The organism is Leifsonia virtsii, assembly GCF_030433675.1.
GTDB lineage: Bacteria > Actinomycetota > Actinomycetes > Actinomycetales > Microbacteriaceae > Leifsonia > Leifsonia virtsii.
Genome location: NZ_JAROCB010000003.1, coordinates 330,969 through 386,268, shown reverse-complemented (window position 1 = coordinate 386,268; position 55,300 = coordinate 330,969). Strand labels below are relative to the sequence as shown.

General features: G+C 68.0%; 58 protein-coding genes and 3 tRNA genes (2 of these 61 only partly in view). 33 read left to right on the top strand and 28 right to left on the bottom strand.

All coding sequences use genetic code 11. The features are described 5' to 3' along the window. Positions 1–270, top strand: the 3' end of a protein-coding gene (locus tag P5G59_RS12805; RefSeq protein WP_301219375.1) for a hypothetical protein. 1,482 nt of this gene lie to the left of the window's left edge; only the last 270 of its 1,752 coding nucleotides appear in the window; its start codon lies beyond the left edge, outside the window; its stop codon occupies positions 268–270. Between the two features lie 216 nt (positions 271–486). Here P5G59_RS12805 and P5G59_RS12800 read toward each other — a convergent pair. Then, a tRNA-Leu gene (locus P5G59_RS12800) sits at positions 487–570 on the bottom strand. A 142-nt stretch (positions 571–712) separates the two neighbouring features. Between P5G59_RS12800 and P5G59_RS12795 the strand changes: the two genes are divergently transcribed. The 7 genes from P5G59_RS12795 (at position 713) to pknB (ending at position 9,629) form a co-directional block, all read left to right on the top strand. Next, positions 713–1,450 carry an FHA domain-containing protein gene (locus P5G59_RS12795; protein WP_301219374.1) on the top strand — a complete coding sequence of 246 codons (738 nt, stop codon included), beginning with the start codon at positions 713–715 and terminating at the stop codon, positions 1,448–1,450. Then, positions 1,447–2,040, top strand: coding sequence for an FHA domain-containing protein FhaB/FipA (locus P5G59_RS12790; RefSeq protein WP_301219373.1), 594 nt, complete (start codon positions 1,447–1,449; stop codon positions 2,038–2,040). The genes P5G59_RS12795 and P5G59_RS12790 overlap by 4 nt, the downstream gene beginning before the upstream one ends. A 4-nt stretch (positions 2,041–2,044) precedes the next feature. Next, positions 2,045–3,295, top strand: coding sequence for a PP2C family protein-serine/threonine phosphatase (locus P5G59_RS12785; protein ID WP_301219372.1), 1,251 nt, complete (start codon positions 2,045–2,047; stop codon positions 3,293–3,295). Beyond that, a complete protein-coding gene (locus tag P5G59_RS12780; protein WP_301219371.1) occupies positions 3,279–4,685 on the top strand; it encodes an FtsW/RodA/SpoVE family cell cycle protein in 1,407 nt (468 codons plus the stop codon). Before P5G59_RS12785 ends, P5G59_RS12780 begins: the two co-directional genes overlap by 17 nt. Further along, positions 4,686–6,140 carry a peptidoglycan D,D-transpeptidase FtsI family protein gene (locus tag P5G59_RS12775; protein WP_301219370.1) on the top strand — a complete coding sequence of 485 codons (1,455 nt, stop codon included), beginning with the start codon at positions 4,686–4,688 and terminating at the stop codon, positions 6,138–6,140. Further along, a complete protein-coding gene (locus tag P5G59_RS12770) occupies positions 6,137–7,855 on the top strand; it encodes a protein kinase domain-containing protein (RefSeq protein WP_301219369.1) in 1,719 nt (572 codons plus the stop codon). The genes P5G59_RS12775 and P5G59_RS12770 overlap by 4 nt, the downstream gene beginning before the upstream one ends. A gap of 79 nt (positions 7,856–7,934) precedes the next feature. Continuing rightward, positions 7,935–9,629 carry a Stk1 family PASTA domain-containing Ser/Thr kinase gene (gene pknB / locus P5G59_RS12765; RefSeq protein WP_301219368.1) on the top strand — a complete coding sequence of 565 codons (1,695 nt, stop codon included), beginning with the start codon at positions 7,935–7,937 and terminating at the stop codon, positions 9,627–9,629. Between the two features lie 28 nt (positions 9,630–9,657). Here the strand turns inward: pknB and P5G59_RS12760 are convergent, their stop codons facing one another. Genes P5G59_RS12760 through P5G59_RS12750 form a run of 3 tightly spaced genes read right to left on the bottom strand, consistent with a single transcriptional unit; the run spans position 9,658 to position 11,215 of the window. Beyond that, positions 9,658–10,296 carry an anthranilate synthase component II gene (locus P5G59_RS12760; protein WP_301219367.1) on the bottom strand — a complete coding sequence of 213 codons (639 nt, stop codon included), beginning with the start codon at positions 10,294–10,296 and terminating at the stop codon, positions 9,658–9,660. Next, positions 10,293–10,451, bottom strand: a complete 159-nt coding sequence (locus P5G59_RS12755) for a hypothetical protein (protein ID WP_301219366.1) — start codon at positions 10,449–10,451, stop codon at positions 10,293–10,295. The genes P5G59_RS12760 and P5G59_RS12755 overlap by 4 nt, the downstream gene beginning before the upstream one ends. A 2-nt stretch (positions 10,452–10,453) precedes the next feature. Beyond that, complete coding sequence (locus P5G59_RS12750) at positions 10,454–11,215, bottom strand: class E sortase (protein ID WP_301219365.1); 762 nt, start codon at positions 11,213–11,215, stop codon at positions 10,454–10,456. A gap of 110 nt (positions 11,216–11,325) precedes the next feature. Here P5G59_RS12750 and P5G59_RS12745 point away from each other — a divergent pair, with 110 nt between their 5' ends. Continuing rightward, a complete protein-coding gene (locus P5G59_RS12745; protein ID WP_301219364.1) occupies positions 11,326–11,586 on the top strand; it encodes a cell division protein CrgA in 261 nt (86 codons plus the stop codon). A gap of 211 nt (positions 11,587–11,797) precedes the next feature. Here P5G59_RS12745 and P5G59_RS12740 read toward each other — a convergent pair whose 3' ends face one another. Both P5G59_RS12740 and P5G59_RS12735 read right to left on the bottom strand, forming a co-directional pair. After that, the gene (locus P5G59_RS12740; protein WP_301219363.1) at positions 11,798–12,655 is read right to left on the bottom strand and encodes a rhomboid family intramembrane serine protease; all 858 of its coding nucleotides are present in this window, start codon (positions 12,653–12,655) and stop codon (positions 11,798–11,800) included. 23 nt (positions 12,656–12,678) lie between these two features. Further along, complete coding sequence (locus P5G59_RS12735; RefSeq protein WP_301219362.1) at positions 12,679–13,218, bottom strand: peptidylprolyl isomerase; 540 nt, start codon at positions 13,216–13,218, stop codon at positions 12,679–12,681. Between the two features lie 123 nt (positions 13,219–13,341). Between P5G59_RS12735 and P5G59_RS12730 the strand changes: the two genes are divergently transcribed. Next, a complete protein-coding gene (locus P5G59_RS12730) occupies positions 13,342–13,917 on the top strand; it encodes a hypothetical protein (protein WP_301219361.1) in 576 nt (191 codons plus the stop codon). 64 nt (positions 13,918–13,981) lie between these two features. Continuing rightward, a complete protein-coding gene (locus P5G59_RS12725) occupies positions 13,982–14,185 on the top strand; it encodes a PspC domain-containing protein (RefSeq protein ID WP_301219360.1) in 204 nt (67 codons plus the stop codon). On the opposite strand, the gene P5G59_RS12720 is transcribed toward P5G59_RS12725, so the two are convergent. Next, on the bottom strand, positions 14,182–14,601 hold the full coding sequence (locus tag P5G59_RS12720) for an NUDIX hydrolase (protein ID WP_301219359.1): 420 nt from the start codon (positions 14,599–14,601) through the stop codon (positions 14,182–14,184). The two genes, P5G59_RS12725 and P5G59_RS12720, sit on opposite strands and share 4 nt — an antisense overlap. Positions 14,602–14,649: 48 nt before the next feature. Here P5G59_RS12720 and P5G59_RS12715 point away from each other — a divergent pair, with 48 nt between their 5' ends. Further along, positions 14,650–15,513: an Fpg/Nei family DNA glycosylase gene (locus tag P5G59_RS12715; RefSeq protein WP_301219358.1), complete on the top strand. Its 864-nt coding sequence runs from the start codon at positions 14,650–14,652 to the stop codon at positions 15,511–15,513. A 7-nt stretch (positions 15,514–15,520) separates the two neighbouring features. Here P5G59_RS12715 and P5G59_RS12710 read toward each other — a convergent pair whose 3' ends face one another. Next, a complete protein-coding gene (locus tag P5G59_RS12710) occupies positions 15,521–15,955 on the bottom strand; it encodes a rhodanese-like domain-containing protein (protein WP_301219357.1) in 435 nt (144 codons plus the stop codon). 93 nt (positions 15,956–16,048) lie between these two features. On the opposite strand from P5G59_RS12710, the gene P5G59_RS12705 reads away from it, so the two are divergent. Continuing rightward, complete coding sequence (locus P5G59_RS12705; RefSeq protein ID WP_301219356.1) at positions 16,049–16,516, top strand: Lrp/AsnC family transcriptional regulator; 468 nt, start codon at positions 16,049–16,051, stop codon at positions 16,514–16,516. 36 nt (positions 16,517–16,552) lie between these two features. Here the strand turns inward: P5G59_RS12705 and P5G59_RS12700 are convergent. From P5G59_RS12700 to dnaA, 10 genes are all read right to left on the bottom strand, one after another. After that, a tRNA-Ala gene (locus P5G59_RS12700) sits at positions 16,553–16,625 on the bottom strand. Between the two features lie 11 nt (positions 16,626–16,636). Beyond that, positions 16,637–16,713: transfer RNA gene (locus P5G59_RS12695), tRNA-Ile, on the bottom strand. Between the two features lie 50 nt (positions 16,714–16,763). Next, entirely contained in the window at positions 16,764–17,177 is a 414-nt protein-coding gene (locus tag P5G59_RS12690; protein ID WP_301219355.1) for a DUF3566 domain-containing protein, read from the bottom strand. Then, positions 17,167–19,719: a DNA gyrase subunit A gene (gene gyrA, locus P5G59_RS12685; RefSeq protein ID WP_301219354.1), complete on the bottom strand. Its 2,553-nt coding sequence runs from the start codon at positions 19,717–19,719 to the stop codon at positions 17,167–17,169. The genes P5G59_RS12690 and gyrA overlap by 11 nt, the downstream gene beginning before the upstream one ends. A gap of 46 nt (positions 19,720–19,765) precedes the next feature. Then, a complete protein-coding gene (gyrB, locus tag P5G59_RS12680) occupies positions 19,766–21,766 on the bottom strand; it encodes a DNA topoisomerase (ATP-hydrolyzing) subunit B (protein ID WP_301219353.1) in 2,001 nt (666 codons plus the stop codon). Between the two features lie 123 nt (positions 21,767–21,889). Then, positions 21,890–22,387, bottom strand: coding sequence for a DciA family protein (locus P5G59_RS12675; RefSeq protein ID WP_301219352.1), 498 nt, complete (start codon positions 22,385–22,387; stop codon positions 21,890–21,892). Further along, positions 22,380–23,546 (bottom strand): DNA replication/repair protein RecF, encoded by a 1,167-nt coding sequence (gene recF, locus P5G59_RS12670; protein ID WP_301219351.1) that lies wholly within the window; start codon positions 23,544–23,546, stop codon positions 22,380–22,382. Before recF ends, P5G59_RS12675 begins: the two co-directional genes overlap by 8 nt. Positions 23,547–23,552: 6 nt before the next feature. After that, positions 23,553–24,440: a phosphogluconate dehydrogenase (NAD(+)-dependent, decarboxylating) gene (gnd, locus tag P5G59_RS12665; RefSeq protein WP_301219350.1), complete on the bottom strand. Its 888-nt coding sequence runs from the start codon at positions 24,438–24,440 to the stop codon at positions 23,553–23,555. A 35-nt stretch (positions 24,441–24,475) separates the two neighbouring features. Further along, entirely contained in the window at positions 24,476–25,621 is a 1,146-nt protein-coding gene (gene dnaN, locus P5G59_RS12660) for a DNA polymerase III subunit beta (protein WP_301219349.1), read from the bottom strand. 411 nt (positions 25,622–26,032) lie between these two features. Continuing rightward, entirely contained in the window at positions 26,033–27,463 is a 1,431-nt protein-coding gene (dnaA, locus tag P5G59_RS12655) for a chromosomal replication initiator protein DnaA (RefSeq protein ID WP_301219348.1), read from the bottom strand. A gap of 447 nt (positions 27,464–27,910) precedes the next feature. On the opposite strand from dnaA, the gene rpmH reads away from it, so the two are divergent. The 8 genes from rpmH (at position 27,911) to P5G59_RS12615 (ending at position 35,581) form a co-directional block, all read left to right on the top strand. Further along, positions 27,911–28,048, top strand: a complete 138-nt coding sequence (rpmH, locus tag P5G59_RS12650) for a 50S ribosomal protein L34 (protein ID WP_064110460.1) — start codon at positions 27,911–27,913, stop codon at positions 28,046–28,048. Beyond that, positions 27,987–28,457, top strand: coding sequence for a ribonuclease P protein component (gene rnpA, locus P5G59_RS12645; RefSeq protein ID WP_435871257.1), 471 nt, complete (start codon positions 27,987–27,989; stop codon positions 28,455–28,457). The genes rpmH and rnpA overlap by 62 nt, the downstream gene beginning before the upstream one ends. Next, positions 28,454–28,783, top strand: coding sequence for a membrane protein insertion efficiency factor YidD (gene yidD, locus P5G59_RS12640; RefSeq protein ID WP_301219346.1), 330 nt, complete (start codon positions 28,454–28,456; stop codon positions 28,781–28,783). The genes rnpA and yidD overlap by 4 nt, the downstream gene beginning before the upstream one ends. A 9-nt stretch (positions 28,784–28,792) precedes the next feature. Next, a complete protein-coding gene (gene yidC, locus P5G59_RS12635; RefSeq protein ID WP_301219345.1) occupies positions 28,793–29,761 on the top strand; it encodes a membrane protein insertase YidC in 969 nt (322 codons plus the stop codon). A 13-nt stretch (positions 29,762–29,774) separates the two neighbouring features. After that, positions 29,775–30,332: a Jag family protein gene (locus P5G59_RS12630; protein ID WP_301219344.1), complete on the top strand. Its 558-nt coding sequence runs from the start codon at positions 29,775–29,777 to the stop codon at positions 30,330–30,332. Positions 30,333–30,347: 15 nt separating this feature from the next. Beyond that, positions 30,348–30,971, top strand: coding sequence for a 16S rRNA (guanine(527)-N(7))-methyltransferase RsmG (gene rsmG, locus P5G59_RS12625; protein ID WP_301219343.1), 624 nt, complete (start codon positions 30,348–30,350; stop codon positions 30,969–30,971). A 2,754-nt stretch (positions 30,972–33,725) separates the two neighbouring features. After that, the gene (locus P5G59_RS12620) at positions 33,726–34,622 is read left to right on the top strand and encodes a ParA family protein (protein ID WP_301219620.1); all 897 of its coding nucleotides are present in this window, start codon (positions 33,726–33,728) and stop codon (positions 34,620–34,622) included. Continuing rightward, positions 34,622–35,581, top strand: a complete 960-nt coding sequence (locus tag P5G59_RS12615; protein WP_301219342.1) for a ParB/RepB/Spo0J family partition protein — start codon at positions 34,622–34,624, stop codon at positions 35,579–35,581. The genes P5G59_RS12620 and P5G59_RS12615 overlap by 1 nt, the downstream gene beginning before the upstream one ends. 41 nt (positions 35,582–35,622) lie before the next feature. Here the strand turns inward: P5G59_RS12615 and P5G59_RS12610 are convergent, their stop codons facing one another. From P5G59_RS12610 to P5G59_RS12585, 6 genes are all read right to left on the bottom strand, one after another. Beyond that, on the bottom strand, positions 35,623–36,594 hold the full coding sequence (locus P5G59_RS12610) for a D-alanine--D-alanine ligase family protein (protein WP_301219341.1): 972 nt from the start codon (positions 36,592–36,594) through the stop codon (positions 35,623–35,625). 18 nt (positions 36,595–36,612) lie between these two features. Then, positions 36,613–37,938 carry an aminotransferase-like domain-containing protein gene (locus tag P5G59_RS12605; RefSeq protein ID WP_301219340.1) on the bottom strand — a complete coding sequence of 442 codons (1,326 nt, stop codon included), beginning with the start codon at positions 37,936–37,938 and terminating at the stop codon, positions 36,613–36,615. A 137-nt stretch (positions 37,939–38,075) separates the two neighbouring features. Further along, entirely contained in the window at positions 38,076–38,402 is a 327-nt protein-coding gene (trxA, locus tag P5G59_RS12600; RefSeq protein ID WP_089916071.1) for a thioredoxin, read from the bottom strand. A 14-nt stretch (positions 38,403–38,416) separates the two neighbouring features. Beyond that, positions 38,417–39,403, bottom strand: coding sequence for a thioredoxin-disulfide reductase (trxB, locus tag P5G59_RS12595; protein ID WP_301219339.1), 987 nt, complete (start codon positions 39,401–39,403; stop codon positions 38,417–38,419). Between the two features lie 84 nt (positions 39,404–39,487). After that, the gene (gene murJ / locus P5G59_RS12590; protein ID WP_301219338.1) at positions 39,488–41,095 is read right to left on the bottom strand and encodes a murein biosynthesis integral membrane protein MurJ; all 1,608 of its coding nucleotides are present in this window, start codon (positions 41,093–41,095) and stop codon (positions 39,488–39,490) included. Then, complete coding sequence (locus P5G59_RS12585) at positions 41,088–43,361, bottom strand: DUF6049 family protein (protein WP_301219337.1); 2,274 nt, start codon at positions 43,359–43,361, stop codon at positions 41,088–41,090. The genes murJ and P5G59_RS12585 overlap by 8 nt, the downstream gene beginning before the upstream one ends. Positions 43,362–43,456: 95 nt before the next feature. Between P5G59_RS12585 and P5G59_RS12580 the strand changes: the two genes are divergently transcribed. From P5G59_RS12580 to dnaB, 6 genes are all read left to right on the top strand, one after another. Continuing rightward, positions 43,457–44,881: a CCA tRNA nucleotidyltransferase gene (locus P5G59_RS12580; RefSeq protein WP_301219336.1), complete on the top strand. Its 1,425-nt coding sequence runs from the start codon at positions 43,457–43,459 to the stop codon at positions 44,879–44,881. 252 nt (positions 44,882–45,133) lie between these two features. Next, entirely contained in the window at positions 45,134–45,505 is a 372-nt protein-coding gene (gene rpsF / locus P5G59_RS12575) for a 30S ribosomal protein S6 (protein WP_018189014.1), read from the top strand. Between the two features lie 4 nt (positions 45,506–45,509). Further along, complete coding sequence (locus tag P5G59_RS12570) at positions 45,510–46,022, top strand: single-stranded DNA-binding protein (RefSeq protein WP_175337157.1); 513 nt, start codon at positions 45,510–45,512, stop codon at positions 46,020–46,022. A gap of 80 nt (positions 46,023–46,102) precedes the next feature. Beyond that, positions 46,103–46,366, top strand: a complete 264-nt coding sequence (rpsR, locus tag P5G59_RS12565; RefSeq protein ID WP_018189012.1) for a 30S ribosomal protein S18 — start codon at positions 46,103–46,105, stop codon at positions 46,364–46,366. Positions 46,367–46,377: 11 nt separating this feature from the next. Then, positions 46,378–46,830: a 50S ribosomal protein L9 gene (gene rplI / locus P5G59_RS12560; RefSeq protein WP_301219335.1), complete on the top strand. Its 453-nt coding sequence runs from the start codon at positions 46,378–46,380 to the stop codon at positions 46,828–46,830. A gap of 479 nt (positions 46,831–47,309) precedes the next feature. Continuing rightward, positions 47,310–48,683, top strand: coding sequence for a replicative DNA helicase (dnaB, locus tag P5G59_RS12555; RefSeq protein WP_301219334.1), 1,374 nt, complete (start codon positions 47,310–47,312; stop codon positions 48,681–48,683). Positions 48,684–48,734: 51 nt separating this feature from the next. On the opposite strand, the gene P5G59_RS12550 is transcribed toward dnaB, so the two are convergent. After that, positions 48,735–49,286 carry a TetR/AcrR family transcriptional regulator gene (locus P5G59_RS12550; protein ID WP_301219333.1) on the bottom strand — a complete coding sequence of 184 codons (552 nt, stop codon included), beginning with the start codon at positions 49,284–49,286 and terminating at the stop codon, positions 48,735–48,737. Positions 49,287–49,365: 79 nt separating this feature from the next. On the opposite strand from P5G59_RS12550, the gene P5G59_RS12545 reads away from it, so the two are divergent. Beyond that, positions 49,366–50,352 (top strand): NADP-dependent oxidoreductase, encoded by a 987-nt coding sequence (locus P5G59_RS12545; RefSeq protein WP_301219332.1) that lies wholly within the window; start codon positions 49,366–49,368, stop codon positions 50,350–50,352. Between the two features lie 10 nt (positions 50,353–50,362). On the opposite strand, the gene P5G59_RS12540 is transcribed toward P5G59_RS12545, so the two are convergent. Further along, positions 50,363–50,941 carry a hypothetical protein gene (locus P5G59_RS12540; protein ID WP_301219331.1) on the bottom strand — a complete coding sequence of 193 codons (579 nt, stop codon included), beginning with the start codon at positions 50,939–50,941 and terminating at the stop codon, positions 50,363–50,365. A 135-nt stretch (positions 50,942–51,076) separates the two neighbouring features. On the opposite strand from P5G59_RS12540, the gene P5G59_RS12535 reads away from it, so the two are divergent. The 3 genes from P5G59_RS12535 (at position 51,077) to P5G59_RS12525 (ending at position 52,709) form a co-directional block, all read left to right on the top strand. Further along, positions 51,077–51,685, top strand: a complete 609-nt coding sequence (locus P5G59_RS12535) for an RNA polymerase sigma factor (RefSeq protein ID WP_301219330.1) — start codon at positions 51,077–51,079, stop codon at positions 51,683–51,685. Continuing rightward, complete coding sequence (locus tag P5G59_RS12530; RefSeq protein ID WP_301219329.1) at positions 51,682–52,188, top strand: hypothetical protein; 507 nt, start codon at positions 51,682–51,684, stop codon at positions 52,186–52,188. Before P5G59_RS12535 ends, P5G59_RS12530 begins: the two co-directional genes overlap by 4 nt. 248 nt (positions 52,189–52,436) lie before the next feature. After that, on the top strand, positions 52,437–52,709 hold the full coding sequence (locus P5G59_RS12525) for a DUF3892 domain-containing protein (protein WP_301219328.1): 273 nt from the start codon (positions 52,437–52,439) through the stop codon (positions 52,707–52,709). A 13-nt stretch (positions 52,710–52,722) separates the two neighbouring features. On the opposite strand, the gene P5G59_RS12520 is transcribed toward P5G59_RS12525, so the two are convergent. Continuing rightward, positions 52,723–53,367: a GNAT family N-acetyltransferase gene (locus tag P5G59_RS12520; protein ID WP_301219327.1), complete on the bottom strand. Its 645-nt coding sequence runs from the start codon at positions 53,365–53,367 to the stop codon at positions 52,723–52,725. A 102-nt stretch (positions 53,368–53,469) separates the two neighbouring features. Here P5G59_RS12520 and P5G59_RS12515 point away from each other — a divergent pair, with 102 nt between their 5' ends. Both P5G59_RS12515 and P5G59_RS12510 read left to right on the top strand, forming a co-directional pair. Then, a complete protein-coding gene (locus tag P5G59_RS12515; RefSeq protein WP_301219326.1) occupies positions 53,470–54,096 on the top strand; it encodes a hypothetical protein in 627 nt (208 codons plus the stop codon). Between the two features lie 78 nt (positions 54,097–54,174). Further along, complete coding sequence (locus P5G59_RS12510; protein WP_301219325.1) at positions 54,175–54,684, top strand: hypothetical protein; 510 nt, start codon at positions 54,175–54,177, stop codon at positions 54,682–54,684. A gap of 3 nt (positions 54,685–54,687) precedes the next feature. On the opposite strand, the gene P5G59_RS12505 is transcribed toward P5G59_RS12510, so the two are convergent. Continuing rightward, on the bottom strand, positions 54,688–55,300 hold the 3' portion of the coding sequence (locus tag P5G59_RS12505) for a Pr6Pr family membrane protein (RefSeq protein ID WP_301219324.1). 95 nt of this gene lie beyond the right edge of the window; the window shows 613 of its 708 coding nt (coding positions 96–708); its start codon lies beyond the right edge, outside the window; its stop codon occupies positions 54,688–54,690.

Here is a 55,300-nt window from a genome sequence, read left to right as displayed (position 1 = left end):
AGTCTGGTCGAGTCCTCGCATAGGGTGCTGAAAGACAGCAACCGAGAAGACATCGCCAACCCGGCCAAGCGAACCGGGCGTGGCTACGCCTTCCACTACCTTGCAGTCGCGCTGGCCGCCGCGTCCACGAACCTGCGCAAAATCGAGACGTTCTTCATGGCGGACTATGAGCGTATGACGGCGCCTAAGCACCGTGCTCGGCGCAGAAAGACCGTCAACGGCTCGGAACCCCTGCGAGCGTTGCCTAACTCCACGGCCCCGCCGGCATAGCCTCCGGCAACACAGACGTACACACGCAAGACCGATCGCTTCGCCGCGCCCGAAACCGGTTATCGACCGGATTTCGGCGCCGGATTCCGGATCGAACGCGCCTCACGCCCCAAATAACGAAGGGCCGGATCGACATTCTCAGTCGATCCGGCCCTCTTTCGTTCGTCGGGAGCTATTTCGAGAATCCATTTGCCGGATTCCGAAATCCACCCGTCGTGCGCGAGGGGGGACTTGAACCCCCACGCCCTTGCGGGCACTGGCACCTGAAGCCAGCGCGTCTGCCAATTCCGCCACTCGCGCGAACCAAGAGACTGTAACACGGCGGCCGGATGCATCACGAATCGGGGCGTCCTCCGGAGGACTGATCTTCACCGGATAGCCAGGGCGTTTTCCAGGGTTCCGACTAACATGCATGTAGTCATCGAGCCGGAAGCGGGAGACTGTGGGCATTCTGGACAACTTCGAGCGGGGGCTCGAGCGTGCCGTCAACGGCGCGTTCGCCAAGACCTTCCGCTCCGGGCTGCAGCCGGTCGAGCTCACCAGCGCCCTTCGCAAGGAGCTCGACACCAAGGCCGCCGTGGTGAGCCGCGACCGCGTGCTCGCGCCCAACCGTTTCGTCCTGCGCATGTCGGCGGCCGACTACTCGCGGATGCGGTCGATGGGCGCCGCGCTGACCGACGAGCTGATCGACTTCGTGCAGAAGCACGCCCGCTCGCAGCACTACCAGTTCGCGGGCGGCATCTCGATCGAGCTGGAGGAGGACGCCGAGCTCTCCGTCGGGATGCTGCAGGTCGAGTCCGAGAACGTGAAGGGCGACGTCGCCTGGACTCCCGTGCTCGACATCGACGGAAGGCACTACCCGCTCACCCGCTCCCGCACCGTGGTCGGCCGCGGCGCCGAGGCCGACATCACGGTCGACGACACCGGCATCTCCCGCCGCCACATCATGGTCACGTGGGACGGCCAGCGCGCCCAGGTCGAGGACCTCGGCTCGACCAACGGCTCGAAGCTCGACGGCCAGCCGCTGAAGAAGGCCATCCTCCAGCCCGAGTCGGTCATCAGCATCGGCCGCACCCGCATCGTCTTCCGGGTACTGCCGCAGGCCGCGCCCTCCTCGCCCGGCCGCGTTGACGACGCGACCCGGCGTCACGACGTCGGCAACTTCTGGGGTCCCTCGTGAACCCCAGCGAGCTGACCCTGCTGGTGCTGCGGTTCGGCTTCCTCCTGCTGCTCTGGCTGTTCGTCTTCGGCATCGTCTACGCGCTCCGCACCGACCTGTTCGGCCAGCGCGTGCGCAAACTGCCGGAGTCGCAGGCGGCGGCCTCTCCCTTCCCGGGTGCACCGGCCGCGGCGAGCGCACCCGCCGCGCCCCGCGCCGCGCCCGCCGGTCCGACCGAGCCGGTGATGAAGGCTGCACCGGTCTCGACCCTCCCGTCCGGCGCCAACCGCGCGAGCGGCGGCACCAACGCGAGCGTGCAGACCGCGCGACGCCTGGTGATCACGTCCGGCCCGCGCGCCGGCACGGAGCTGCCGCTCGGCCGCGACCCGATCACCATCGGCCGCTCCGGCGACTCGAACCTCGTCATCCGTGACGACTACACCTCCACCCACCACGCCCGCCTGCTCCTCTGGAACGACGAGTGGATGATCCAGGATCTCGACTCGACGAACGGCACCTTCCTCGACGGCCGCCGCGTCACCGTCCCGACCCAGGTCCCGCTCGACACGCCGATCAAGATCGGCACGACCACGTTCGAGCTGCGGCGGTAACCCGGTGGCGGCGAACAAGGCGGCGGCCATCTCCCATGTCGGGAAGATCCGCTCGAACAACCAGGACTCCGGCTACGCCGGAAGGGACCTGTTCGTCGTCGCCGACGGGATGGGCGGTCACGCCGGGGGCGACGTCGCCTCCGCCATCGCGGTCACCCGCATCCGGGAGGCCGACCGCGAGTACGAGACCGCCGGCGAGGCCGAGTTCGCCCTGCAGTCGGCCCTGATCGCAGCCAACTCGCTGCTCGCCGAGACCGTGTTCGAGCACCCCGAGCTCACCGGGATGGGGACCACGGTCAGCGCAATGGTCCGGGTCGGCGACGAGATCGCCTTCGCCCACATCGGCGACTCCCGCATCTACCTGTTCCGGGACGGCGAACTGAAGCAGGTCACCACAGACCACACCTTCGTGCAGCGGCTCGTCGACAGCGGGCGCATCACCGAGGAGGAGGCGATGGTCCACCCGCGCCGCTCGGTACTCATGCGCGTGCTCGGCGATGTTGACGCCTCTCCGGAGATCGACACGTGGACGCTGGACACGCGCCCCGGCGACCGCTGGCTGATCTGCTCCGACGGCCTGAGCGGTGTCGTCAAGCACGACGACATGCAGGCGGCGCTCGCGTCCAAGGACGGCCCGAGGCAGGTCGCCGAGCGTCTGCTGAAGCAGAGCCTCGACGCCGGCGCTCCGGACAACGTCACTGCTGTGGTGCTCGACATCGGCGACACGAGTCGCGGCGACGTGATGAAGGAGCCGGTCACCGTCGGCTCGGCCGCTTCTCCCCTGCAGTTCGGATCGGAGCCGAAGCCCACGACGCGTGCCTCGCGCCTCCCCGCCCTCCGGCTGCACCCCATCCGTCCGGCCACCGGTCCGACGCACTTCGAGCCGCAGTCGGAGGACTACCTCGACGAGCTGATCGAGGAGGACGCCCGCCGCGTGCGGCGCCGGCGCCTCACCTGGATGATCGGGCTCATCGTGCTCGTGGTCGCGATCGTGCTCGCGATCTTCTTCGGGTACCAGTGGACGCAGTCACGGTACTACGTCGGGAAGTCGCCGGACGGGCACGTCGCCATCTACCAGGGCGTTCAGCAGGGCATCGGGCCGATCAGCCTCTCGCACCTGTACGAGGAGTCGGACGTGCAGGTCGACCGCCTGCCCGAGTACGACAAGCAGCAGGTGGAGCAGACCATCAACGCCGACGACCTGCAGTCGGCCAAGAACATCGTGGAGCAGTTGAACGATGCCCGCGGACAGTAGAACAGCCGCGCGCCAGCAGGCCAGGCCGCCCCGGACCGCCACCGGGCCGGTGAAACGGCTGCGCCTTCCCGCCAAGCTGCGCAACCTCGAGCTGTTCCTGCTGGTGATCGCGTGCGGCATCAACGCGGCGGCGGTCGTGCTCGTGCAGCTCGGTGCGCTCGGGCACGTCGACCTCACGCTCGTCTACCTCGGCGCCGGCCTGTCGGCACTCGTCGTCGGGATGCACATCGCGCTCCGTTTCGTGGCCCCACAGGCGGACCCGTTCCTGCTCCCCATCGCCACGCTGCTGACCGGCATCGGCATCGCCGAGATCTACCGCATCGACATCCACTACAAGGACGCGGGATGGGACAGCGCCGGCGTCAAGCAGATCGTCTGGAGCGCGATCGCCATCATCTGCGCGATCGCCGTCATCGTCGTCATCCGCAACCACCGCATCCTGCAGCGCTACACCTACCTCTTCGGCCTGGCGGCGCTCGTACTCCTGCTGCTGCCGATGCTCCCGGGCATCGGCAAGGAGATCTACGGCGCCCGGGTGTGGATCGGGATCGGGCCGTTCAGCTTCCAGCCCGGCGAGATCGCAAAGCTGTGCCTCGCCGTGTTCTTCGCCGGCTATCTGGTGCAGACGCGCGAGTCGCTGTCGGTGGTCGGCAGGAAGTTCTTGGGCATCCGGTTCCCGCGCGCCCGCGACCTCGGTCCGCTGCTGGTCGTCTGGCTGATGGCCATGGCCGTCATCGTGTTCCAGCGCGACCTCGGCACCGGTCTGCTGATCTTCGGCCTGTTCCTGGTCATGCTCTACGTCGCCACGGCTCGCATCAGCTGGGTCATCCTCGGTCTGCTGCTGATCGTCGGCGGCGCTGTCGTCGCCAGCCAGCTGCTGCCGTACGTCCACGACCGCTTCGCCAACTGGCTCACGCCGTTCTCGAAGGGCGTCTACGACGCGCAGGGCGGCAGCTTCCAGCTCGTCCAGGGCCTGTTCGGGCTGGCGCACGGCGGCCTCATCGGCACCGGACTCGGTCAGGGCCAGCCCTGGATCACCCCGGTCTCGCAGAGCGACTACATCATCGCGAGCCTCGGCGAGGAGCTCGGCCTCGCCGGCCTGTTCGCCCTGTTCGCGCTGTACCTGGTGTTCGTGGCGCGCGGCCTTCGCATCGGCTTCGCAGGCCAGGACGATTTCGGCAAGCTTCTCGCGGTCGGCCTGTCGTTCACGGTCGCCCTGCAGTGCTTCATCGTCATCGGCGGCGTGACCCGCGTCATCCCGCTGACCGGTCTGACGACGCCGTTCCTCGCGGCCGGCGGCTCGTCGCTGGTGGCGAACTGGATCATCGTGGCCCTGCTGCTGCGCCTGTCCGACACCGTCCGCAATCAACCCCGGCTGGTGGTGAGCTAGATGAACCGTGAGATCAAACGGGTGAGCACGATCGTGGTCGCCATGTTCCTGGCGCTGCTGGTGTCGACGTCGATCCTCCAGGTCTTCCAGGCGGACAGCCTCAGCACCGACGCCAGGAACACCCGCGCGCTCAACGACAGCTACCAGGCGCAGCGCGGAGCGATCCTCGTCGCCGGGCAGCCGATCGCGCAGTCCGTGCCGTCGAACGACGTCTACAAGTGGCAGCGCGTGTACAGCAACGGCCCGCTGTACTCGGCGGTCACCGGCTTCTTCCCGATCAACGGAGAGGCAACAGGGCTGGAGGGTGCGCTCAACGACAAGCTGAGCGGCTCGTCGAACTCGCAGTTCTTCGACCGCATCAACGCCATCCTGACCGGAAAGAGTCCGCAGGGCGCCACGGTGGAGACGACGATCGACCCGGTCGCGCAGCAAGCCGCGTGGGACGCGCTCGGCGACTACCAGGGCGCCGTCGTGCTCCTGCAGCCGAAGACCGGCAAGATCCTCGCCATGGTGTCCAAGCCCACCTACGACCCCAACACGCTCGCCTCGCACGACGGCGACACGGTGGACGCGAACTACAAGCAGCTGCTCGACGCCAAGGGCGACCCGCTCATCAACCGCACCATCGGCGGCAATCTGAACCCTCCGGGCTCGACATTCAAGCCCGTCATGAGCGCGACCGCGTTCGGCACCGGCGACTACACGAAGGACAGCCAGCTCCCCAACCCGGCCTCGCTGCCCCTCCCCGGGTCGCCGACCGTGGTGAAGAACGACTCCCTGACCACCTGCGGCCCTGGCGAGACCGTCTCGATCGCCACCGCGCAGATCCTCTCCTGCAACATCCCGTTCGCCGAGCTCGGGATGCAGCTGAAGCCGCAGGTCATCAAGGACCAGGCCGACAAGTTCGGGTTCAACCAGGAGCTCAGCATCCCGATCCCGGTTGAGAAGAGCGTGTACCCGCTTTACCCCGACGCCGCGGAGCGCGCGCTCGGCTCGTTCGGCCAGAAGGACGACAGGGCGACCCCGCTGCAGATGGCGATGGTGTCGGCGGCGGTCGCCAACGGCGGCACGCTGATGACGCCGAACCTGGTCGACTCCATCCGTTCGGCGGACATGCAGACGACCGAGGCCTTCCAGCCCAAGGAGTTCTCACGCCCGATGAGCCAGCAGAACGCGGACACGATCAAGCAGATGATGGTCGACGGCGTCGATCACGGCGTGGCGAGCAATGCAAGAATAAGTGGGGTCCAGGTCGGCGGTAAGACGGGGACGGCGCAGAACGGGGAGAACGACCCGTACACGCTGTGGTTCACCGGTTTCGCGCCGGCGAACGATCCCGAGTTCGCTGTGGCGGTAGTTGTCGAAAATGGCGGTGGACAGGGTCAGAGCGGCACGGGTAACTCCATCGCCGCTCCGATCGCGAGGAAAGTACTAGAGGCGGTGCTGAATAAATGAGACCCACAGCAGGGCTCACCTTCGGGGGACGTTACGAGCTGCAGTCGCGGATCGCGATCGGCGGTATGGGCGAGGTGTGGCAGGCCACGGACCTCGTCATCGGCCGTACCGTCGCCATCAAGATCCTGAAGGACGAGTACCTCGGCGACCCCGGCTTCCTCGAGCGCTTCCGCGCAGAGGCCCGCCACGCCGCCCTCGTCAACCACGAGGGCATCGCCAACGTCTACGACTACGGCGAGGAGGAGGGCAGCGCCTACCTGGTGATGGAGCTGGTGCCCGGCGAGGCGCTCTCCAGCATCCTGGAGCGCGAGCACGTCCTCAGCACCGACCGCACGCTCGACATCGTCGCCCAGACGGCCGCAGCGCTGCACGCCGCTCACGCGGCCGGCCTCGTGCACCGCGACATCAAGCCGGGTAACCTGCTCATCACGCCGGACGGCCGGGTGAAGATCACCGACTTCGGCATCGCCCGCATCGCCGACCAGGTGCCGCTCACCGCGACCGGCCAGGTCATGGGGACGGTCCAGTACCTCTCCCCCGAGCAGGCCTCCGGCCACCCCGCCTCGCCGACGACCGACATCTACTCGCTCGGCATCGTCGCGTACGAGTGCCTCGCGGGTCGCCGTCCGTTCACCGGCGAGTCGCAGGTCGCGATCGCCATGGCACAGATCAACGAGGCGCCGCCGGAGCTCCCCGCCACCGTCGCGGAGCCCGTGCGGAACCTGGTCTTCGCCTGCATCGCGAAGAACCCGGCCGACCGTCCGGCGTCCGCCGCCCACCTGGCGCGCGCCGCTCAGGCCCTCCGCCGTGGCGACGTGCGCGCCGCCGCCGCGTCCGTTCCCGCGATCCTCGGCGCCGCAGCGGCTACCGACGCCGCGACCGTGCTCATGCAGTCGCCCGGCGCAGCGCCGACCCAGGCGACCACCGTCCTCCCCGCCACGGCCGCGATGGCGGTCGAGGAGGAGCAGGCCGAGCCTCCCGTCGAGGAGCGCAAGCGGAGCCGCTGGACCTGGCCGCTGATCGCCCTCATCGCGCTGCTCGCGCTCGTGCTGATCGGCACGATCATCGCGCTGGTCGCCCAGCCGAAGCCTGCGCCCAGCCCGACCCCGTCGAACACCCCGACGCAGACGCAGACCAGCACGCCGAAGCCGACGCCCACGCCGACGAGCAACACCGTGCAGATCACCGAGAGCGACTTCCTCGGCCTTACCGCCGACCAGGCGCGCGACAAGCTGCAGGGCCTCGGGATGGTCGCCGACGTGTCGCAGGGGAACGCCGCGACCACGCAGGACCAGGCGAACAAGGTGTATTCGGTCAACCCGACCGGACCGGTACCGAAGGGCTCGACCATCACGGTCAAGGTCTACGGCCCCGTGGCGCCCATCCAGACGCCGACCGATACGGTGACCGCGAACCCGCCCTCCGGTCAGGGGACGCCGAACTCGCAGATCACGGTCAACTTCGGCTCCGCCACCTGCCCCGCCGGCCAGAGCCTCGTCGGTCGCCGCCTGTACGTGAACGGCCAGCCGCAGACCCCGGTCAACGACACGAAGATGATCTGGTCGCCGAGCTCCGCCGGCACCTACCAGCTCACTTACACGATCTTCTGCGGCGAATCGGTCGAGTCCGACCAGTCGAAGCCGCTCTCGTACGAGGTCGTCTCGTCGACCCCGACGCCCGGCGGCGGAGGCGGAGGCGGCGCGAGCAAGCCCTGACCCGCGCCGTCGCGCCCGGGGAGATACCCAGAAAGGCACCGCTACACTAGCCGGAGTCAGCACCGAGAAGGAGTCCGCATTGAGCCCAGATAGCCGCCTGCTCGCAGGCCGATATCAGGTGGGCGAACTCATCGGCCGGGGCGGCATGTCCGACGTTCACCGCGGTACCGACACCCGGCTGGGGCGCACCGTCGCGATCAAGCTGCTCAAGCCGTCGCTCGCGACGGACCCCGCGTTCCGCACCCGCTTCCGTCAGGAGGCGCAGGCGGCCGCGCGCATGACGCATCCCACGATCGTGCGCGTGTTCGACGCCGGCGAGGAGACCGTCCGCGAGCCGAACGGCCACGAAGCGCAGCTGCCGTTCATCGTCATGGAGCACGTCGACGGCGTGCTGCTCAAGGACCTCATCAAGAAGGGCCCGCTCGAGGTCGGCGAGGCCGTGCGCATCACCGAGGGCATCCTCACCGCGCTCGAGTACTCGCACCGCGCCGGGGTCGTGCACCGTGACATCAAGCCGGGCAACGTGATGATCACGAAGGCCGGGCAGGTGAAGGTGATGGACTTCGGCATCGCCCGCGCCATCAGCGACTCGTCCGCGACCGTCGCCCAGACCACTGCGGTGCTCGGCACCGCCAGCTACTTCTCGCCGGAGCAGGCGAAGGGCGAGTCCGTCGACGCGCGAACCGACCTCTACTCCACCGGCGTGGTGCTGTTCGAGATGCTCACCGGGCGTCCGCCGTTCCGCGGCGACACCCCGGTGGCCATCGCGTACCAGCACGTGAGCGAGACCGCTGTCGCGCCGAGCACGGTCAACCCCAAGGTCTCCCCCGCGATGGATGTCGTGGTCGCGCGCGCGATGACCAAGGACCGTTTCGAGCGCTACCAGACGGTCGCCGAGTTCCGCGCCGACCTCGAAGAGGCCGCAGCGGGCCGGGTTCCGAAGCGGAAGCACGAGGACGAGCTCGCAGAGACGTTGTTCGGTGCGCCGCCGAGCCAGGTGTCCGGCCCGGAGGCCGCATTCCGGCAGCTCGCCGAGGACCAGACCATGACGCGCACGCAGCGGCGCCCACCCGTCATCTGGGTCTGGGCCGGCATCGCGATCATGGCCGTCGTCATCGTCGCCGTGCTCGCCTGGGTGCTGCGGCTCGCGCCCAGCACGACGATGCCCGACACCTCGCGCAAGGTCCCGAACCTCTCCGGCCAGACGCTCGAGAAGGCCACGGCCGAGCTCGACTCGATGAAGCTGAAGTGGGTGCAGAGCACGGAGTCGAGCCCGACGTACCAGGCGGGCGAGATCGTGCGCACCGACCCGGGGGCCGGGATCGTCGTCGCCACCGGTGACACCATCACGCTCTACGTCTCCTCGGGCAAGAAGACCGTCTCCGTGCCGGACGTGCACAACATGACGGTCGACGCGGCCACTCAGGCCCTGCAGCAGGCCGGGCTCACTGTCGGCCCGACGACGTCGGAGAACTCGTCCACGGTCCCGGCCAACGTCGTCATCTCGACCGATCCGGCGGCCAACGCGTCTGCGCACGAGGGCGATGCGATCGGGCTGCACGTCTCCAGCGGCAAGGTGACCCTCACCGACCTGACCGGTCAGACCATCCAGGCGGCGACAGGGATCCTGTCGCAGCTGGGCCTGACCGCGAACCCGAAGCCGGACCCCAGTTGTCCCCAGGACAAGGGCGCGACGATGGTGCACACGCAGTCGCTGTCGCCCGGGGACGTGCCTCAGGGGTCGACGGTCGACCTGACCTACTGCTCGGGCTGACCCCTCGTTCCGCGAGGAGCGGGCCTGTTCAGCCCAGCTTGACCAGCGGGTTGAGGGCACGCGCGGCCTCGGCCGCTCCGGCGAGCCCGGCGACCTCGAGCCAGTTGCCGAGCATCCGGTAGCCGCCCTCGGTCAGCACCGACTCGGGGTGGAACTGGACGCCGTAGATCGGCGCCTCCCGGTGCTGCAGCGCCATGATGACCCCGCCGGCGGTCCGCGCCGTGACGTTCAGCTCGTCCGGCAGCGTGCCGTCGACCACGGCGAGCGAGTGGTAGCGCGTGGCCGTGAACGGCTGCGCGACGCCGTCGAAGAGCGGGCTCTGGTCGTGGGTGACCTGCGAGGTCTTCCCGTGCATGAGCTCCTCGGCGTTGGTGACCACGCCGCCGAACGCCTCCGCGATCGCCTGGTGCCCGAGGCAGACGCCCAGAAGCGGCTGTCCGGTCTTCAGCGCCTGCTCGACGACCGGGATGGAGACGCCGGCGTCCGCGGGCTTGCCCGGTCCGGGCGAGACCAGCACGGCGTCGTACTCCGCCAGGGTCGAGGGGAGGTCGTCCGTCGCGATGTCGTCGTTGCGCACGACGACCGTCTCGGCCCCGAGCTCGCGCAGGTAGCCGTTCAGCGTGTATACGAAGCTGTCGTAGTTGTCGATGACGAGGACGCGGGTCACGGCCCCACGGTACCTTCCTGCGGGCCGAGGAGCGAATCCACCCAGGGGAACACCCAGGTGACGAGCGCGAACAGCACCAGCGCGATCAGGATGAGCAGGATGAGCAGCCGGACCCACCAAGGGCCCGGGAGGACGCGCCACAACGCTCCGTACACGGTCAGCCTCCCTGCCCGACCGCCGCGGCGATCTCGCTCGGTATCTCCTGCGGCGGCGCGAACGACTGGAACACGTTGTACGCGATCAGCCGCTCGCCCGCGTGGAACGGCGGGTTGCAGGTCGTGATCGTCATCAGCCGGTCGGTCGGCGTCGCCTGAGGCTGGCGCGGCACCGGCAGCAGGACCTGGACGGCCGACGGCTGCACGTACTCGAAGTTGCGGAACACGTAGGTGTACCAGCCGTCCTTCGTCTGCACGTAGATGCGGTCGCCGATGTGCAGCTTGGACAGGTCGATGAACGTGTTGCCCCAGCCCGAGTCGTGACCGGCCACCGCGAAGTTGCCCACCTGCCCGGGCAGCTGCGAGTCGATGTAGTGACCGACGCCCGCGGTGTAACTGTTCAGCACGCGCTCGGTGTCGACGGTCTGGCGGATCGTGCGCTTCCAGTCGGCGCCGAGGCGCGGGACGTAGATCACGGCGAACGGCTCGTACGGCGCCGGCTTCGCGAGCACGGGCGGATCGACCTGCGCCGTGGTCGTGTCGGGCTTCGGCTTCGGCACCTTCATGGCGTCGTCGATCCACTTCTGGCTCTGCTGCGCCGCCGCGGTGGTCTGCTGGCCTGCGAGCACCAGGTTGTTCCACCACACCTGCCAGCCGAGGAACAGCAGCACGAGCACGCCCGCGGTGATGAGCACCTCGCCGGCGACCCCCAGCACCGTGGGTCGGCGGTGCGGCCGTCGCGCACGGGGTCGGGTGGTGGTCATGTGGTGGATTCTAGAGAGGTCCGCTGGGAAGAGTCACAGTTGTCCACAGGCCTATCCCCCGTTCGGGGGCATCAGGAACCCCAGGGGCTTCCCCGCTACACTGTGGTGCTATGGCACGCAGCAAGTCGAAGACCCGGATCGAGCGCCCGGCGCGCGCGGAGCGCCCCCAGGCGGCCTCGGGAGAGGACGCGCCGAACCCGGTCTGGTTCAAGCCGGTCATGTTCGGCTTCATGCTGCTCGGCCTGGTCTGGATCATCGTCTTCTACGTCAGCCAGAACCAGTACCCGATTCCCGCGCTGGGCGCCTGGAACATCCTGGTCGGCTTCGGCATCGCCTTCATCGGCTTCCTGATGACCACTCGCTGGCGCTGACGCCGCCACCCACGACATCCCGAGACCCGGGTCGGCCCACTGCCGGCCCGGGTTTTCGTTTGTCCACAGTTCTCCACAGGCTCCATGTGGATAGTCGCCGCGCGTTCCCGCGCGGTTTCCCCAGTGTTAATAAGCCTGTGGAGAGTTACAACCGTGTAATTACCCACAGTGTTAATAAGCCTGTGGATAACTTATCCACGAGGTGTGGGAACTACACGAAGAAGTGGATGAGGCTCAGCGCGACGAACACCACGCACAGCACGACCAGGAGCGGCAGCTGCCAGCGCCGCCGCTGCGGCTGCCGCGTCTCCACGTAGATGAGACCGACGAGGAAGCCGCCGACGAGTCCGCCGACGTGCGCCTGCCAGGCGATGCTGAACCCGGGGAGGAACCCGATGCCCAGGTTGATCGCCAGGAGCACCAGCATCTGGGTCGCGTTGCCACCCAGCCGGCGCTGGATGATGAGGAAGGCGCCGAACAGGCCGAAGATCGCGCCGGACGCGCCGACGACCGGCACGACCGGCGACGCGATCAGCAGAACGCCGAGAGACCCGGCGAACCCGCTGATGAGGAAAAGGGCCAGATAGCGGGCACGGCCGAGCATCGGCTCGAGCGCCGAACCGAACACCCACAGCGTGTACATGTTCAGCAGCAGATGCAGGATGTTGGCGTGCGCGAAGATGCTGGTGAACATCCGCCAGGGCTCGAAGGACAGCCCTGTGACCGCCGAAGGGTAGGAGTAAGCACCCGCGTACCGCAGGGCGTTCGTCACCTGAAGGCCGAGGAGGTCGCCGATGGTCTGCACGATGAAGACGGCGACGCAGATCGCGATGATCACGTAGGTCACCACGGGTGCGCCGCCACCGGTCATGCGCGTCAGCCACGCGGGCTTGGTCCGCGGATGGGTCGCGCGCTGCTGCGCCATGCACTCCGGGCAGATCACGCCGACCGCGGCGGGCGTCTGGCACTCCCCGCAGATGGTGCGTCCGCACCGCTGGCAGAGCACGTAGCTCTCGCGGTCCGGGTGCCGGTAGCAGTAGCCGGCGCGCGAGTCGACGGGCTGAGTCATCTGTGCTGCTCGCCCGCCCTCTCTCAGACCTGCTCGATGTCGATGGACTCGATCACGACGTCGTCGAGCGGCCGGTCGCGCGCGTCGGTCGGCACCTCGGCCAGCTTGTCGACGATCCGGCGCGACGCGTCGTCCGCGACCTCGCCGAAGATGGTGTGCTTGCCCTGCAGCCAGGTGGTCGGGCCGACGGTGATGAAGAACTGCGAGCCGTTGGTGCCGCGGCCGCCCTGGATGCCGGCGTTCGCCATGGCGAGCATGTACGGCTGGGTGAAGTCGAGCTCCGGGTTGATCTCGTCGTCGAACTGGTAGCCGGGCCCGCCGACGCCCTGGCCGAGCGGGTCGCCGCCCTGGATCATGAAGCCCGGGATGATGCGGTGGAAGATCACACCGTCATAGAGAGGAGTGTTCGTCTTCTCGCCGGTGGCGGGGTGCGTCCACTCGATCTCGCCGGTCGCCAGCCCGGTGAAGTTGCGGACCGTCTTCGGCGCGTGGTTGCCGAAGAGGTTGACCTTGATGTCTCCGTAGTTAGTGTGGAGCGTGGCGACAGCGGTGTGCTTAGACATGGCACCAATTCTTGCACAGGGCGTATAGAGGACTCCGGAGGGCGAGATGACCTCTCGGGCCATCCTCAGCCCTTTCGGTGGCAAGATGGAGTCAGTCGCCACCCCGACGCAACGGAGGAACAGATGAGCCTGACACGGAAGCGCAAGAAGGAGCTCAAGCGACTGCGCAGCGGAGCCGAGGACCTGTGGACCCAGCAGCAGGAGGTGCTGGCGAACGCCAACGCCCTGGCTGCCGAGGCGCGCAAGCAGGCGGCCTACTACACACGCGAGGAGATCGCGCCGCGCGTCCGTGACGGCTACGACACCTATGTGCGTCCCGCCGCCGAGACCGCCAAGTCCACGGCCAGCCGGTATGCCGGTGCTGCGCGCGAGCGCGTCGTCGGCGACGTCATCCCGGCCGTCGGCACCGCCGTCGGGACGGCCCTCTCGGTGGTCGACCACGCGCGGGCCGCTCGGGCCGCCGCCTTCTCGGGCGACTTCTCGAAGGCCGCGAAGCAGCTGACCAAGAAGCCGACCCCGAAGAAGTCGGGTCCCGGTGCAGGCGGCGTCGTCGCGATCGTCGTGGGTATCGTCGCCGCGGTCGGCGTGCTCTACGCGGTCTGGCAGACGTTCCGTGCCGACGACGAGCTCTGGGTCGCCGACGAGGAGCCCACGACTCCGGCGTCTTCTTCTGCTCCGGCGTCCGGCGCCGAGCTCTGACCCCAGGGTTCTTTCGGGGGTTACCCCGATAGTGCGCTTCCGCGCGCGCTGAGACGCTGGAGGCATGAACACACTCATGCGTCCCCTGAACGGCCGGATCATCGGCGGCGTCTGCGCCGGGCTCGCGAACCGCTTCGGCCTGCGTCCGTGGACGGTGCGCCTGATCTTCCTGCTGTCGTGCCTGCTCCCCGGCCCTCAGTTCATCGCGTACCTGGCGATGTGGATCATCATCCCCGGTGAGAGGCAGCAGGCGCCGGCGACCGTCTAGTCGCGGAGCCCGGCCATCCGCAGGGCGATGTCGACGAGTTCGACCCGCCGGTTCGGGATGGCCGTCAGCGCGAACCAGGCCGCCTCATCGGTGCTCCCGTCGCGCTCGTTCGTCAGCGTCCCGCCGACCACCCGCGCGCGGTAGACGATGCGCAGCGCATGCAGCGGTCCCGCGTCGGCGACGAACCGGTGCTCGGCCGGGATGACCTTGGAGTCGATCCCGAGCAGCTCGCCGCCTTCGGCCAGGTAGCCGGTCTCCTCCGTGATCTCGCGCAGGAGCGCGTCGGCCGGGTCCTCACCCGGGTCGATGCCACCGCCGGGGAGCGTCCACCCGGACTTGCCGCCTTCGTTCCAGTGCGCCAGCAGGATGCGGTCGCCCTCCGTGATCACTCCGTAGGCGGCGACTCTGATATCCATCGCATCACCCTACTGCCGATGTCGGTGGTGAGGGGCAGACTGGGGGTGATGCCCGAACTTCCGGAAGTCACCGCTCTCGCAGCCGACCTCGACGGCCGGCTGAAGGGTCGTGTCATCGACAGGCTGAGCATCGTCGCCTTCTCTGCCCTGAAGACGTTCGATCCTCCCGCTGATGCCCTCCATGGTCTGACGATCGGCGGCGTCACCCGGCACGGCAAGTTCCTGGACATCGCCGCGGGCGACCTGCACGTCGTCATCCATCTGGCCCGCGCCGGCTGGATCCGCTGGCGCGACAAGCCTCCTCCCCCGCCGACCGGCCGGCTGGGCAAAGGACCGCTCGCTGCGCGCCTCGTGCTCGACGACGGCTCCGGACTCGATATCACCGAGGCCGGCACGAAGAAGAGCCTCGCGATCTACGTCGTGCACGAACCGGCGGAGGTGCCGGGCATCGCCCGCCTCGGTCCCGATCCGCTCGACCCCGCCTTCACCGAGGAGGCCTTCGCCCGCATCCTCGCCGGGCAGGGCCGGGCGCAGATCAAGGGTGTGTTGCGCAATCAGTCGCTGATCGCCGGCATCGGCAACGCCTACTCCGACGAGATCCTCCACGTCGCCAAGATGTCGCCGTACAAGCCGGCGAACATGGCGGCTGAGGATGTGGCGCGCCTCTATGAGGCGACGCAGTCGACCCTGCGCGAGGCGCTCGCCCGCGCCGACGGTCTCGCCGCGTCCGAGCTGAAGAGCGAGAAGAAGTCGAACCTGCGGGTGCACGGCCGCACCGGTCAGCCGTGCCCGGTGTGCGGCGACACGATCCGGCAGGTCATCTTCCACGACTCGACCTTCCAGTACTGCCCGACCTGTCAGACCGGCGGCAAGCCGCTGGCCGATCGGGTGCTCTCGCGGCTGCTCAAGTAGCGCCGGCTCAGCAGTCGCAGACGATCGCCCCGAGCGGCGCGGTGAGCGGGTCCGCAGGACGGGTCGCAGGCCCCTCGTCGTCCACCACCGGCAGCCCCTCGCGGGCCCAGTACTCGAAGCCGCCGATCATTTCCCGCACTTCGTAGCCGAGCAGGCTGAACGCCAACGCGGCGCGGGTCGACCCGTTGCAGCCCGGTCCCCAGCAATAGACGACCACAGGGAGGTCGGCCGGGATCAGCTCCGCTGCGCGGCGCTCGATGTCCGCGGTCGGGAGGTGGATCGCGCCCTCGGCGCGTCCCTGCCGCCAGGCCGCCTCGCCACGGGTGTCCACGAGCACGAAACGCTCGGCGGCATCCATCGCGGCCTTGACGTCGGAGGGGTCGGTCTCGAAGCGGAGCTTCGCGGCGAAGTGGCGGGCGGCTTCCCTGGTGTCGGTGTCCATACCCACGAGCGTAGAAAAGCGGGGGCCTCGGCTGAAGGGAGGTTCGACGGCGTTCGTGACAGATCGCCGTCGATCTCGTGGAAGAATCGCGCCATGGCCGTCAATCCCACGAACGCCGTCGACAGCACCGACCGCACCCTGCTCGCCGAGCTTCAGCGCGACGGCCGCCAGTCGATCGCCGAGTTGGCTCGCACCGTCCACATGTCGAACAGCGCGGTCGCCGAACGCGTGCGACGGCTCGAGGAGGCCGGCATCATCTCCGGCTACCGCGCAGTGGTCGATCCCGAGCGTCTCGGCTACGGCATCCTGGCGTACCTCCGGCTGCGCTACCCCAGCAGCCAGTACAAGCCGCTGCACGACCTGCTCGCCGACATCCCGGAGGTGGTCGAGGCGCACCACGTCACCGGCGACGACTGCTTCATCATCAAGGTGGTCGCGACGTCGATGCGGCACCTGGAGCAGATCAGCGGCCGGGTCGGCGCCCTCGGCAGTGTGACCACGAGCGTCTCGTACTCGAGCCCGTTCCCGACGCGTCCGATCGTGCCGCCACTGGACGCCTGAGCGCTACCGCGGAGCAGCACTCGCCTCGGTGAGATGTGGAGCCTAGGAGATTCGAACTCCTGACATCCTGCTTGCAAAGCAGGCGCTCTACCAACTGAGCTAAGGCCCCGAGTGAGTGGATGGTGGGGATACGAGGACTTGAACCTCGGACCTCTTCGTTATCAGCGAAGCGCTCTAACCGCCTGAGCTATATCCCCGAATGGGCAGATACGAGACTACCCGATCTGCCCGAGCATTGCGAAATCGGTCAGTTGTTGGTGAAACCGACCAGCAGGCCGCCTGTGATCTTCACAGACAGGTTGTACAGCAGCGCGAAGACGGCGCCCAGCGCGGTCACCACGACGATGTCCAGGATGGCCACGATCAGTGAGAAGCCCATGACCTGGCCGAGGCCGAGGATGGAGCGGAGGTCGCTGCCGCCGGCGCCCGAGATGTCCTTGAACAGGCTGTTCACCTGGTCGAAGATGCCGGTGCGGTCGAGCACGGTCCAGATCAGGAAGGTGCCGACGATCGCGATGATCGCGAGGCAGATACCCGCGAGGAACGACAGCTTCACGGTGGACCAGAAGTCGACGTAGACCAGCTTGAGCCGCACCTGCTTTGCGGACGCGGGTCGACGGGACGACTTCTTGGCGAGCTTCTCGGCGACGCTAGTGCTCATCTACGGTTTCATCCTTCCCGACGGACTCATCATCCTCCGCGAGAGAAGAGGATTCGAGGTCTCGTTCGGTGTTCTTCGCCAGTGCGATGATCTTGTCCGACTCGGCGAAACGTGCAAAGACGACACCCATGGTGTCACGGCCCTTGGCGGGTACCTCGGCCACGGCAGAGCGTACCACCTTGCCGCTGGCAAGAACCACAAGGACCTCGTCGTCCTCGCCGACAATGAGAGCGCCCACGAGGTCGCCCCGGTCATCGTTCAGCTTGGCCACCTTGATGCCGAGACCGCCACGGCCCTGCAGGCGGTACTGGTCGGCGGCGGTGCGCTTCGCGTAGCCGCCCTCGGTGACGACGAAGACGTAGCCCTCGTCGGAGACGACCGACGCGTCCAGCAGGCTGTCCTCCCCGCGGAAGTGCATGCCGATGACGCCGGAGGTCGACCGGCCCATCGGACGCAGCGCCTCGTCGGACGCCGTGAACCGGATGGACATGCCCTTGCGCGACACGAGCAGCAGGTCGGAGTCCTCCTCCACCAGCAGAGCGGAGACGAGCTCGTCGCCTTCGCGCAGCTTGATGGCGATGATGCCGCCGGTGCGGTTGGTGTCGTACTCCTCCAGGGCGGTCTTCTTGATGAGACCCTGGCGGGTGGCGAGCACGAGGTACTTCGCCGCCTGGTAGTCGCGGATGTCGAGGATCTCGGCGATCTCCTCGTCCGGCTGCAGGGCGAGCAGGTTGGCGACGTGCTGGCCCTTCGCGTCGCGGCCGGCCTCCTGCACCTCGTACGCCTTGGCGCGGTACACGCGTCCCTGGTTCGTGAAGAAGAGGAGCCAGTGGTGCGTGGTGGTGACGAAGAAGTGGTCGACCACGTCCTCGCCGCGCAGCTGCGCACCCTTCACGCCCTTGCCGCCGCGGTGCTGGCTGCGGTAGTTGTCGCTGCGCGTGCGCTTGATGTAGCCGCCGCGCGTGACGGTGACCACCATCTCCTCTTCCGGGATGAGGTCCTCGACGCTCATGTCGCCGTCGTAGCCGAACATGATCTCGGTACGACGGTCGTCGCCGAAGCGGTCGACGATCTCGGTGAGCTCCTCGCTGATGATCGAGCGCTGGCGCATCGGGTCCTCGAGGATCGCGTGGTACTCCGCGATCTGCTTCTCGATCTCGTCGTGCTCGTCGATGATCTTCTGGCGCTCCAGGGCGGCCAGGCGGCGCAGCTGCATCGCCAGGATGGCGTCGGCCTGAACGTCGTCGACGTCGAGCAGGGTCTTCAGGCCCTCTCGCGCGTCGTCGACCGTGGCCGACCGGCGGATGAGCGCGATGACCTCGTCGAGAGCATCCAGCGCCTTGAGGTAGCCGCGCAGGATGTGCGCCCGCTCCTCCGCCTTGCGCAGCCGGTAGCGCGTGCGGCGGACGATGACCTCGATCTGGTGGTCGACCCAGGCGGTGATGAAGCCGTCGAGCGACAGTGTGCGCGGCACATTGTCGACGATCGCCAGCATGTTGGCGCCGAAGTTCTCCTGCAGCTGCGTGTGCTTGTACAGGTTGTTGAGCACGACCTTGGCGACGGCATCCCGCTTGAGCACGATGACCAGGCGCTGCCCGGTGCGGCCCGATGTCTCGTCGCGGATGTCGGCGATGCCGCCGATGCGGCCGTCCTTCACCAGGTCGGCGATCTTGATGGCGAGGTTGTCCGGGTTCACCTGGTAGGGCAGCTCGGTGACCACCAGGCAGACGCGGCCCTGGATCTCCTCGATGTTGACGACGGCACGCATGGTGATCGAGCCGCGGCCGGTGCGGTAGGCGTCGTGGATGCCCTTCACGCCGAGGATCTGGGCACCGGTCGGGAAGTCCGGTCCCTTGATGCGCTTGATCAGCTCCTCCAGGAGCTCCTCGCGGGAGGCCTCCGGGTGCTGCAGGTGCCACAGCGCGCCGTCCGCGACCTCGCGGAGGTTGTGCGGCGGGATGTTGGTCGCCATGCCGACCGCGATGCCGACGGAGCCGTTGACCAGCAGGTTCGGGAAGCGGCTCGGGAGGACGATCGGCTCCTGCGTGCGGCCGTCGTAATTGTCCTGGAAGTCGACGGTCTCCTCGTCGATGTCGCGGACCATCTCGAGCGCGAGCGGAGCCATCTTGGTCTCGGTGTACCGGGGGGCGGCCGCGCCGTCGTTGCCCGGGGAGCCGAAGTTGCCCTGGCCGAGGGCCAGCGGGTAGCGGAGGCTCCACGGCTGCACCAGACGCACCAGCGCGTCGTAGATCGGCGCGTCGCCGTGCGGGTGGAACTGTCCCATGACGTCGCCGATGACGCGGGTGCACTTCGAGAACGCCTTGTCCGGACGGTACCCGCCGTCGAACATCGTGTAGATCACGCGCCGGTGCACCGGCTTGAGCCCGTCACGCACCTCGGGCAGCGCGCGCCCGATGATGACGCTCATGGCGTAGTCGAGGTACGACCGCTCCATCTCCTTCTGCAGATCGACCTGATCGATCCTGCCGTGGATGCCGAAGCCTTCGCTCTGCTCGTTGTTGCCGGCCTGCTCGTCCGTCACAGTCTTCTCTCCCTCGTCGTTTCGCTCGTCATCCGTCGCTTGCGCGTCAGATGTCGAGGAACCGGACGTCCTTCGCGTTCCTCTGGATGAACGAGCGACGCGACTCGACATCCTCGCCCATCAGGGTGGCGAAGATCTCGTCGGCCGCCGCCGCGTCCTCGAGCGTCACCTGGAGCAGCGTGCGCGTCTCCGGGTTCATCGTGGTGTCCCACAGCTCCTGGTAGTCCATCTCGCCGAGACCCTTGTAGCGCTGCACCCCGTTCTCCTTCGGGATGCGCTTGCCGGAGGCGAGGCCCTCGGCCAGCAGTGCGTCGCGCTCACGGTCGGAGTAGACGTACTCGTGCTCCGAGTTCGACCACTTGAGGCGGTACAGCGGCGGCTGCGCGAGGTACACGTAGCCGAGCTCGATGAGCGGTCGCATGTAGCGGAACAGCAGGGTCAGCAGGAGCGTGGTGATGTGCTGGCCGTCGACGTCGGCGTCGGCCATGAGCACGATCTTGTGGTACCGCGCCTTCTCCGGGTTGAAGTCCTCGCCGATGCCGGCGCCGAACGCCGTGATCATCGCCTGCACCTCGTTGTTGGCGAGCGCCCGGTCGAGCCGTGCCTTTTCTACGTTCAGGATCTTGCCGCGGAGGGGCAGGATGGCCTGGGTCTCCGGGTTGCGTCCCTGGACCGCCGAGCCGCCGGCCGAGTCGCCCTCGACGAGGAAGATCTCCGAGACCGTCGGGTCCTTCGACTGGCAGTCCTTGAGCTTGCCGGGCATGCCGCCGCTCTCCAGGAGGCCCTTGCGGCGGGCGGTCTCGCGCGCCTTGCGGGCCGCGATACGGGCGGTCGCCGCCTGCAGGGCCTTTCGGATGATCTCCTTGGCCTGGTTCGGGTTGCGGTCGAACCAGTCGCCGAGCTGATCGCCGACGACCTTCTGCACGAACGCCTTCGCCTCCGTGTTGCCCAGCTTGGTCTTGGTCTGACCCTCGAACTGCGGCTCGGAGAGCTTGACCGAAATGACTGCGGTCAGCCCCTCGCGCACGTCGTCGCCGGAGAGGTTGTCGTCCTTCTCCTTGAGGATGCCCTTCTCGCGCGCGTACCGGTTGACCAGGGTGGTCAGCGCGGCGCGGAAGCCCTCCTCGTGGGTTCCGCCCTCGTGCGTGTTGATCGTGTTGGCGTAGGTGAAGACGCTCTCGTTGTAGCTCGTCGTCCACTGCATGGCGACCTCGAGTGCGATCTTGCGCTCGGTGTCCTCCGACTCGAACGAGATGATCTCGTCGTGCACGACCTCAGCCTTCTTGGCGGAGTTGAGGTACTGCACGTAGTCCTGGAGGCCGCGCTCGTAGAGGAAGACCTCGTGGCGCGGGGCCACCTCGTCGTCGACCTCGCCCTCGACGGGTTCGACCTCCGGAGCGCGCTCGTCGGTGATCGCGATGCGCAGCCCCTTGTTGAGGAACGCCATCTGCTGGAAGCGGGTGCGGAGGGTGTCGTAGTCGAAGACGATCGTCTCGAAGGTCTCCGCGCTCGGCCAGAACGTGATGATCGTGCCGGTGCGCTCCGACGCCTCGCCCTGCTCCAGCGGCGCTTGCGGGACACCGTTGCGGTAGCTCTGGCGCCAGACGAAGCCCTGACGATGCACCTCCACGTCGAGGCGGCTCGACAGGGCGTTCACGACCGAGCTGCCGACGCCGTGCAGACCGCCGGACACCGCGTACCCGCCGCCGCCGAACTTGCCGCCGGCGTGCAGGATGGTGAGCACGACCTCCACGGTCGACTTCTTCTCGGTCGGGTGCTCATCGACCGGGATGCCACGGCCGTTGTCGTCGACCCGGACTGCGCCGTCGGGGAGGATGGTGACCTCGATGTTGTCGGCGTAGCCGGCGAGGGCCTCGTCGACGGAGTTGTCGACGATCTCGTACACCAGGTGGTGGAGCCCGCGAGGACCGGTCGAACCGATGTACATTCCGGGTCGCTTGCGGACGGCTTCGAGACCTTCCAGGATCTGGATCTCGTTCGCGCCGTACTCGTGTTCTGCGCCGGTCCCGTTCGGTTCCATCGTCATATGAAATTAGGCTCCTGACCGCACTCGACAGTGACTCTCCATTCTACCAAGAGCCGCGGGCGGAAATGCCCAGAAACGGCCGTCTGAGAGGTTTTCTTCGCCGGAGCGACCTCTTTTGTCTTCTCAGCCGTAGGTATCTCGCGGACCGCGCCCTGGAATCGACCTAGGGCCGTGATTCCAGGACCGTACGTTGGGTCCCCTAACCACGATGCTTTCGATCTCTGCGTCAGGGAACACTTCGGCCATTTTTTTGAGCAGCAGCGAACGCATCGATGTCAGCTGGCGAGCCCAAGCTGTCGAGTCGCATCGAATATTGAGCACACCGTCTGCTACAGACTCGGGATAGGAGTGCTTGGCTGTCTCCTCACCAGCCAGCTCGACCCATCCGGACATCAAGTCGGACTTCGCCAAGTTTCCGGTCCATCCGAGTTGAGCTGTGAGTGAATCCAGCACGTCACCAACCCCCTTTGGATCCCTACCCACGCCAAATGGCCGACTCGACCCATCCTCCGCAGATCGGGGAGAGAGACGCCTGCTGCGCGAGCTGGTCCCGGCGAACAGTGCCTTGAGCCGCAGGTAGACGGCGGAGGACTCAGTGGATGCGGCCGTGCGCTCAGGCATCGGTGGCCTCCACGATCGCACCCGCCTCGATCCGGACGGTGTGCGCCGTGAGCTCGTCCGGCACATCGTCGTACACCGCAGCCGTGATGAGCACCTGCTCATAACCGGACACGGCGGTTGCGAGCATGCGCCGCCGGGCCTGGTCGAGCTCGGCGAAGACGTCGTCGAGGATCAGCACGGGATCCCCCGTCGTGGATTCGCGCCGCAGCAGTTCCGCCGACGCCAGCTTGAGAGCGAGAGCGAAGGACCACGATTCGCCGTGGCTCGCATACCCCTTGGCCGGCAGCCCGTTGAGCTCGAACAGCACGTCGTCGCGGTGCGGGCCGACGAGGGTGAGGCCCCGCTCCAGCTCCTTGCGGCGCACGTTCGCGAGCGCCCGGCGGAACGCCTCGGTCGTCGCGACACCGGCTGACCCCGTTACGGACTCCTCGCCGCTGTCGTCCTCATCTTCGACGTGCGCGCCGAATACGGTGAGCTGCGGCAGCAGCCGCGGGTGATGGTCGTCGCCGGCGACGGAACGGTAGGCGGCGACGAGTGGATCGCTCAGTCGCGCGACCAGGTCGAGGCGCGCATCCATCAGCTCCGAACCCAGCTGGATGAGGCGCTCGTCCCAGATGTCGAGCGTCCCGAGCTGGTCCTCCCTGACCCGCGAGGCCCGAGCCGACTTGAGGAGGGTGTTGCGCTGCTTCAGCACCCGCTCGTAGTCGCCGATGACCCCGGCGAAGCGCGGATTCTGCTGGATCAGGAGCTGGTCGAGGAACCGCCGGCGGATGCCGGGTTCCCCGCGCACCAGCGCGAGGTCCTCCGGGGCGAACAGCACGCTGGAGAAGTAGCGCGGCAGCTCGCGCGGCTTGATCGCGGCCCGGTTGACCTGAGCCCGGTTGGGCGAGCTGCGGTTGAGCTGCACCTCCACGAGCAGCTCGCGGCCGTCGTGGCGGATGCGGGCCCGGACGATCGCGGCGTCCGCATCCTTTCTGATCATCGCCTGGTCGCTCGACACCCGGTGCGACCCGAGGGTGCTCAGATAGCCGAGCGACTCGACGAGGTTGGTCTTCCCCTGGCCGTTGCGGCCGACGAACAGATTCGCGCCGGCCGCGAACGGCACCTCCGCCGTGCGGTAGTTGCGGAAGTCGGTCAGGGAAAGATGCGTAACTCTCAAGGAGGGTTAGTCCACGGCCTTCACAGCGTGGCCGCCGAACTGGTTGCGGAGGGCGGCGACCGCCTTCATCGCAGGCGAGTCCTCCTGGCGCGAGACGAAGCGCGCGAAGATCGAGGCGCTGATCGTCGGCACCGGGACGGCGTTGTTGAGCGCCTCCTCCACGGTCCAGCGACCCTCGCCCGAGTCCTGCACGTAGCCCTCGATGTGCTCGAACTCCGGGTCCTGCTCCAGGGCGCGGACCAGCAGGTCGAGCAGCCAGGAGCGGACGACAGTCCCCCGCTGCCAGGCCTTGAACGTGCCGGTGACGTCCTTGATGATGTCCTTGCGCGTGTCCAGCAGCTCGTAGCCCTCGGCGTACGCCTGCATCAGCGCGTACTCGATGCCGTTGTGCACCATCTTGGCGTAGTGGCCGGCGCCGACCTCCCCGACGTGGACGAAGCCCTCGTCGCGCGGACCCTCCGGCCGGAGAGCGTCGAAGACCGGCATGACGCGCTCGACCTGCTCCGCGGAACCGCCCACCATCAGGCCGTAGCCGTTCTCAAGACCCCAGATGCCGCCGGAGACGCCGGCGTCCATGAAGTCGACGCCGCGCGGCGCGAGAAGCTCCGCGTGCTTGAAGTCCTCGGTGAACTTCGAGTTGCCGCCGTCGATGACCAGGTCGCCCTTCTCGAGCAGCGGCTCGAGTTCGCGGATCACCGAGTCGGTGATCTGGCCGGCGGGCACCATGACCCAGATGGTCCGCGGCGCGGGGAGCGCAGCCACGAGGTCGGCGACCGTGGCGACGTCCGAGACTTCCGGGTTGGTGTCGTAACCCGTGACGTCGATGCCGTTCTTCTCGAGGCGGGCGCGCATGTTGTTGCCCATGCGTCCGAGGCCGATGAGGCCGATGTGCATGATTGTCCTTCTCTTCTCTTCTTCCGCGCGCTGGTTTAGCGCAGGAGCAGGTTGGGCTGGAGCAGATACTTGTAGGAATCCGCGCCTGCCTGGTCCTTCGACGTCTGGCTCGTGATGAGCACAGGCCCCGGCTTGTTGGGGTTCTCGGTCTTGGTGAAGGAGATGCGCACGAACTCCGAGTGCACCGCCCCCAGACCATCGAGCAGGAACTGCGGCTTCAATGAAACCACCGTCTCCTGGCCAGTGAGAAGAGCGTCGATGCTCTCGGATGCCTGCGCCTGCTCCGAGCCGATCGCTTCCAGCGTCAGCCCGTCGGCGGTGAAGGTGTAGCGGAGCGCGGCCTCGCGCTCCAGCACGAGGGCGACTCGGCGGGTCGCCTCGATGAGCTCTGCGGTGTTGATCACCGCGTAGTTGTCGACCTGCTCGGGGAACAGACGCCGGACCGGCGGGAAGTTGCCCTTGATCAGGAGCGACGTGACCGTCTTGCGGTCGGCGGTGAACGCGATCAGCTCGCGGTCGTCGCGGTTGGTGATCGAGATGGAGACGTTGCCGCTGTGGCCGAACGTCTTGCCGATCTCGGTCAGGGTGCGGGCGGGGACGAGCGCCGTGACAGGCTCGCCCGACGTGGTGCCGTTGTCCCAGTCGATCTCGCGGACCGCGACCCGGTAGCGGTCGGTCGCCACGAGGCCGAGCGTGTTGTCGCCGACCTCGAGCTGAACGCCGGTGATGACCGGGGTCACGTCGTCCCGGGATGCGGCGACGCCCACCTGCGCGACGGCCTCGGCGAACTCCTCGGCCGGAACGAGTCCCGCCTCGCCGCTCACCTGCGGGATGCTCGGGTATTCCTCGACCGGCATGGAGAGCAGCGTGAAGTTGGCGGAGCCCGCCCGGACGACGATCTTCGACTCCTCGGTCGAGAACTGCACCGGAGCGTTCGGAAGCTTGGAGGCGATCTCCGCGAGCAGCCGGCCGGAGACGAGCACTCGTCCCGGCTCCTCGACCTGCGCGGCGATCTCGGTCTGGGCCGAGACCTCGTAATCGAAGGACGACAGCTGGAGGCCGTTCTCGGTGGTCTCGATCAGCACGCCGCTCAGGATGGGGAGGGTCGTCCTCTGAGGAAGAAGCTTCACCGCGAAGGAGACGGCCTCGCTGAACACATCCCGATTGGCTTGGAACTTCACGAAGGCACCTCTGTCGGCTCGACGGTACGGACGACACAAATCCTAGCGCCTGGCATCCAAGGGGGAAGCCGCGGTGCTCGGACCCCGAAGGTTGTCGGCCGCCCCCTTCTAGAAGAGTTAAGGATTAATCGTGTTAACCGCTGTGGATAATGTGGATAACTCTGTTGAAGCCAGGAAACGACAGGGAACTACACCTCGGTGACTTGTTGATGACCTGAGGATTCCTGGTGTTCACAAGGTCTGTCGACGCGAGGTCGTGTCATTCGCTTTTCACAGGCCGGCGGATCCCGTCCCCATTAAGGATCGAGTTCTCCGGAACCTTTCCACAAGTTATCCACAAGTGTTAATAACGCACTGTCCCCACTCTGGGGATGGATATGTGGATAAGTCGTGCGCTATCGAGCGGCGCGCCTACTTGCCGTAGCGGTGGTTCTGCTTGATCCGGCTGGTCAGCTCGGTGACCTGGTTGTAGATCGAGCGTCGCTCCTTCATGAGCTCGCTGATCTTCTTGTTCGCGTACATCACGGTGGTGTGGTCGCGACCGCCGAACAGCTGCCCGATCTTCGGCAGCGAGAGGTTGGTGAGCTCACGGCAGAGGTACATGGCGATCTGCCGTGCGGTGGCCACCGCCTGCGAGCGGCTCGAGCCGTAGAGGTCGTCGACGCTGAGCTTGAAGTACTCGGCGGTGTTGGTGATGATGTCGGTCGGCGCGATCACGTTGTCGTCGTCGAGCGTGATGAGGTCCTTGAGCACTGTCTGCACAAGCGGCATGTCGACCGGGGTGCGGTTGAGGCTGGCGAACGCGGTGACGCGGATCAGCGTCCCTTCGAGCTCCCGGATGTTGCTGGACACCTTCGTGGCCATGAACTCCAGGATGTCGTCGGGCACCTGGATCTTCTCGCTCTGCGCCTTCTTGCGCAGGATCGCGATGCGCGTCTCGAGGTCGGGCACCTGCACGTCGGTGATCAGGCCCCACTCGAAGCGGGAGCGCATCCGGTCCTCGAAGCCCGTCAGCATCTTCGGCGGCAGGTCGCTCGTGATGACCACCTGCTTGTTGTGGTCGTGGAGCGTGTTGAAGGTGTGGAAGAAGGCCTCCTGCGTCTCGACCGCCCTCTGCAGGAACTGGATGTCGTCGATCAGCAGGATGTCGATGTTGCGGTACCTGGCCTGGAAGGACGAGCCGCGGTTGTTCGCGATCGAGTTGATGAAGTCGTTGGTGAACTCCTCACTCGACACATAGCGGACGCGGATGCCCGGATACAGGCTCATCGCGTAGTGGCCGATCGCGTGCAGCAGGTGGGTCTTGCCGAGCCCAGAGTCGCCGTAGATGAAGAGCGGGTTGTAGGCCTTCGCCGGCGCTTCGGCCACGGCGACCGCGGCCGCGTGGGCGAAGCGGTTGGACTGGCCGATGACGAAGTTGTCGAAGCTGTACTTGGAGTTGAGGCGGGTGTCGCCGCCGCGGGGAGGTGCGGTGATCTCGGTCGGCGGCGAGACGACAGGAGCGACCTGCTCCGCATAGGCGGGTGCGGACTCGGGCTCGGCGGCGGGCCCGGCCATGCTCTCCTGCTGGATCTCCGGGTTGACCACGATCGCGAAGGTGTTGACCTCGAACGCGTCGTCGAGCGACCCGATGGCGTTGAGGAGGGGGAGACGGCTGCGCTGCTCGATCATCCCGCGCGTGAACTCGTTCGGCACCTCCAGGTAGAAGGTGCCCGCCATGATGCCCTTGGGCTCGACCAGGCTAAGGAAGCCGTACAGCTGCGGAGTGATCCGGTCGTCCGTCCCGAGCTTCCCGAGCACGTCCTGCCATGCCGCAGCTATGGACTCTTCGCCGCCTGCCATCGTTCCCCGTCTTCGTCTGTGTTGCGGATGCCGTCAGCCCGACGAGGGGACGAGTCGGCCCCCGGTGACTCTCATCGGGTTGGCGGCTTCGGATGCCGCCGGTGGGTATTCACAGAGTTATCCACCGCTGTGTGAGCAATACCGTAGCGATCTCCGGCCAGAATTGGCATGGCCTGGGGATAACTTTCGACCTCACGGTAACTTGTCCACAGAAGACCGATCAAATCCGATCCGCGGAATACGTCGGCGCGTCGGTCGCTGCTTCCCTGCCAATACCGTGCATAATCAGTGGATTTGACACGATCGGTTTGACCAAGCGCATACCGAGGCCGTAGTTTTAATCAGTTGACTTGCAGCCGTTTCGGCTGCCCTCTAATTTTCCTGGCCTCACCATGCTGGCTGTACCACGCAGCGCAGGCCGGTGAAGAGACCCCCACGGAGATAGATATGAGCAAGAGAACGTTCCAGCCGAACAACCGCAAGCGCGCGAAGACCCACGGGTTCCGCCTCCGCATGCGTACCCGTGCCGGCCGTGCCATCCTCTCGGCGCGTCGCAGCAAGGGCCGCACGAAGCTCTCGGCGTAAAGCCTCCACAGGCAGAGGCCGACCGGTGCTCGCCAAAGCCAATCGCATCACGCGAGGGGCGGACTACCGGGCGACTGTACGACGCGGCGCACGCTTCACCGGAGCGAGCACCGTGACCTACATCCGTCCGACGTCCGATCCCGACGTGGTGCGATTCGGCTTTATCGTGAGCAAGTCGGTCGGCAATGCGGTGAAGCGCAACCTCGTGCGGCGCCGGCTCAAGGCCGCCGCCTACGAACTCCTCCCCCAGTTCTCGGCCGCGGCCGGCGACGGCGGTCTGGATGTGGTCGTGCGCGCATTGCCAGCCTCTGTTCAAGCGCGGTGGGCTAGCCTGCACGAAGAGCTTCTCCGGGCCTCTGCCCGCCACACCAGCCGCAGTCATCTCAGTAAGGGCAGCGTCCGTCCATGAACACCGCGATCGCAGCAGTGCTCCTCGCGCCGCGGAATGCCGCGGTGCTGGTGCTTCGCGCGTATCGCGCGGTGATCTCGCCGCTCTACGGTGACGTCTGCCGCTACTACCCGTCGTGCTCGGCCTACGCGCTGCAGGCGATCCAGCAGCACGGTGTCGTGGTCGGATCGTTCCTCGGCATCCGCCGCATCGCCCGCTGCCACCCCTGGGCCGCGGGCGGCGTCGACGACGTCCCGCCGGCGAGGAAGCGGCGCTACCGGGTCACCCCGTTCGGGTTCGTCGTCGCCACCAGCTCTCAGCCCATCGTCGGCCACGGAAAGGCCTAATCAGAAGTCATGCCTGACATCATCGGACTCATCCTCTGGCCCATCAAATGGGTCGTGGAGCTGATCCTCGTCGCCTTCCACTGGGTCTTCACCCAGATCGGCCTCGACCCGGCGGCCGGTCTCACCTGGGTGCTATCCATCGTCGGCCTCACCGTCGTGGTCCGTGCGGCGCTCATCCCGATCTTCGTCCGGCAGATCAAGAACCAGCGGCGGATGCTGGAGATCGCCCCGCAGCTGAAGAAGATCCAGGACAAGTACAAGGGCAAGAAGGACCAGTTCTCGCGCGAGGCCATGTCGCGCGAGACGATGGAGCTCTACAAGAAGACCGGCACCAACCCGCTGAGCTCGTGCCTCCCCCTGCTGCTGCAGATGCCCGTGTTCTTCGCGCTCTTCCAGGTGCTGAACGGTGCGCAGAGCGGCAAGGCCGGCGTCGGTCCGCTCAACGAGGTGCTCGCTCAGCAGTTCGGCAACGCGACCCTGTTCGGTGTCGCCCCGCTGCACCAGAGCTTCCAGGGCGCGATGAACGCGCACCCGCCGCAGGTCGCGGTCATGATCATCGCAGCCGTTATGGTTGTGCTGATGACGGGCTCGCAGTTCCTCACCCAGCTGCAGATCGTCTCGAAGAACATGTCGCCCGAGACGAAGGCGAGCCCGCAGTTCAAGCAGCAGCGCATCCTGCTGTACCTGCTCCCCTTCGTCTTCCTGTTCTCCGGTTTCGCCTTCCCGCTCGGCGTCATGTTCTACTGGCTGACCTCGAACCTGTGGACCATGGGTCAGCAGTTCCTCGTCATCCGCAACATGCCGACGCCCGGGTCTGACGCCGCAAAGGCCCGCGAGGCCCGCCTCGCCAAGAAGGGCAAGCTCGTGCAGCCCGACGGCGCAACCGTGCTGACGGTCGAGGAGCAGCCGAAGAAGCAGCCGACCCAGCGTGTGCAGCCCGTCAGCAAGTCCCGTGCCAAGAAGCAGGCCGGAAAGTAAGGACCGCGAACCGATGACCGACGTGCAGACCTCCTCCCCCGAACCGACCGACGCACCCGAAGCCGTCGACCTGGATGTCGAGCTCGCCGATGCCGGCGCCGACCAGTCCGCGCCGGTGGACCTCGACCGCGAGGCCGACATCGCCGCCGACTACATCGAGGAGTTGCTCGACATCGCCGACATCGACGGCGACATCGACATCGACACCCGGAACGGTCGTGCCTACATCTCGGTGAACTCCGAGGAGGAGTCGAACCTTTCGCTGCTGGCAAAGGCGGATACCGTCGCCGCCCTGCAGGAGCTGACGCGTCTCGCGGTGCAGAACGAGACCGGCGGTTACTCGCGGCTCATCCTCGACATCGCCGGCTCGCGCGACGCGCGCCAGGCGGAGCTCGGTCGTCTGGTCGAGCGCGCGATCGCCCGGCTCGAGGAGGGCGCTGCCGAGGCGGCTCTTCCTCCCATGTCGTCCTACGAGCGCAAGCTGGTGCACGACATCGTGTCCGAGCGCGGGTATGTCTCCACCTCGCGCGGCGAGGGTCGCGACCGCTACACGGTCATCACCGCCGCCTGAGTTTCACGTGAAACCGTGACCCTCGAACTCGAACCGCCTGCTGCCCTCGAACTCTTCGGAGATCGCATCGGAGTGGCGCGCGCCTTCGCGGCGAACCTCGCCGAACAGGGCGAGGAGCGAGGTCTGATCGGCCCATTGGAGTTGCCGCGCCTCTGGTCGCGCCACATCCTGAACTGCGCTATTGTCGCTCCGCTGCTGCGGCCCGGGGTGGTCGGGGATGTGGGCAGCGGCGCCGGGCTGCCGGGACTCGTCTTGGCGATCGCACGCCCGGACGTCTCCTTCGTTCTGATCGAACCGATGGAGCGTCGCGTTGCCTGGCTGAACGAACAAGTGGCCGAGCTCGGGCTCGACAACGTGTCCGTCGTGCGCGCTCGCGCCGAGGAGGCCCGCCTCGAGGAGCCTCTGGACCAGGTGACCGCCCGAGCGGTGAGCGCCTTCCGGAAGCTCCTCCCCCTCACAGCTCCTCTGCTCCGTGATGGCGGCGAGCTCGTCTTGATGAAGGGCGCGGCCGCACCGGCCGAGGTCGAGGCTGCCGGCAAGGAGATCCGGAAGTACAAGGTGCACGACATCGAGGTTCTGACGCTCGGAGAAGGTGTGCTGTCGGAGGTCACGCGCGTCATCCGCGCTTCCGTCCGCTGATCTTCAGCGTCGTCCGGTCGGCTTACGTTGGCCCTGAGAGCAGCGAAGCGGGGTGCTTCCGTTGCGTGGGAGCGATCCTACGCGGCTCGCGGCAATCTTAGATGGACCGTTTTTGCGGCACTGCGAGCCGAAGTGAGCGGTTTGCGAGTGTCTCGGGTGGGGTGAGTGGCGTTTGCGCAGGGTCGACTGCGCAGTGCCGATCGTCGGTGGCCGAGCATCGGGATATGCCGGAGCGCTGACCCCGGCATGGCCGTGGATGCTCGCCGTCCGACTCTTGCGACAGGCGAGCCATGTGAGCGGACGGCTCGACGTTCGCGGAGGGTCTTCCTGTCCCTGGCGCCTCGCGTCCCGTTCGGCCCAGCACGATGTGAGGTGGTTGGTTGTCGCTGCACTCGGCGGTCGCCCGGCGACCTCCTCGGGTCTTCAGGGGGTTGCGCTCGTCGTCTCGTTCGCTTGAGTAGCCTCGCGCTTGCGGGAGTAGTGCCGTGGCTCGATTGGGCATTTCTCCCCCGCCGCGTCGCCGGGGGTCTCGGCCGGGCGCAGGCCATTTCGCCAAGGACGTTGTATCGGTTGGCTCAGCGTTCCTAGATACGGTCGCCTCGAGGAAGCTCGGGTGGAGGCGCGTTTCACGTGAATCCGGGAGCAGCGCTAAGTGGTCGTTGCGGAAACTGGCCGATCCGCACGCCGCGCACGTAGGTCAGCCGTTCGAGGGCCCACGGCCGGTGGCGTGGAACATGCACGTTCCCGCCTCGGTCGGCCGCTGCGGCATTGGGCGGGAGCACGGTGGCCCGGGTTCATCTCCATACGTTGTCGACGTGGCGGCGCCCCACCGGGTCGGCTCGGCGGACTGAGAGATCATGTTGTGGTGATGCATGCGCGTGGGATCCGTCGCCGAGTGTGCGCGGAGGGACTGTGAGACGTCCTAGCACCTGCGGGTCGACTTGAGGCAGGTACCGACGCCGGGGGTGAAATGGGGAACGAGCTGCAAACGGCGGCGCCCATGCGACCGGCTCGAGCCCGACCGACATGCGCGCGGTCCACTTCTCGAGCCCCATCGTGGTGATCAGGCCGACGGGTGGCCGCTGTGCTCCTGGCAGCAGAAGTCACGGGATGCGGATGGGGTGTGGCGGTGACCTCGTACGCGACCGCCTGGTAGCACTCGACGGCACGTAGGGACGGGCTTGCGCCGCGACCAATGGACTACGCGCAGGGAGCGAACGGTGCCGCGTACCGGGCACACAGGCGACGCACGATGTGCGCGTCTCACGCGAAACAGGGCGCCGGCTCGGCGTCTCACGCGAAACAGGGCGCCGGCTCGGCGTTTCACGTGAAACGGAGGTGCGGGATTGCTGTTTCACGTGAGACGGAGTTGCTGGATCGCTGTTTCACGTGAAGGGAGGCGCTCGCTCGGTGTTTCACGTGAAACGGAGGCGCGTACCTTTGTCTCACGTAGGCGGAGGCGCTCGCTCGGTGTCCCATGTGAGACGGGTGCACCGGCCTTCGGCTGCCCGGTACGCGGTCGCCTGTCCGCATTGACGCGAGACACCGCTTGGGTCCGCCGCCGACCGGCAATATAGCCAGGCCCGCGCGAATGAAAGATCCTGCCGGTCGGACGCTGAGTCAGGAGCCACCAGGCTTAGGCGAGTGATACATCCGGCCCGTTGAACGCGGAGTCTGGAGCTACCGCACCCGAGCGCCCAAGACACGGCCCGGGTGCCGAGAATACCACTCCCCTGCCTCGAGCTCTCCGTGGCCTGAACCCCTATGCCGACGCAAAGGGTTCCCTTCCCTCTCGCCAACTGCTGCGGCGATGCGTCCGGGACGCACGTCGCGAACGCACGCACCAACCGACCACCATGCCAGCTGGATCCCGCACTGCTGCCCCCCAGCTGCGGTGATCCGCCGGGTCCGCATCCCTGTCGGCGCCGCCCGCTGGCCTCAGGCCTTAGGAGCACTACGGGACGCGCCTGCGCCGACCCGCCCGCGTTTCACGTGAAACGTGCGAGAGTGGCCGCACCGGCTTGCGGCCAACGGTCGACCCTCTGGCATCGAGGTGGGCACGCGTGAGCAGCCGGGGGCGATCCCGCCCGCGTTTCACGTGAAACGTGCGAGAGTCGCGGCAGTGGCTTTGAGCCCACCATCGGCCCTCTGGCATCGAGGTGGGCACGCGTGAGCAGCCGGGGGCGATCCCGCCCGCGTTTCACGTGAAGCGTGTGAGAGTGGCCGCACCGGCTTGCGTCCCACGGTCGACCCTCCCGCATCGAGGTGGGCACGCGTGAGCAGTAGCAGCCGACCTGGCCCGCGTTTCACGTGAAACCTGCGAGTGTGGCCGCAGTGGCTTGCGGCCCACCACCCAACCTCTGGCACCTGGGCGGGCGCGCCAGCGCAGCAGCCCGTTGCTCTTGCGTGCGATGCGTCTGCAAGTGCCCGTGTTGAGTTATCCGACTACGACAGCGTGCAGACGGCGGAGAAGCGGTCAACTCTATTCGTCGGTCCAAGTCGCCAGTGACCAGAACGACCGCCCGATGTACCTCCCCGACTCGTGTCGCTTCCGCACACCCACACGCGCTGTCCACAGGTCGCGCGGCGCGGCGGAAAGCGTCAGACATCCGAGTTAGAGTTGATCATCGGGTGCGCTGCGGGTGTGCCGAAGACCGACGGAAAGCCGGTGCGAAGCACCACGGAGCGACGAGGTTTCACGTGAAACAACCCCACCAGGACGAGCGCGGCGGAGTAGGTGAGATCGACAGCAGTATGGATGCACAGGCGCCCGACTCGGATTTCGATGGGGCTACCCCACTCGCCCAGGAGATTGCGGACCTCGCCCGACGGCGGCAGGTGATCGCGTCGACGACCCTTCCTCTCCCCTCCCGTACCCGCATCTTCACCATCTCCAACCAGAAGGGTGGCGTCGGTAAGACCACGACCGTCGTCAACCTGAGTGCGGCGCTCGCGAAGTCCGGTGCGCGCGTACTCGTCATCGACCTCGATCCGCAGGGAAACGCATCGACGGCGCTCAGCGTCGAGCACCGGGAGGGGACACCGAGCGTCTACGACGTGGTCGTCAACGACCGCGAGTTGGATGAGGTCATCCAGAAGTCCCCGGAGTTCGACGGTCTTTTCGTCATCCCGGCGACCATCGACCTCGCGGGCGCCGAGATCGAGCTCGTCTCGATGGTAGCGCGCGAGCAGCGACTCTCCCGCGCGCTCGGCCGGTTCCTCGATGAGTACGACATCGACTACGTGCTGATCGACTGCCCTCCGTCGCTCGGTCTGCTCACGATCAACGCGTTCGTCGCGGCGACCGAGGTCCTCATCCCGATCCAGTGCGAGTACTACGCACTCGAGGGGCTGAGCCAGCTGCTGAAGAACATCCAGCTGATCGAGCGGCACCTCAACCCGAAGCTGCGGGTCTCCACCATCCTGCTGACCATGTACGACTCCCGCACCAACCTGGCGCACCAGGTCGCCGCGGACGTGCGCGAGCACTTCCCCGACGAGGTGCTGGACACGATCATCCCCCGCTCTGTCCGCATTTCCGAGGCGCCCAGCTACGGGCAGAGCGTCATCAGCTACGACACCAACTCCAGTGGCTCCCTCTCCTACATGGAGGCGGCCGCCGAGATCGCACGAAGAGGAGTACCCCGCTAATGGCAGCGAAACGCACCGGACTGGGCCGAGGCATCGGCGCCCTCATCCCTACCAGCGACCAGTCCAGCAGCCGTCCCGTCGACGTGTTCTTTCCCAACGCGCCCACTGGCGTCGCAACGGCGGTAGCGGAGCGTGGGGACGACCTCGTCGCCGTGCCGGGTGCCCGGCTCGCGAGCCTCTCCCCCGACGACATCGTCCCCAACCGGGTCCAGCCGCGCACCGAGTTCGATCGCGAGGCGCTCGACGAGCTAGTGGCGAGCATCCGCGAAGTGGGTGTGCTGCAGCCGGTCGTGGTCCGTCCGCTGCCGGACGAGCCCGGACGCTACGAACTCATCATGGGCGAGCGCCGGCTCCGTGCGACCAAGGAGCTCGGCCTCGACACCATCCCGGCGGTCGTCAAGGACACAGCCGACGAGGACATGCTGCGAGACGCGCTCCTCGAGAACCTCCACCGCAGCCAGCTCAACCCGCTGGAGGAGGCTTCCGCGTACCAGCAGCTCCTCGCCGACTTCGGCATCACGCAGGAGGAGCTCGCCTCGCGCATCGGACGGTCCCGCCCCCAGATCACCAACACCATCCGGCTGCTCAAGCTGCCCGCCGTGGTCCAGTCCCGCGTGGCCGCTGGAGTGCTCAGCGCCGGGCACGCACGGGCCATCCTGTCACTCGGCGACGACCAGGAGGCGATGATTCGCCTGGCCGACAAGATCGTCAACGAGGACCTCTCGGTGCGCCAGGCCGAGGCTGCCGCGAGCAAGACCCCGAAGCCGACGCGCACCAAGGTGACGGCCGGGCGGCACCGTGGACACCTCGACGAGATCGCCGGCACCCTCGGCGACCGCCTCAACACCCGCGTCAAGATCACCCTGGGCGCGCGGAAGGGTCAGATCGTCGTCGATTTCGCGACCATCCAGGACCTCAATCGCATCCTCGACGAGATCGGCCAGCCGCACTTCAGCTGATCCTCTAACCCCCGGATCCCGCTGGGCCAGCGGGATGCGCGTTACAACACGCCGGTTCGGGCGTCGGCGATCGCCTGCGCAGCGAGGGCGGCGTACACCTCTCCGGTCTCCCGCCCTGCGGCGACGATCGCCTGCGGCATGATCGAGGTCTCCGTCAGCCCGGGAAGCACATTGGCCTCGAGGAACCACGGGGTCCCGGCGGCATCCACGATGAGGTCGATGCGCGAGAGGTGACGCAGCCCCAGCGCTCGATGCGCGGTCACGGCTGCGGACGCGACGGCCTCCGAGACATCGGCTTCCAGCCGGGCCGGCGCGTAGAAGCGCGTCTCGCCCGCGTTGTAGCGCGCGTCGAACGTGTAGGCACCCTCCACCGGCTCGATCTCGACGGCGGGCAGAGCCTCCGGCCCCTCCCCCGTGTCCACGACCGCGACGGCGACCTCGACACCCTCGACCTTGCGTTCGATCAGCGCGACGTCGCCGTAGGTGTAGGCATCCACCATCGCCCGCGGCAGCTCCTCGGTTCCGGTGACGATGGTCACCCCCTGAGCCGACCCGCCCTGGGCGGGCTTCACGACGAGCGGCAGCTCGAGTCCGCCGAGCACCGTCGCGAGGACGCTCCCTGCGCCGAGCTCCCGGAAGGTGTCCTGCGGCAGCGTCACCGACGCCGGCGTGGACACCCCGGCTCGCGCCACCAGCGTCTTCGCGGTCGGCTTCGACCACGCGAGCCGGGAGGCGTCGGCGCGCGAGCCCACGAAGGGCACACCGGTCAGCTCCAGCAGCCCCCGCAGGGCACCGTCCTCCCCGCTCGCGCCGTGCAGAGCCGGCCACACCACGTCCGGGCGGGAGGACTCCAGGAAGGACAGCAGCGTCCCGTCCGGCTCGCGGAACGTGACGCGGTGGCCGAGAGCGTTCAGACCGTCGGCGACACGGCGTCCGCTGCGGAGGGAGACATCCCGCTCGTGCGAGATCCCGCCCGCGAGAACGACGATGTCGAGTGCATCATTTTGTGCCATGATCAGGACTTTCTCTCGCTAGCGCAGGTCGGTGGGCGGGTTGGCGCTCGTGCGGCTTCTTCGCGGCGCGGCCTCGAGCGGCCCGGTGCCCGCGAAGGTGTCGAGGAGGTCCTGCTCACCGCCGATGACGTTGGCGAGGCGGCGGACGCCGACCCGGATGTTCTCGGGCGTCGGGTAGCAGAACGACAAGCGGATGTTCTGGGCGCCGGAGCCGTCGGCGAAGAACGCGGTCCCCGGAGTGTAGGCCACCAGCTCCGTCACGGCCCGCGGGAGCATCGCCTTCGAGTCGAGGTGCGGCGGGAGGGTGACCCAGACGTAGAACCCGCCGTTGGGGTTGGTCCAGCTCAGCTCCGGGAGGTGCTCCTCCAGTGCGGAGATCATCGCCTCCTTCCGCTCGCGATACACACCGCGGAAGGTGTCGATCTGGCCGCGCCAGTCGGCATCCTTCAGGTACTCCGAGATCACCAGCTGGCTGAACGAGCTGGGGCTCAGCACCGCCGCCTCGTTGGCGAGGATGAGTTTCTCCCGGATCGCGTGCGGCGCGAGCGCCCAGCCGACACGGAAGCCGGGGGCGAGGGTCTTGGAGAAGGTGCCCAGGTAGACCACGCCGTCCTTCTCGACCGACCGCATGGCCGCAGGCGGCTTCTGGTCGAAGTACAGCAGCCCGTACGGGTTGTCCTCCAGCACCAGGATGTCGTTCTGCCGTGCGATCTCGAGGATCTCCAGCCGGCGCTCCCACGTCAGCGTCACGCCGGCGGGGTTGTGGAAGGTCGGCACCGTATACAGGAACTTCACGCGGCGACCGGCCGACTTCAGACGTGCGATGTGCTCCCGTAGCGCCTCCGGGATGAGGCCGTGCTCGTCGCTCGGAACGTGGTCGACCTCCGCCTGGTACGACTTGAAGATCACCATCGCGGTCACATAGCTCGGCCCCTCAGCGAGGACGACGTCGCCCGGGTCGATGAAGAGCTTGCTGAACAGCTCCAGCGCGTGCTGGGATCCGGTCGTCACGATGACGTCGTCGGCGCTGCCGCTGATGCCCTCCAGTGCCATGACCTCGAGGATCTGCTCGCGGAGGGCCGGTACGCCCTGCCCCGACCCGTACTGCAGCGCGACCGCGCCCTGCTCGCGCATGACCCGCTCCATCGCCCCGGAGACGAGGTCCTGAGGAAGGGCGGACACGAAGGGCATGCCGCCGGCCAGCGAGACCACCTCGGGCCGGCTGGCGACGGCGAACAGGGCGCGGACCTCGCTGGCGGCCAGGCCGCTCGTACGCTGCGCGTAGTGGTGGTACCACGGGTCCAGATTGTTGCCCCGCTGCTGCGAGGTGCCCTGTTCGATCACGTGTGAATTCCGTTCATCCGCCGTTGTGCAATGCTATGGGCGCTGCCCGCGCCGACGAAAATCGGGCAGCCTCCCGGGTACGAAAAAGACCCGCCCGGCGGGTGAGCGCCGGACGGGTCTGAAGAGGACGGGTCGCGCTACGCGAGGTAGGCGGCCAGGTCGGCCTCGAGGGCGGGCTTCGGCTTCGCGCCGATGACGGTCTTGACGACCTCGCCACCCTGGTAGACCTTCATCGCCGGGATGGAGGTGATCTGGTACTTCGCAGCGGTCTGCGGGTTCTCGTCGACGTTGAGCTTGACGATCTCGATCTTGTCGGCGTGCTCGGAGGCGATCTGGTCGAGGATCGGGCCCACGGCGCGACACGGGCCGCACCACTCGGCCCAGAAGTCCACGAGGATGGTCTTCTCGCTGTTGAGGACGTCCTGCTCGAAGCTGGCGTCCGTGACCGAACGTGCTGCTGACATTTTCTTGTTTCTCCTTATGCGGTGGTCGTGAGTTCGAGGTCACCCGACGCGCCATCCGCTGCGCTGTCGAGTAAGTTCTGCGGGAGCGTGGTCAGGTAGTGCTCCGCGTCGAGGGCGGCGACCGTACCGGACGCGGCGGCGGTGACCGCCTGGCGGTAGGTCGGGTCGATGACGTCGCCCGCCGCGAAGACGCCCGGGAGGTTGGTCTTCGAGCTGCGCCCGTCGACGGCGATCGTACCCTCCGGGGTCAGGTCGAGCTGACCGTGGACCAGATGGACGCGCGGGTCGTTGCCGATGGCGATGAAGAGGCCCTGCAGGTGCAGCTCGCTCTCCTCGCCGGTGACCAGGTTGCGGAGCTTGACGTCCTGCACCTGCTCGTCGCCGCCGATGCCGATCACCTCGGAGTTCCAGATGAACTCGATCTTCTCGTTGGCGAACGCGCGCTCCTGCATGATCTTGGAGGCGCGGAGGCTGTCGCGACGGTGGATGATGTACACCTTGTCGGCGAAGCGGGTGAGGAACGTGGCCTCCTCCATCGCCGAGTCGCCGCCGCCGACGACCGCGATCGTGCGCTGGCGGAAGAAGAACCCGTCGCAGGTGGCGCACCAGGAGACACCGTGGCCGGAGAGGCGCTCCTCGTCGGCCAGGCCGAGCTTGCGGTATGCGGAGCCGGTGGCGAAGATCACGGCAAGCGCCTCGTGCACGGCGCCGGAGCCGAGGGTGACCTTCTTGACCTCGCCGGTCAGGTCGACCGACACGACGTCGTCGAGCACGATCTCGGTGCCGAACTTCTCGGCCTGCGCCTGCATCTTGAACATGAGGTCCGGTCCCATGACCGCCTCCGGGAAGCCGGGGAAGTTCTCGACCTCGGTGGTGTTCATCAGCTCGCCGCCCGCCTCGACGGAGGAGGCGATCAGGAGCGGCTTCAGGTTGGCGCGGGCCGCATAGATGGCCGCGGTGTAACCGGCAGGGCCGGAACCGATGATGATGATCTGCCGCACGGCGGAACTCCTTGACCTTTTCGCGACACCTTCGTCCGGAGGCGTCGACCTGTAGAACACATCCTAGGCGGATGCTATTCCGTGTCACCTGGGTGTGCGAGCACGCCCTCCGGCGCGGTTCAGGATGGGCGCGAGGCCGCTCTCCAGATCGGGCGATCGGAGCAGTCCGAGGATGCCGACGTAGACCACCAGCATGACAACGCCGACGATGGCCGTGGCGATGATCGCCGGGATCGCGCCGCTCACCGGGAAGGCGCCGGGCTCGACCCCGCCGAGGATGACGAGGAAGCCCGCGCCGGCGGCGATCGCCGCAAGGCCGGCGACGGCGAAACGCCAGAGCGAGCTCAGGATGCGCCCGGCGTCCACTCCCCCGGTGCGGCGGCGGAGCAGGGCGAACGCCAGCACCGCCTGGATGACGCTGGCGATCGAGACCACCAGGGCGACGGAGGCCGCCCGGATCTCCGGCGGCACGGCGAAGCAGAGCAGCACGCCGACGACGATGATCGCCGACTGCGCGACGGTGAAGAAGAACGGGGTGCGGGTGTCGCCGAGCGAGTAGAACGCCCGCTGCGCCATGAAGACGAGGGAGAACGGCACCAGGCCGACGAGGTAGGCGATGAGAACGGGCCCCATCGCCTGGTAGTCGGAGGTGAAGACGCGGGCGATCGGGTACGAGGTGACGATCAGGGCCGCGGAGGCGAAGACGATGAAGAGCATGATCGAGCGCGCTGCCGAGGAGAAGTCGTCCCGGAAGGCGGTGACCGAGCCGCGCTGGGCGTGCTCCGCCATGCGCGTGTAGTAAGCGGTGACGATCGAGACCGCGATGATGCCGTGCGGGAGCATGAAGATGAGCCACGCGTTCTGCATCACGAAGAGGCCGGCGAAACCCTTGCCGACCGAGTTGGAGACGTTCGTCTCGACCAGCCCGGCGAGCTGCGTGACGACGAGCATCGCGAAGGTCCAGCCGGCGGCCTTGCCCGCGGTGCCGAGGTCGACCCCGCGCCAGCCGAAGTCGGGGCGGAAGCGCAGGCCCACCCGCCGCCAGAACACGAACAGGATGAGGGCCTGCACCGCGATGCCGAGCGTGGCTCCCCCGGCGAGCAGGGCGACCATCCCGAACGTCCACTCGCTGTGCTTCGCGCCGGTCGCCGAAGCGCCGAACGCGAGGATGAAGGCGCCGAGCGTGACGATCGCGACGATGTTGTTGACCACGGGCGCCCAGGTGAACGGCCCGAACGACTTGCGCGCATTGAGCACCTCGCCGAGCAGTGTGTAGAGGCCGAGGAAGAAGATCTGCGGAAGCGACCAGTAGGCGAAGGCGATGGCGAGGTCGCGCTGGGCGGCCGGGACGCCGAACAGCGTGATGAGGACGGGCGCGAGTGCCGTGGCGACGACCGCGACGGCGGCGAAAACGACCATCCCGAGTGTGACGAGCTTGTTGATGTACGCGCGGCCGCCGTCCGGGTTCACCGAGGCGCGCACGATCTGGGGCACCAGGATGGCGTTGAGCACGCCCTGGGCGATGATCGCGTACAGGCTGTTCGGGATGTAGGTCGCCGTGCCGTAGGCGTTCGCGGCGAGGGACACCACGCCGATCGCGTGCACCAGCAGCCACGCCTTGGCGAAGCCGAGGAGCCGGGAGACGAGGGTGCCGGAGGCCAGCATCGCGCTGGCGCGGCCGACGCTAGCCACCCGGACGCTCCTCGGGAGGTGTGGAACCGTCAGACGGGGTTACGGGTTCCGCGGGCTGGTCCGGCCCGGGCTCCGCCGCGTCCGCGTCCGCCTCCTCGTCGTCGCCTGCCCGCTTCGACCGGCGTCGCAGGATGTTGCGCACGATCCCGAAGCCGAACAGCAGCACGAGCAGAATGCCGAAGACGAGCGCTCCGATGCCCTCCCAGTCCGCGTGAACGTCCACCGTGACGGAGGTCGGGTCGCCGATCGGCACGCCGGTCGGGCTGTAGAGGTGCAGCGAGAGAACGACCTGGCCGTTTCCGACCTTCGCCTTCACAGGGATGAGGACGGTCGCCCGGGAGTCCTTGAGGATGCGCTTCGTGGTCGACTGGTCGACCTCGAGCCTGCTGTTCGAGGGCGAGGCAGACAGCACCACCGTGACCGCGTCGTCCGGCAGTTCGTTGCTCACGGTGAACGGGATGGAGCCCTGCGCGCTCACGAGGTTGACGTTCTCGGTGGGCAGGATCTTGATGGAGTGAAGCGTGACGTCGGTGGCCTTGCGCGCCTTCGCGACGGCCGCACTCCAGTCCGCCCGCGGATTCTCCCAGCTGATCGCGAGAAGGGTCAGCAGCTCGGCCCGGGTGCGTCCGATGAGGCGCGTCGGGTCGTCGAGGACCGTCGCGAACTGCCCGATCGATCCCTCGTCCTGTACCAGCGAGGTGATGAGCGAGATGCGCTCCGGCGACTCCGGAGTGTCGACGAGGTCGAGCCCGGAGGTGGCCGGTGCCGAGGAGATCGTCTCGTAGTCGGCGGGCGCCGACCACGGCGACGAGAAGAGGGAGTTGAAGGTGCGCTCCAGCTGCGTGCCGCTGGACGGCCAGGAGCGGCCGAGAGCGACGGCCAACCTGCGCGGGTCGCCGGACTCCTGCGAGATCAGCTCGAGCTGTGCGTTCACCTTCGACATCGCGGAGTTCCAGGCGACGTCGCTCGGCGCGGAGGCCGCCTGCTGCAGGGCGTCGCTGAGTCGTTGGTCGGTGGCCAGCACGTGCGTGCCGCCCGAAGCGAAGGAGGCGTTCGGCGTGGCGTCGAGGTCGCCGGCGTTGGTGTTGCTGCCCGAGACGATCGTGGTGGTCAGCCCGGCGGCGGCGAGCGGTGCGAGGTCGGCGCGGCGCACCGTCTTCTCGCCGGGCCAGGTGATGCCGGTGAACGTGTAGTCCCAGGCGAGAAGCTCATCCATCGTGGGGAGCGCGGGGCCCGGCGTGGAGGTCGGCGTCGGGGTCGGTGTCGCGGCCTTCGGCGAGGGGGTGGGCGTCGCGGTGGACGGCTCCCCTACCGGCGTGGGCTGCGGCGTGAAGTTCTTGGGGTCAATCGCGTAGGCGAGGGAGGTCGGCGCGAGCGGCGCGGCGAGACCGGACTGGATCTGGCCGGCGGTGTCCGCATCCCCGTAACCCAGTGAGAAGGTGTCGTTCGGCAGGTCGGCGAGGCGGGTCAGCCACTCCACCGCCGACGCCGGCGCCGCGTTGCCGAGCACGCGGATCGAGGCGACGATCATCGGGTCGATGCCTACCGTCACCGTGGTGTGGCCGGCCAGGCCGTCCAGCTCACGGGTGAGGATGCCGTTGGGCGCCGTGTAGGTGGCGAGGTCGTCCGCTGCGATCAGGCCGTCGGATCCCGGTGGGGTCACGATCGGCATGACGACGTTGACGGCGGACTGCTTCGCCGTCCCGCCCGGGTACCAGACCACCGAGCTCCGCGGGGAGGTCTCGGCGGAGCCGGCCTTGACCGTCGCCCCGATGCCGAAGACGGCCGACTCGGTGCGCGAGCCGAAGGGCACGGACGCGGCGGGGACGGTGACCCGGACGACGGCGGTGCCGCCGGGCTCCAGGGTCTCGAGCGGGGCGCGGCCGACCTCGACCGGGTCGGAGACGGCGTCGGTCGAGGTGAGCCACGCGGAGAGCGCGGCGCGGTCCTTCGCCGGCGTCCGGTCCACCCAGAGGCTCACGGAGCCGGACTGGTAGGCCGTCCCGGTCGGGTTCGAGACCGTGACGGAGACCGAGAGGTCTTTGCCTGCGGAGAGCACGCCGGCCTGGTCGGCCGTGAGGGATGCGGTCAGTTTCGCGGCGGAGGCGGCCGTCGAGGACGGGCCGGGCGTCGCCCCGTGCGCCGGCGCCGCGGCGACGACGGCACCGGTGACGGACAGTGCGCCGACGGCCAGCGCGGCGGCGAGAAGCCGCACGCGGGCGCGGAACGTCGCACCCCTCCGGAGGGTGGGGGAGGCTCCGCTCATGCGTCGACGCGCGATCCCGACTCGGCCTCCATGACGACGATTCTAGAGGTCGTGCCCTGAGAGCCCGGCGAGCGGGGCCGTTAAACTGGGGCACCATGCAGAGCGTCGCCGAATCCCTCGAACGTCTCGGCGGCCTTGCACGGACGCCGGCGGTCGCCCGACTTGCCGAGGCCTTCCAGGCCGCCGGGCATGAGCTCGCCCTCGTCGGAGGGCCGGTGCGGGATGCGCTCCTCGGCCGCTCCGTTCACGACCTCGACTTCACGACGGACGCCCGTCCCGACGACATCCTGCGCATCGTCGCGCCGATCGCTGACGCGCACTGGGACATCGGCCGGCAGTTCGGCACCATCGGCGCGCGGTTCGGCGACGACACGGTCGAGATCACGACGTACCGCAGCGACAGCTACGACGGCACGACGCGCAAGCCGGAGGTGGAGTTCGGCGACACCCTCGAGGGCGACCTGCTGCGCCGCGACTTCACCGTCAACGCGCTCGCCCTGCGCCTTCCCGAGGTGCGGCTCGTCGACCCGTCGGGCGGCGTCGAGCACCTCATCGCGGGCGTCATCACCACGCCGAGCACCCCGCAGGTCTCATTCGGCGACGACCCGCTCCGGATGATGAGGGCGGCGCGGTTCGCCGCTCAGCTGGGATTCGCGGTCGACCAGGAGACGCGGGACGCCATGGCGGCGATGGCCGGCCGCATCGAGATCGTGAGCGCCGAGCGCGTGCGCGACGAGCTGACGAAGCTGCTCCTCGCCGACGAGCCGCGGCCCGGCATCGAGCTCCTGGTGGACTCGGGGCTCGCCGAGCACGTGATCCCCGAGATCCCGGCGCTGCGGCTCGAGGCCGACGAGCACCACCACCACAAGGACGTCTACCAGCACAGCCTCACGGTGCTCGATCAGGCGATCGGGTACGAGAAGGAGCGTCACCCCGGCGAGGCCCCCGATCTCGTGCTGCGGCTCGCGGCCATCCTGCACGACATCGGCAAGCCGGCGACGCGCCGGTTCGAGCCGGGCGGGGCGGTCAGCTTCTACCACCACGACGTCGTCGGGGCGAAGCTGGCCAAGAAGCGGCTGACCGCCCTGCGGTTCGACAAGGCCACGATCGACGCGGTCGCGCGCCTGATCGAGCTGCACCTCCGCTTCTTCGGCTACGCGGACGCGCACTGGACCGACTCCGCCGTGCGCCGGTACGTGCGCGATGCGGGTCCCGAGCTGGAGCGCCTGCACATGCTGACCCGCGCCGACGTCACGACCCGCAACCGGCGGAAGGCCGACCGTCTGGCGTTCGCCTACGACGACCTCGAGACACGCATCCGCGAGCTCAAGGAGCAGGAGGAGCTGCATGCCGTGCGGCCCGACCTCGACGGCGAGCAGGTCATGCGCGTGCTCGGCATCAGGCCGGGACGCGAGGTGGGCCAGGCGATGAAGTTCCTGCTCGAGCTGCGGCTCGACGAGGGGCCGCTCGGCGAGGAGGAGGCCACCCGGCGGCTGCTGGAGTGGTGGGAGCAGCGCTGACGGTCCCTCCGGCGATGTGCACACAGGTCGTCGCATCGACGGATTCTCCACAGATCCGGACGCAGGGCACCGGCGAGGCGCCTCCCCCGGGAGAGTGGTGGCATGACCGAGATCACCGCCGGCTGGCGTCCCGTAGCAGCATCCGTTACCCTTGATAAGTTGCCCGGGCGCCATGCTGCCCGTGGCACGTCTATGACACCCTCCTGCTGCAGACCGTCTGCAGCCGCTGAGACCAGAGGAGGTGGGTTAGTCATGCATCAGTACGAGTTGATGGTCATCCTCGATCCCGAGATCGATGAGCGCACCGTGGCTCCGAGCCTTGACAAGTTCCTCAACGTCGTTCGCAACGACGGCGGAACGATCGACAACGTCGACATCTGGGGACGTCGTCGCCTGGCCTACGAGATCAACAAGAAGTCCGAGGGCATCTACGCCGTCGTGCAGCTCACCGCCGAGGGCGACACCACCAAGGAGCTCGACCGCCAGCTGAAGCTCAGCGAGGCCGTCATGCGCACCAAGGTCCTCCGCGCCGAAGAGGCCATCGCCCAGGTCGCGGCCGCTCAGAAGCGCGCCGACGAGAAGGCCGCCCGCAAGGCCGCCACCTCCGAGAAGGCCGGCGCCTAGTCCCATGGCCGGCGAGACCGTCATCACCGTGGTGGGAAACCTCACGGCCGACCCCGAGCTGCGTTACACGCAGAACGGGCTGGCAGTCGCCAACTTCACCATCGCGTCCACTCCCCGCACGTTCGACCGTCAGGCGAACGAGTGGAAGGACGGTGAGGCTCTGTTCCTCCGCGCCAGCGTGTGGCGCGAGTTCGCCGAGCACGTCGCCGGTTCGCTGACCAAGGGGTCGCGCGTTATCGCGCAGGGCCGCCTGAAGCAGCGCTCCTACGAGACGAAGGAAGGCGAGAAGCGCACCAGCATCGAGCTCGAGATCGACGAGATCGGCCCGTCGCTGCGCTACGCCACCGCTCAGGTCACCCGCACCCAGTCCTCCGGTGGAGGACGCGGCCAGGGCGGCTTCGGCGGCGGTGCGCCTGCCGTCGAGGAGCCGTGGGCGGCTTCTGCTCCCGCGGATCCGTCCGCCGGTGCGGATGTCTGGAACACCCCGGGCTCCTACAACGACGAGACCCCCTTCTAACGAGACTCGCCTCTCGCACGAGGGGCACACATCATCAGCCCGACGGACGTGATCCGGACGGGCGGAAAGCAAAGGAAACCATGGCTGGAAAGTCGAGCGGCGACCGCCGCAAGCCGATCCGCAAGGGCAAGGACGGCAAGAACGCCGCTCCCGCGAAGTCCGTTCGCGTCGGCGTCATCGATTACAAGGACGTCGCAACCCTGCGGAAGTTCATCTCGGAGCGTGGAAAGATCCGCGCCCGCCGGATCACCGGTGTCTCCGTCCAGGAGCAGCGCCTCATCGCCCGCGCGGTCAAGAACGCGCGCGAGATGGCGCTCCTCCCCTACGCCGGCTCTGGCCGCTAAGGAGCAACGACATGTCGAAGGTTATTCTCACGCACGAGGTCACCGGCCTCGGCTCTGCCGGTGACGTCGTCGACGTCAAGAACGGCTACGCGCGCAACTACCTCGTCCCCCAGGGCTTCGCGATCGCGTGGAGCCGTGGCGGTGAGAAGCAGGTCGAGCAGATCAAGGCGGCCCGCGCCGCCCGCGAGCTCCACACCGTCGAGCAGGCGCAGGACCTCAAGGCCAAGCTCGAGGCGACCAAGGTCAAGCTGACCGTGAAGGCGGGCCGCGAGGGCCGTCTGTTCGGTTCGGTGAAGACCGGCGATGTCGCCGACGCCGTCAAGGCGGCGGGCATCGGCGAGCTCGACAAGCGCAAGATCGAGCTCCCCAACCCCATCAAGGTGGTCGGCGACCACGAGGCCACCGTGCGTCTGCACGACGACCTCTCCGCCATCATCACCTTGCAGGTGGTCGCGGCCAAGTAGGCGCGAAACAAACGAAAGTGTAGCGGCGGGCATCGGCCCGCCGCTACACCTCGTTAAGGGACTTTTCCCCTCATTTGTGCACAGGTCGTCACCGATGACGACCAACGTTGAACACAGGCTTCAAAGAAGTTTTTACACACAGCCTGGGGAAAGAGAAAATCCTGTTCAGGCGCATAATATTCTCCTGACATTCCTTTCTCTCCACAGGTTTCCACACATCTTCTACACACACTCCACGGCGTTTCGCGCAGATTCTCCACATCGTTATCCACAGGCCGAGTTGTGAGCGGGGGTGACCCCTCCATAGGGTGGAGCGACGTCGACGGACACGCTGCCGCTCAGCGCGGCGATGTCGGAGGTCGCCCCGACAATCGGACCAGGAGGATCCCACCGCGCAGGGCGCGGAACGATCACTCCAGGTGGCTTCGCCGTGCCCGGGTCCACCTGATCCGTACGACCGCGAGCAGTGAGGAGAGAACGTGTCGATCGCCCATATCGGTCTCGCCGACGGTCGTGATGCGGGCGACGCCCGTTCACCGGAGCGCACCCCTCCGCACGACCTGCTCGCCGAGCAGAGCGCGCTCGGCGGCATGCTGCTCAGCAAGGACGCCGTCGCCGATGTGGTCGAGGTCATCCGGGGCACGGACTTCTACATCCCGAAGCACGAGATCATCTACGACGCGATCCTGTCGCTCTACTCGCACGGCGAGCCGACCGACGTCATCACGGTCACGGACGAGCTGACCAAGATCGGCGAGCTCTCCCGCGCGGGTGGCGCAGAGTACCTGCACACCCTCACGAGCCTCGTCCCGACCGCCGCCAACGCCGGCTACTACGCCAACATCGTGGGCGAGAAGGCGCTGCTCCGCCGCCTCGTCGAGGCCGGAACGCGCATCACGCAGATGGGCTACAAGGCCGAGGGCGAGGTGCTCGACCTGGTGAACAACGCGCAGGCCGAGATCTACTCCGTCACCGGCACGCAGGAGACCGAGGACTACGTCCCGCTCACCGAGGCCGTGACTGTCGCGATCGACGAGATCGAGGCTGCGAAGCACAAGGACGGCTCGATGACCGGCGTCCCGACCGGTTTCGCCGAGCTGGACGAGCTGACCAACGGCCTGCACCCCGGCCAGATGGTCATCGTCGCGGCGCGACCCGCCCTCGGAAAGTCGACCCTCGCGCTCGACTTCGCCCGCGCGGCCGCCATCAAGCACGACATGCCGACCATCTTCTTCTCCCTCGAGATGGGCCGCAGCGAGATCGCCATGCGCCTGCTCTCGGCCGAGGCGACCGTCCCGCTCCAGAACATGCGCAAGGGAACGGTCGACAATCGCGACTGGACCACGATCGCCTCCACGCGCGGCCGCATCAACGACGCCCCGCTGTACATCGACGACAGCCCCAACATGACCCTGGTGGAGATCCGCGCCAAGTGCCGCCGCCTCAAGCAGCGCGTCGGCCTCAAGATGGTCATCATCGACTACCTGCAGCTGATGACGAGCGGCAAACGCGTCGAGAGCCGCCAGCAGGAGGTCAGCGAGTTCTCCCGCGCCCTGAAGCTGCTCGCCAAGGAGCTCCAGGTCCCGGTCATCGCCCTCTCCCAGCTGAACCGTGGCCCGGAGCAGCGAGCCGACAAGCTCCCCGCCCTGAGCGACCTCCGCGAGTCCGGCTCGATCGAGCAGGACGCCGACGTCGTCATCCTCCTCCACCGCGAGTCCGCCTACGAGAAGGACAACCCCCGCGCCGGCGAGGCCGACCTCATCGTCGCCAAGCACCGAAACGGCCCCACCCGAACGGTCACCGTCGCCTTCCAGGGCATGTACTCCCGCTTCGCGGACATGGCGCCGATCTGATCCGGGTCACGAGGGCCGGCGCTTGGCGCGCCCGAGCGACGACGACGTGCGCTAAAGCCGCCGTACCTCGTCCACGGCGGCACGCACCAGGGCCGTGAGGTCGAGCGAGGGGTCCGCGTACCACTGCGCGCCGGCGCGCTGGAACGCCGCGGCCCCGACCTGCGCGGCCAGGCGGGCGGTCGGCTCCGGGATGCCGCGCGCCGTCAGCGACTCGACGATCGCGTCGGCGAGGGCCGCGGTCTTGGCGTGAGCCCTCTCCTGGAGGGCCGGCGTCGCGTCGATGAGTTCGGCTCGACGGAGCGCGACCCGGCGCCCGGCGACGAACAGGGGCACAGCGGCGAGGTAGGACCCCATCACGAGGTCGAGGGGCGACGTCTGCGGCGGAGCGGCGGCAATGGCGCCGGTCATGGTGTCGCGCAGCTCGGACTCGCCGCCGAAGAGCACCTCGCGCTTGTCGGCGAAATGCCGGAAGTAGGTGCGCTCGGTGACGCCGGCCCGTGCGGCGATCTGCGCGGTGGTGGTCGCGTCGAAGCCCTGCTCGCTGTAGAGCTCGAGCGCCGCCTCGCGCAGGCGGCGGCGCGCCTCGTCGCCGTTTCTCGGCATCCTGACCCCTTCGTAGTGACAGTCACTGACTTAACGTGGTAGCGTCAGCGACTGTCACTACGATACCGAGGAGAAGCACATGGCCGCCACCCGATCCCGAACCGTCCGCTTTCAGGAGTACGGCGAGCCGTCAGACGTGCTCCGCGAGGAGTGGACCGAGATCCCCGATCCCGGCGAGGGTCAGGTCCGCATCCGCGTCGCCGCGGTGGGATTGAACCCGGCCGACTGGGAGGTGTGCCGCGGCTTCCAGGCCGGCCGGCTGCCGCGCGGGATCGGCTTCGACGTCGCCGGGACCGTGGACTCCGTCGGCGAGGGCGTCGAGGGCATCGCTCCGGGCGACCGCGTCCTCGGAACCGCGGATGTCACCGGCCAGGCGAGCGGCGGACTCGCGGATGCGGCGATCCTGCGCGAGTGGTTCCCCCTCCCCGACGGGCTCGACGAAGCGCACGCCGCCACCCTCCCGATGGTCGTCAAGACCGCCGTCTGGACGCTCGACGCGATGGGGGTGGAGAGCGGCTCGACCCTGCTGGTCCACGGCGCAGGAGGCATGGTCGGCTTCGCAGCGGTGCAGGTGGCGCTCCGGCGCGGCGCCCGCGTCATCGCCACCGCAGGCCCGAGCCTCGCCCCTCAGCTGGAGGAGTTCGGCGCTCTGGTCACTCCGTACGGAGAGGGGATGCCTGCCCGCGTGCGCGCGCTCGCCGGCGGCGATGTCGACCTCGTCCTCGACACCCCGCGCCCGAGCCCCGGGACCATGGCCGACCTCATCGCGCTCGCCGGGGGTGTGCCCTCCCGCGTCGTGACCATCAGCAACCACGACGAGGCCCGTGAGCTCGGTGCTCGCGTCAACCTCGACCTGCTCCTCTCCTCCGGCGCCTTCCCGGACGCCGGCGTCGTGGCGGAGTACGCGGAGCTCGCCGCGAAGGGCGGGTTCCGGCTCCCCATCGCCGCGACCTTCCCCTTCGGCGGATGGCGCGAGGCGATGGAGGCGAGCGTCGCGGGTGCGCCGCACGGCAAGCTCGTGGTCCTCCCGCAGGGGGATGCGTCGAGCCTCGATCAGGTGTCGTAGCCGACCACCGTCACCTCATGCTGACCGAGTTCGCCTGATCGTTCATCGAGCCGAGGCTCGCGGCGTTAACGGCGTAGCCGTACGAGGCGCCGCTGTAATTGGTGCCCTGCCAGAGCTTCGTGCTGCAGCCCGAGAAGCTCTTGAACGAGCTCACCCTGCCAGACCAGCCGACGTTGCCGAGCGGGCCGAAGTTCCAGGTCGTGCTGCCGTTGCAGGCGCTGGAGTTGGTGATCTGGAAGAACGAGCCGCCGTAGTTGGCGTCGTCGTAGAGCTGGCTCTGGATGAACGTCGCCTGCACGCCCGCCGCCGCGAACGTGGCGGCCGCCACCGCTCCCTCGGCGCCGGCCGGTTCGACGACGCGCAGGTGGGCCTCTTCGAGGACGGCCTCGTTGAGGTCCTCCCCGGCGTCGACGCAGACCAGCGTTCTCGTGCCGATGTCGTACGAGCACGACTGCGCGGGCGCCGAGGTCTGTTCCGCGGTGGCGGCGTTCGCCGTGCCGCCGACGGAGACGAGGCCGATCGAGAGCGCCGCGATGGCGACTCCGGATGCCAGAAGGCGGCGCGCGCGTGCAGAGATTCTGATTGCCATTCCACTTCTCCCCCGGGGTGAATCGTGCCGGCTTGGTGCCCGGCACGGTCAGTCTGTCGGCGCACCGCCACGGTCGCAAGAGCAGAGATTTCGATCGGGTTGAGAGGATTCGGCGGGGAGGCACATTTCTTAGGTATGAGCGACACGGCCGAGGCGAACTCGACGAGGGGGGAGGTGTCGCGTTCCGAACCATCGGACCGCGACCTCCTGCTCGACCTCGTCGACGGCCGGCGCGGCGCGCTCGGCACGCTCTACGACCGGCACAGCCGTGTCGTCTACGCCTACATCGCGGCGAGCCTCGACGCCCGCGAGGACATCGAGGAGATCAGCCAGGACGTCTTCGTCACCCTCTGGAGGAAACGGGCGACGATCGTCGTCGCGGGCGAATCCGTCCTGCCCTGGCTGCTCGTCACCAGCCGGAACCTGATCGCGAACAGGCGGCGCGCCATCCAGGCCGCCCAGAACCGACGAGCCGGCGACGCCCTGGATGAGACCCATCCGGACTCACGTCCGGGCCCGGACGAGATCGCCGAGCGGAATCAGCTGCTCGCCTACGTCGAGACCGTGGCCGCGGCCCTGCCGGAGCCCGATCGGACCGTGTTCGAGCTCTGCATCCGCGGCGACCACAGCTACGACGAAGCCGCCGCTCAGGCCGGCATCACCCCGGCGGCCGTCCGCAACAGGCTCTCGCGCCTGCGGACACGGCTCCGCAACGAACTTCACACCCTCAGGGGGAAGCCATGACCGACCACGACCTCCTGCCCACCGACGAACACTTCGACCAGCTCAAGCTCCGCGTCCTCGACACCATCGCGACCGTCGAGCGGCGCAGGACGCGGAAGCACCGCCTCATCGCCATGGGCATCGCGGGCACCCTCGCGCTCGGCACGACCGCCGGGGCGATCGCGATCGCCCGTGCCCCCCAGGGGCAGATCAACTACCTGATGGACTGCTACGCCAGCGCCGACGTCGACTCCCGCCACGCCACGTCCGCCTACCTGCCCGGCGACCAGAGCTCGAAGACGCCGACGCCGCTGAAGGAGCGCATCGAGCTCGCCGAGGACATGTGCGCGGCGACCTGGCGCATCGGCAGCTTCTCGCCGGGCGGTTCCACGAACGACCGGGAGTTCCCGGTCCCCGACCTGCAGACCTGCCAGCTGCCGGACGGGCGACTGGGTGTGTTCCCCTCCGAATTGGCCGCGAGCGAGCTCTGCACGCGACTCGGCCTGACAAGCCCGCACGAATGAACAAGGGGATTCTCATTGTGCGGTCTAGGGGCGGTGCCCGCCGCGTAATCGCCGGGGGGCGGCGGCGGGCACCTTCCGACCCGAGGCAATCAGAACCGGACCGGCTGCCACCGAGTGGGGCATCCACTGAGCAAGGAAGAGGATCAGAATGAGCACGATCGACCCGGCGGCCCTCGAGCTGCCGCCCACCCAGCCCATCGACATCACGGCACTGATCACCGGCGCGCTGGCCGAATCCGGGCGCTGACATGTTCGAGATCACCGGGATCACGGTGTCGAGCACGCCTCCGAGCCTCGGCACGATCACGAAGTACTACTTCGAGGGCCGCGCGGGCGAGCCGAGCCAGTGGGTGGTGAAGGCCGACGCCGTCACGTACGTGGGGGCCAACCCGGGCTCGGTGTACGTGAGCGGTGGGGGTGCGACCGCGCTTGTGGAGGTGGTCGAGGCGGACCCGCCCTACCTTCGCACCGTGGGAGATGAAACGCCGGGCGACAACCTGCTCGCGCTGCCCGTCTCCTAGCGAGCGGAGTGGCTCACGCGTCCAGGCCGATGAACCGGCGGAACGCCTCCACTCCGGTGACCTCGATGGGCTCGCCGCGCACGAAGTCCTCCGGAGTCAGGCGCAGGCGCTGGTTGACGGCCGGCTCGCCGCGGCGGGCGAGGCGCGCGGTTCCGTCCGGGCGGTAGCCGACCTTTCTGCTGACCGCGAGGGATGCCGGGTTGTCCGTGAACGCGCCGGACGTGATCTCCTCCGCGTCGAGGTGGTCGAAGAGGAACGCGCAGATGGCCTGCCGCGACCTCGTTCCGATGCCTCGACCGTGGAAGCGGCGGCCGAGCCACGAGCCGGTCTCGCCGGTGCGGGTGACGAGGTAGTCGTGCGTGCTCACCCCCTGCGAACCGACGAGCGTCCCCTCGAACTCGACGGCGAACTCCAGCGTCCACGACTCCGGCGACCACCGTGAGCGTGTTCCCCAGTGGTACTGCGCAAACTGCGCGGGCAGTTTGTCGGCCGGCGCGTCGGTCCATGGGAAGTAGAAGGGCATGAGCGCCGGGTCGTGCACGCCGGCCAGCACGACCTCGATCAGGGCGGGCACGACGTCGTCGGTGATCGGGCGGAGCACCAGCGGGCCGGCCTCGATCCGGAGCCCGAAGGGCGGGAAGGCGGTGGTCAGGTCCATGCGATTCAGTCTGTCGTACGCCGGCCTTGGGCATCCGGCGGGATGGGCGACAGGATGGGGGCACGACGAATCGAGGGGGTATTCGTGTACTCATCCGAACCCATGCCCGGGAATCCGTGGCCGCACGACATGATGATCACGATCGAGGACGACCTGCAGCAGGTGCTCGAGCTGCTGTGGATCCGTGAGGCGTGGGTGCTCGAGCCGGAGGGTCCCGACCTTCCCCCACTGCTCGTCGACACCCCGGCCCCGCTCGACGCGTCGGTTCGCGCCGCCGCTCCCGTCGAGGCATGGCGGGAGGCATGGCCCCGAGTCTGGGGCGCGGTCCTGGCGCATGCGGGGAACATCCGCGACGCCGACATTCTCGAGCGGCTGCAGCAGTCGGCGGATCGGTCCGATGAGCGCGCCCAGCTCCTGCTCGAGCTGATCGGCCCGTCGTGGCAGGACGCGCTCGGAGCTGCGGCCGGCCCCGACGACCTGCAGCAGTGGATGCACGCCCAGTTCGAACGGCGCGTGTCCCGCCGCCACCCGGTCAGGTTGGAGGAGCGGCCGGAGCGGGCGGCACTCGACGCCCTCATCCCGGCGTGGCACTGCGGCCTGACGAAGGTCGCCGAGATCCCGTGCGCCGGCACCTACACGCGACGCATCGGAGAGCACACGCTGATCGTCACCGCCGGGACCCGCGCCGACACGGCGCGCTACGCCGAGGCGCTCGCGCCCTTCTGCTGAGACGGGCGCTTCACCGTCGTCCGCGAGATCATCCTCCCGAACGACGCCCAGCGTCGCCGGGAGGAGTTGAATGGAGGCATGTTGGGCATCCTTCTTCCGGTGCTGCAGGGCGCAGGCAGCGTGGCGCTCTCCCTTGTCGCGTTCGCGCTCGCCTTCACCTGGCCGTCCCTCACGCAGCCGATCCTGCGACTGCGGACCGACGGCGCCCGCGCGCTCGGGTTCGCCGGGCTGGTCCTCGTCCTGGCGCTCGCCGCGGGGCTCCTCTATGCGACGCCGGGTGTGCTCCTGCGCGATTCGCTGAGTATCCTGCTCTCCGCGCCCGTCGTGCTGCTCTGGCTGATCGGTGTCGTCGCACTCATCGTGCGCGGCCTCGTGCTCCACGGCGCGGCGCGCGCGATCTCGTTCGCCTTCGCGGTCGCCAGCGCCGCCGGCGTGATCGCGGGCATCGTGTCGGTCGCGCTGACCCAGCACGGGATGCCCGACACGGTCACCCCGACCGGAGCCTTCCTGCTCGCGCTCGCCGCCCTTGCCGCGTTCGTCTTCTGGGCGCGCGCGGAGGAGCCGGAGCCGCGTCCCTCGGCCGTCTGACCGTCAGCCCGCCGAGGCCGCCTCGGCTGTGGACGGCAAAGCGCGACCCCCGCGCCAGCGGCGCGACACCCACACCACGCCGTAACCGGCGGCCAGGATGACGACCGCGATCAGCACGACGTAGAACGCCACCGACAGATAACCGTTGGGGCTGGTCGCCGGGTTCAGAAACGGATACGGATACCAGGGCTGCTTGCCCGACACGGGGTCGGCGGCGATCGGGGCGCGCAACAGCGTGTACACGGCCCAGACGATCGGGAACGCGGCGATGCCCCACACGGTCCGCAGGCGCAGCGGCGTGCGCCCGGGCGCGAACAGCCAGTCGATCAGCAGGTAGGCGGGCGCGATCACGTGCAGCACCTCGTTCGACCAGGCCACGGTCGTGCCCTGCGGGAGGGGGATGTTGCGCAGCAGCAGGTTGTAGACGACCCCGGTCGTCACCAGATAGGTGACCGCGGCTGCACGCAGCGCCGTGAACCAGTTCGGGTCGTCACCGCTCCGCACGACGAGCAGCACCGCGCCGATCGCCAGCACGACGAGGCCGAGCACGTTCGAGTCGATCGTGAAGAAGCTGAAGAAGTTCACCAGCAGCCCGGCGACGCTCCCGCCGCCCGCG

What these genes read in the sequence shown, in the direction of transcription:
- P5G59_RS12780 (WP_301219371.1), top strand. Translation starts at nt 3,279, where the DNA reads ATGCCCGCGGACAGTAGAACAGCCGCGCGCCAGCAGGCCAGGCCGCCC.
- P5G59_RS12775 (WP_301219370.1), top strand. Translation starts at nt 4,686, where the DNA reads ATGAACCGTGAGATCAAACGGGTGAGCACGATCGTGGTCGCCATGTTC.
- P5G59_RS12770 (WP_301219369.1), top strand. Translation starts at nt 6,137, where the DNA reads ATGAGACCCACAGCAGGGCTCACCTTCGGGGGACGTTACGAGCTGCAG.
- P5G59_RS12750 (WP_301219365.1), bottom strand. Translation starts at nt 11,215, where the DNA reads ATGACCACCACCCGACCCCGTGCGCGACGGCCGCACCGCCGACCCACG.
- P5G59_RS12745 (WP_301219364.1), top strand. Translation starts at nt 11,326, where the DNA reads ATGGCACGCAGCAAGTCGAAGACCCGGATCGAGCGCCCGGCGCGCGCG.
- P5G59_RS12740 (WP_301219363.1), bottom strand. Translation starts at nt 12,655, where the DNA reads ATGACTCAGCCCGTCGACTCGCGCGCCGGCTACTGCTACCGGCACCCG.
- P5G59_RS12735 (WP_301219362.1), bottom strand. Translation starts at nt 13,218, where the DNA reads ATGTCTAAGCACACCGCTGTCGCCACGCTCCACACTAACTACGGAGAC.
- P5G59_RS12730 (WP_301219361.1), top strand. Translation starts at nt 13,342, where the DNA reads ATGAGCCTGACACGGAAGCGCAAGAAGGAGCTCAAGCGACTGCGCAGC.
- P5G59_RS12725 (WP_301219360.1), top strand. Translation starts at nt 13,982, where the DNA reads ATGAACACACTCATGCGTCCCCTGAACGGCCGGATCATCGGCGGCGTC.
- P5G59_RS12720 (WP_301219359.1), bottom strand. Translation starts at nt 14,601, where the DNA reads ATGGATATCAGAGTCGCCGCCTACGGAGTGATCACGGAGGGCGACCGC.
- P5G59_RS12715 (WP_301219358.1), top strand. Translation starts at nt 14,650, where the DNA reads ATGCCCGAACTTCCGGAAGTCACCGCTCTCGCAGCCGACCTCGACGGC.
- P5G59_RS12710 (WP_301219357.1), bottom strand. Translation starts at nt 15,955, where the DNA reads ATGGACACCGACACCAGGGAAGCCGCCCGCCACTTCGCCGCGAAGCTC.
- P5G59_RS12705 (WP_301219356.1), top strand. Translation starts at nt 16,049, where the DNA reads ATGGCCGTCAATCCCACGAACGCCGTCGACAGCACCGACCGCACCCTG.
- P5G59_RS12690 (WP_301219355.1), bottom strand. Translation starts at nt 17,177, where the DNA reads ATGAGCACTAGCGTCGCCGAGAAGCTCGCCAAGAAGTCGTCCCGTCGA.
- gyrB (WP_301219353.1), bottom strand. Translation starts at nt 21,766, where the DNA reads ATGACGATGGAACCGAACGGGACCGGCGCAGAACACGAGTACGGCGCG.
- P5G59_RS12675 (WP_301219352.1), bottom strand. Translation starts at nt 22,387, where the DNA reads ATGCCTGAGCGCACGGCCGCATCCACTGAGTCCTCCGCCGTCTACCTG.
- gnd (WP_301219350.1), bottom strand. Translation starts at nt 24,440, where the DNA reads ATGCACATCGGCCTCATCGGCCTCGGACGCATGGGCAACAACATGCGC.
- dnaA (WP_301219348.1), bottom strand. Translation starts at nt 27,463, where the DNA reads ATGGCAGGCGGCGAAGAGTCCATAGCTGCGGCATGGCAGGACGTGCTC.
- rpmH (WP_064110460.1), top strand. Translation starts at nt 27,911, where the DNA reads ATGAGCAAGAGAACGTTCCAGCCGAACAACCGCAAGCGCGCGAAGACC.
- yidD (WP_301219346.1), top strand. Translation starts at nt 28,454, where the DNA reads ATGAACACCGCGATCGCAGCAGTGCTCCTCGCGCCGCGGAATGCCGCG.
- yidC (WP_301219345.1), top strand. Translation starts at nt 28,793, where the DNA reads ATGCCTGACATCATCGGACTCATCCTCTGGCCCATCAAATGGGTCGTG.
- P5G59_RS12630 (WP_301219344.1), top strand. Translation starts at nt 29,775, where the DNA reads ATGACCGACGTGCAGACCTCCTCCCCCGAACCGACCGACGCACCCGAA.
- P5G59_RS12620 (WP_301219620.1), top strand. Translation starts at nt 33,726, where the DNA reads ATGGATGCACAGGCGCCCGACTCGGATTTCGATGGGGCTACCCCACTC.
- P5G59_RS12615 (WP_301219342.1), top strand. Translation starts at nt 34,622, where the DNA reads ATGGCAGCGAAACGCACCGGACTGGGCCGAGGCATCGGCGCCCTCATC.
- P5G59_RS12610 (WP_301219341.1), bottom strand. Translation starts at nt 36,594, where the DNA reads ATGGCACAAAATGATGCACTCGACATCGTCGTTCTCGCGGGCGGGATC.
- trxA (WP_089916071.1), bottom strand. Translation starts at nt 38,402, where the DNA reads ATGTCAGCAGCACGTTCGGTCACGGACGCCAGCTTCGAGCAGGACGTC.
- P5G59_RS12585 (WP_301219337.1), bottom strand. Translation starts at nt 43,361, where the DNA reads ATGAGCGGAGCCTCCCCCACCCTCCGGAGGGGTGCGACGTTCCGCGCC.
- P5G59_RS12580 (WP_301219336.1), top strand. Translation starts at nt 43,457, where the DNA reads ATGCAGAGCGTCGCCGAATCCCTCGAACGTCTCGGCGGCCTTGCACGG.
- rpsF (WP_018189014.1), top strand. Translation starts at nt 45,134, where the DNA reads ATGCATCAGTACGAGTTGATGGTCATCCTCGATCCCGAGATCGATGAG.
- P5G59_RS12570 (WP_175337157.1), top strand. Translation starts at nt 45,510, where the DNA reads ATGGCCGGCGAGACCGTCATCACCGTGGTGGGAAACCTCACGGCCGAC.
- rpsR (WP_018189012.1), top strand. Translation starts at nt 46,103, where the DNA reads ATGGCTGGAAAGTCGAGCGGCGACCGCCGCAAGCCGATCCGCAAGGGC.
- rplI (WP_301219335.1), top strand. Translation starts at nt 46,378, where the DNA reads ATGTCGAAGGTTATTCTCACGCACGAGGTCACCGGCCTCGGCTCTGCC.
- P5G59_RS12550 (WP_301219333.1), bottom strand. Translation starts at nt 49,286, where the DNA reads ATGCCGAGAAACGGCGACGAGGCGCGCCGCCGCCTGCGCGAGGCGGCG.
- P5G59_RS12545 (WP_301219332.1), top strand. Translation starts at nt 49,366, where the DNA reads ATGGCCGCCACCCGATCCCGAACCGTCCGCTTTCAGGAGTACGGCGAG.
- P5G59_RS12540 (WP_301219331.1), bottom strand. Translation starts at nt 50,941, where the DNA reads ATGGCAATCAGAATCTCTGCACGCGCGCGCCGCCTTCTGGCATCCGGA.
- P5G59_RS12535 (WP_301219330.1), top strand. Translation starts at nt 51,077, where the DNA reads ATGAGCGACACGGCCGAGGCGAACTCGACGAGGGGGGAGGTGTCGCGT.
- P5G59_RS12530 (WP_301219329.1), top strand. Translation starts at nt 51,682, where the DNA reads ATGACCGACCACGACCTCCTGCCCACCGACGAACACTTCGACCAGCTC.
- P5G59_RS12525 (WP_301219328.1), top strand. Translation starts at nt 52,437, where the DNA reads ATGTTCGAGATCACCGGGATCACGGTGTCGAGCACGCCTCCGAGCCTC.
- P5G59_RS12520 (WP_301219327.1), bottom strand. Translation starts at nt 53,367, where the DNA reads ATGGACCTGACCACCGCCTTCCCGCCCTTCGGGCTCCGGATCGAGGCC.
- P5G59_RS12515 (WP_301219326.1), top strand. Translation starts at nt 53,470, where the DNA reads ATGCCCGGGAATCCGTGGCCGCACGACATGATGATCACGATCGAGGAC.
- P5G59_RS12510 (WP_301219325.1), top strand. Translation starts at nt 54,175, where the DNA reads ATGTTGGGCATCCTTCTTCCGGTGCTGCAGGGCGCAGGCAGCGTGGCG.